Annotated in this window: 42 protein-coding genes, 1 tRNA gene and 3 rRNA genes (2 of these 46 running past the window's edge); 8 read left to right on the top strand and 38 right to left on the bottom strand. The window is 38.1% G+C overall.

Features of this window, described 5'->3' with window-relative positions; translation table 11 throughout:
* The 11 genes from BK577_RS24835 to BK577_RS24780 all read right to left on the bottom strand — a co-directional run.
* Nucleotides 1-697, bottom strand: the 5' portion of a protein-coding gene (locus tag BK577_RS24835; RefSeq protein WP_078435473.1) for an iron chelate uptake ABC transporter family permease subunit. The gene continues 257 nt to the left of window position 1, outside the view; the window shows 697 of its 954 coding nt (coding positions 1-697); the start codon lies at nucleotides 695-697; its stop codon lies beyond the left edge, outside the window.
* The gene (locus tag BK577_RS24830) at nucleotides 687-1640 is read right to left on the bottom strand and encodes an ABC transporter permease (protein ID WP_078435472.1); all 954 of its coding nucleotides are present in this window, start codon (nucleotides 1638-1640) and stop codon (nucleotides 687-689) included. The genes BK577_RS24835 and BK577_RS24830 overlap by 11 nt, the downstream gene beginning before the upstream one ends.
* Before the next feature lie 343 nt (nucleotides 1641-1983).
* On the bottom strand, nucleotides 1984-2373 hold the full coding sequence (locus tag BK577_RS24825) for a ribbon-helix-helix protein, CopG family (protein ID WP_078435471.1): 390 nt from the start codon (nucleotides 2371-2373) through the stop codon (nucleotides 1984-1986).
* Between the two features lie 410 nt (nucleotides 2374-2783).
* Nucleotides 2784-3776, bottom strand: coding sequence for an L-glyceraldehyde 3-phosphate reductase (gene mgrA / locus BK577_RS24820; RefSeq protein WP_078435470.1), 993 nt, complete (start codon nucleotides 3774-3776; stop codon nucleotides 2784-2786).
* Nucleotides 3777-3879: 103 nt separating this feature from the next.
* Nucleotides 3880-4704: a carbohydrate ABC transporter permease gene (locus BK577_RS24815; RefSeq protein ID WP_078435469.1), complete on the bottom strand. Its 825-nt coding sequence runs from the start codon at nucleotides 4702-4704 to the stop codon at nucleotides 3880-3882.
* The gene (locus BK577_RS24810; protein ID WP_226529794.1) at nucleotides 4697-5587 is read right to left on the bottom strand and encodes a carbohydrate ABC transporter permease; all 891 of its coding nucleotides are present in this window, start codon (nucleotides 5585-5587) and stop codon (nucleotides 4697-4699) included. The genes BK577_RS24815 and BK577_RS24810 overlap by 8 nt, the downstream gene beginning before the upstream one ends.
* Nucleotides 5588-5957: 370 nt before the next feature.
* On the bottom strand, nucleotides 5958-7253 hold the full coding sequence (locus tag BK577_RS24805) for an ABC transporter substrate-binding protein (protein ID WP_078435468.1): 1296 nt from the start codon (nucleotides 7251-7253) through the stop codon (nucleotides 5958-5960).
* Nucleotides 7254-7416: 163 nt separating this feature from the next.
* Complete coding sequence (locus BK577_RS24800) at nucleotides 7417-9195, bottom strand: cache domain-containing sensor histidine kinase (protein ID WP_245823608.1); 1779 nt, start codon at nucleotides 9193-9195, stop codon at nucleotides 7417-7419.
* 13 nt (nucleotides 9196-9208) lie between these two features.
* Nucleotides 9209-10753 carry a response regulator transcription factor gene (locus BK577_RS24795; RefSeq protein WP_078435467.1) on the bottom strand — a complete coding sequence of 515 codons (1545 nt, stop codon included), beginning with the start codon at nucleotides 10751-10753 and terminating at the stop codon, nucleotides 9209-9211.
* 359 nt (nucleotides 10754-11112) lie between these two features.
* Nucleotides 11113-11634, bottom strand: coding sequence for a DinB family protein (locus tag BK577_RS24785; protein ID WP_078435465.1), 522 nt, complete (start codon nucleotides 11632-11634; stop codon nucleotides 11113-11115).
* A 264-nt stretch (nucleotides 11635-11898) separates the two neighbouring features.
* A complete protein-coding gene (locus BK577_RS24780; protein WP_078435464.1) occupies nucleotides 11899-12345 on the bottom strand; it encodes an HIT family protein in 447 nt (148 codons plus the stop codon).
* Between the two features lie 406 nt (nucleotides 12346-12751).
* Between BK577_RS24780 and BK577_RS24775 the strand changes: the two genes are divergently transcribed.
* Nucleotides 12752-13210, top strand: a complete 459-nt coding sequence (locus BK577_RS24775) for an anthrone oxygenase family protein (protein WP_078435463.1) — start codon at nucleotides 12752-12754, stop codon at nucleotides 13208-13210.
* 221 nt (nucleotides 13211-13431) lie between these two features.
* On the opposite strand, the gene BK577_RS24770 is transcribed toward BK577_RS24775, so the two are convergent.
* The 4 genes from BK577_RS24770 to BK577_RS24755 all read right to left on the bottom strand — a co-directional run bounded on the left by BK577_RS24770 (nucleotide 13432) and on the right by BK577_RS24755 (nucleotide 16920).
* Nucleotides 13432-14232 (bottom strand): PP2C family serine/threonine-protein phosphatase, encoded by an 801-nt coding sequence (locus BK577_RS24770; protein ID WP_078435462.1) that lies wholly within the window; start codon nucleotides 14230-14232, stop codon nucleotides 13432-13434.
* 78 nt (nucleotides 14233-14310) lie between these two features.
* Complete coding sequence (locus BK577_RS24765) at nucleotides 14311-15078, bottom strand: SDR family oxidoreductase (protein WP_078435461.1); 768 nt, start codon at nucleotides 15076-15078, stop codon at nucleotides 14311-14313.
* 197 nt (nucleotides 15079-15275) lie between these two features.
* Nucleotides 15276-15824 carry a MobV family relaxase gene (gene mobV, locus BK577_RS24760; protein WP_169908490.1) on the bottom strand — a complete coding sequence of 183 codons (549 nt, stop codon included), beginning with the start codon at nucleotides 15822-15824 and terminating at the stop codon, nucleotides 15276-15278.
* Nucleotides 15825-15939: 115 nt separating this feature from the next.
* Complete coding sequence (locus BK577_RS24755) at nucleotides 15940-16920, bottom strand: aldo/keto reductase (protein ID WP_078435459.1); 981 nt, start codon at nucleotides 16918-16920, stop codon at nucleotides 15940-15942.
* Nucleotides 16921-17116: 196 nt separating this feature from the next.
* On the opposite strand from BK577_RS24755, the gene BK577_RS24750 reads away from it, so the two are divergent.
* Nucleotides 17117-18025 (top strand): AraC family transcriptional regulator, encoded by a 909-nt coding sequence (locus BK577_RS24750; RefSeq protein ID WP_078435458.1) that lies wholly within the window; start codon nucleotides 17117-17119, stop codon nucleotides 18023-18025.
* Between the two features lie 72 nt (nucleotides 18026-18097).
* On the opposite strand, the gene yhbH is transcribed toward BK577_RS24750, so the two are convergent.
* The 6 genes from yhbH to queG all read right to left on the bottom strand — a co-directional run bounded on the left by yhbH (nucleotide 18098) and on the right by queG (nucleotide 25645).
* Nucleotides 18098-19267, bottom strand: coding sequence for a sporulation protein YhbH (gene yhbH, locus BK577_RS24745; protein WP_078435644.1), 1170 nt, complete (start codon nucleotides 19265-19267; stop codon nucleotides 18098-18100).
* A 352-nt stretch (nucleotides 19268-19619) separates the two neighbouring features.
* The gene (locus BK577_RS24740; protein ID WP_078435457.1) at nucleotides 19620-19877 is read right to left on the bottom strand and encodes a hypothetical protein; all 258 of its coding nucleotides are present in this window, start codon (nucleotides 19875-19877) and stop codon (nucleotides 19620-19622) included.
* Between the two features lie 252 nt (nucleotides 19878-20129).
* Nucleotides 20130-22025 (bottom strand): PrkA family serine protein kinase, encoded by a 1896-nt coding sequence (locus tag BK577_RS24735; RefSeq protein WP_078435456.1) that lies wholly within the window; start codon nucleotides 22023-22025, stop codon nucleotides 20130-20132.
* A gap of 659 nt (nucleotides 22026-22684) precedes the next feature.
* Entirely contained in the window at nucleotides 22685-23167 is a 483-nt protein-coding gene (gene trmL / locus BK577_RS24725; protein ID WP_102228173.1) for a tRNA (uridine(34)/cytosine(34)/5-carboxymethylaminomethyluridine(34)-2'-O)-methyltransferase TrmL, read from the bottom strand.
* 69 nt (nucleotides 23168-23236) lie between these two features.
* Nucleotides 23237-24136, bottom strand: a complete 900-nt coding sequence (locus BK577_RS24720; protein WP_078435454.1) for an amidase domain-containing protein — start codon at nucleotides 24134-24136, stop codon at nucleotides 23237-23239.
* A gap of 363 nt (nucleotides 24137-24499) precedes the next feature.
* Nucleotides 24500-25645, bottom strand: coding sequence for a tRNA epoxyqueuosine(34) reductase QueG (gene queG / locus BK577_RS24715; RefSeq protein ID WP_078435453.1), 1146 nt, complete (start codon nucleotides 25643-25645; stop codon nucleotides 24500-24502).
* A 91-nt stretch (nucleotides 25646-25736) separates the two neighbouring features.
* Here queG and BK577_RS24710 point away from each other — a divergent pair, with 91 nt between their 5' ends.
* Nucleotides 25737-26399: a B3/B4 domain-containing protein gene (locus tag BK577_RS24710; RefSeq protein WP_078435643.1), complete on the top strand. Its 663-nt coding sequence runs from the start codon at nucleotides 25737-25739 to the stop codon at nucleotides 26397-26399.
* A gap of 109 nt (nucleotides 26400-26508) precedes the next feature.
* On the opposite strand, the gene BK577_RS24705 is transcribed toward BK577_RS24710, so the two are convergent.
* Nucleotides 26509-26582, bottom strand: a tRNA-Gly gene (locus BK577_RS24705).
* 311 nt (nucleotides 26583-26893) lie between these two features.
* On the opposite strand from BK577_RS24705, the gene BK577_RS24700 reads away from it, so the two are divergent.
* Nucleotides 26894-27202: a hypothetical protein gene (locus BK577_RS24700; RefSeq protein WP_078435452.1), complete on the top strand. Its 309-nt coding sequence runs from the start codon at nucleotides 26894-26896 to the stop codon at nucleotides 27200-27202.
* 78 nt (nucleotides 27203-27280) lie between these two features.
* On the opposite strand, the gene BK577_RS24695 is transcribed toward BK577_RS24700, so the two are convergent.
* Complete coding sequence (locus BK577_RS24695) at nucleotides 27281-27550, bottom strand: hypothetical protein (protein ID WP_078435451.1); 270 nt, start codon at nucleotides 27548-27550, stop codon at nucleotides 27281-27283.
* Between the two features lie 404 nt (nucleotides 27551-27954).
* On the opposite strand from BK577_RS24695, the gene BK577_RS24690 reads away from it, so the two are divergent.
* Nucleotides 27955-29556 (top strand): MDR family MFS transporter, encoded by a 1602-nt coding sequence (locus BK577_RS24690; RefSeq protein WP_078435450.1) that lies wholly within the window; start codon nucleotides 27955-27957, stop codon nucleotides 29554-29556.
* 1059 nt (nucleotides 29557-30615) lie between these two features.
* On the opposite strand, the gene BK577_RS24685 is transcribed toward BK577_RS24690, so the two are convergent.
* Together BK577_RS24685 and BK577_RS24680 are read right to left on the bottom strand one after the other, a co-directional pair.
* Nucleotides 30616-31281 carry a hypothetical protein gene (locus BK577_RS24685; protein WP_078435449.1) on the bottom strand — a complete coding sequence of 222 codons (666 nt, stop codon included), beginning with the start codon at nucleotides 31279-31281 and terminating at the stop codon, nucleotides 30616-30618.
* Between the two features lie 226 nt (nucleotides 31282-31507).
* A complete protein-coding gene (locus BK577_RS24680) occupies nucleotides 31508-32632 on the bottom strand; it encodes an ROK family transcriptional regulator (protein ID WP_078435448.1) in 1125 nt (374 codons plus the stop codon).
* A gap of 222 nt (nucleotides 32633-32854) precedes the next feature.
* Here BK577_RS24680 and BK577_RS24675 point away from each other — a divergent pair, with 222 nt between their 5' ends.
* The 3 genes from BK577_RS24675 (at nucleotide 32855) to BK577_RS24665 (ending at nucleotide 36664) form a co-directional block, all read left to right on the top strand.
* A complete protein-coding gene (locus BK577_RS24675) occupies nucleotides 32855-33631 on the top strand; it encodes an SDR family oxidoreductase (RefSeq protein WP_078435447.1) in 777 nt (258 codons plus the stop codon).
* A 48-nt stretch (nucleotides 33632-33679) separates the two neighbouring features.
* On the top strand, nucleotides 33680-35203 hold the full coding sequence (locus BK577_RS24670) for an FGGY-family carbohydrate kinase (protein WP_078435446.1): 1524 nt from the start codon (nucleotides 33680-33682) through the stop codon (nucleotides 35201-35203).
* Between the two features lie 114 nt (nucleotides 35204-35317).
* Nucleotides 35318-36664 (top strand): MFS transporter, encoded by a 1347-nt coding sequence (locus tag BK577_RS24665; RefSeq protein ID WP_026562653.1) that lies wholly within the window; start codon nucleotides 35318-35320, stop codon nucleotides 36662-36664.
* A 46-nt stretch (nucleotides 36665-36710) separates the two neighbouring features.
* On the opposite strand, the gene BK577_RS24660 is transcribed toward BK577_RS24665, so the two are convergent.
* From BK577_RS24660 to BK577_RS26295, 13 genes are all read right to left on the bottom strand, one after another.
* A complete protein-coding gene (locus BK577_RS24660; RefSeq protein ID WP_078435445.1) occupies nucleotides 36711-38378 on the bottom strand; it encodes an ABC transporter substrate-binding protein in 1668 nt (555 codons plus the stop codon).
* Between the two features lie 97 nt (nucleotides 38379-38475).
* On the bottom strand, nucleotides 38476-39393 hold the full coding sequence (locus BK577_RS24655) for a carbohydrate ABC transporter permease (protein WP_078435444.1): 918 nt from the start codon (nucleotides 39391-39393) through the stop codon (nucleotides 38476-38478).
* 14 nt (nucleotides 39394-39407) lie between these two features.
* On the bottom strand, nucleotides 39408-40379 hold the full coding sequence (locus BK577_RS24650; protein WP_078435443.1) for an ABC transporter permease: 972 nt from the start codon (nucleotides 40377-40379) through the stop codon (nucleotides 39408-39410).
* 481 nt (nucleotides 40380-40860) lie between these two features.
* Nucleotides 40861-42405, bottom strand: a complete 1545-nt coding sequence (locus tag BK577_RS24645) for a response regulator transcription factor (RefSeq protein WP_078435442.1) — start codon at nucleotides 42403-42405, stop codon at nucleotides 40861-40863.
* Nucleotides 42398-44188 carry a sensor histidine kinase gene (locus tag BK577_RS24640; RefSeq protein ID WP_078435441.1) on the bottom strand — a complete coding sequence of 597 codons (1791 nt, stop codon included), beginning with the start codon at nucleotides 44186-44188 and terminating at the stop codon, nucleotides 42398-42400. The genes BK577_RS24645 and BK577_RS24640 overlap by 8 nt, the downstream gene beginning before the upstream one ends.
* A gap of 382 nt (nucleotides 44189-44570) precedes the next feature.
* A complete protein-coding gene (locus BK577_RS24635) occupies nucleotides 44571-46598 on the bottom strand; it encodes a beta-galactosidase (protein WP_078435440.1) in 2028 nt (675 codons plus the stop codon).
* A complete protein-coding gene (locus BK577_RS24630) occupies nucleotides 46595-48931 on the bottom strand; it encodes a glycoside hydrolase family 95 protein (protein WP_078435439.1) in 2337 nt (778 codons plus the stop codon). Before BK577_RS24630 ends, BK577_RS24635 begins: the two co-directional genes overlap by 4 nt.
* 188 nt (nucleotides 48932-49119) lie before the next feature.
* On the bottom strand, nucleotides 49120-49299 hold the full coding sequence (locus tag BK577_RS24625) for a hypothetical protein (protein ID WP_078435438.1): 180 nt from the start codon (nucleotides 49297-49299) through the stop codon (nucleotides 49120-49122).
* A 246-nt stretch (nucleotides 49300-49545) separates the two neighbouring features.
* Entirely contained in the window at nucleotides 49546-52386 is a 2841-nt protein-coding gene (locus BK577_RS24620; protein ID WP_078435437.1) for a glycoside hydrolase family 3 protein, read from the bottom strand.
* A gap of 210 nt (nucleotides 52387-52596) precedes the next feature.
* Nucleotides 52597-52959: a group I truncated hemoglobin gene (locus tag BK577_RS24615; RefSeq protein ID WP_078435436.1), complete on the bottom strand. Its 363-nt coding sequence runs from the start codon at nucleotides 52957-52959 to the stop codon at nucleotides 52597-52599.
* Nucleotides 52960-54177: 1218 nt separating this feature from the next.
* A 5S ribosomal RNA gene (rrf, locus tag BK577_RS24605) occupies nucleotides 54178-54293 on the bottom strand.
* Between the two features lie 219 nt (nucleotides 54294-54512).
* Nucleotides 54513-57442: ribosomal RNA gene (locus BK577_RS24600) — 23S ribosomal RNA — on the bottom strand.
* A gap of 174 nt (nucleotides 57443-57616) precedes the next feature.
* A 16S ribosomal RNA gene (locus tag BK577_RS26295) occupies nucleotides 57617-57671 on the bottom strand (it continues 957 nt past the right edge of the window).
* Together the 16S, 23S and 5S rRNA genes form the textbook arrangement of a ribosomal RNA operon.

Below are 57671 nucleotides of genomic sequence, written 5' to 3'. Positions count from 1 at the left end.
TGGCTATTAATACGGACGATAATATTAAGATCTTCATGACCATACCGTCATAGTTAATCCCAAGATTCATTGCATTTTCACGCCCAAGTGACATGACATCCAGTTTCCCCATAATAAAATAACCATAAAGGAATGCAAAGAACAGGATACCAATTGAAATAAATAGTAACTCCGCTTTTACGTTCGTAAAGGTCGCAAACAAACGGCTTTGAAGACTTAAATATTCAACTGGATCAATCAATACTTGCAGGAATGTGACAAAACTTCCCAGAAGTGTGCCTATAATCATCCCTATTAATAGAAGGAAATAAATCGGATGCTTATCTGCTCTAAACAAAAATCGATATAAAACTAAGGCAAAAACAACCATCGCCAAAATCGCAGCACCAAAGTTTAAGTATTTATTTAACACCCAAACAGACATCGAACCTGCAAAAAAGTAGATTAATGTTTGTACAACTTGATACATAGAATCAAGTCCCATAACAGAAGGTGTTAGAATTCGATTATGTGTAATGGTCTGAAACACAACCGTTGAATACGCAATGGCAATTCCTGTAACAATCATTGCTGAAACTCGAAGCATACGCTTTGGAAAGGCATAATCAAAGCCGCCTTTTATATCATAAAAGCCATAAAGCAAAATACATGCAATTGCAATCACTGCTAGTATTATCAGTTTGGTACTATTTCGCATATGCTCTCCCCCTAAGTAACATTGTTAAGAAGATCGCACTGCCTATTACTGCCACAGTTACATTAACTGGAATTTCATAAGGATGAATAATAATACGTCCTAGAATGTCACATATTAATAAGAAGACAACCCCTAACACAGCTGTATGTGGAATCGTTTTACGTAAGTTATCCCCCAAGTAAAGAGAAACAATATTTGGCACAATCAGCCCTAAGAACGGAATGACACCCACTGTGAGGACTACTGTTGTCGAAATTATTGCAACAAGGATTAAGCCAGTATTAAGCACCAGCTTATAACTTAAACCCAGATTCTTCGCAAAATCTTCTCCCATTCCTGCGACTGTAAACTTATTTGCATAAAGATACGCTAGAATAACAGCTGGAATACTAACATATAAAAGCTCATATCGGCCGGCAATAACTAACGTGAAACTGCCCATAAGCCATGAAGAGATATTTTGCAAAAGATCAGCTTCATATCCTAAGAATGTTGTAATGGAAGACAAAATATTTCCATACATAATTCCAATCAATGGGACAAAAATGACATCTTTAAATTTAATACGATCCAATATTTGCATAAATACGAATGTTCCTGCCAAAGCGAATGCAAAACTAAAGATCACTTGCTGTGTATACGTTACATTCGTAAAAAATAACATTGAAATTAAAATACCTAGTTTTGCTGCATCCAATGTCCCGGCAGTTGTTGGTGAAACAAACTTATTTCGGCTTAAAGACTGCATAATTAAGCCGGCAATACTCATCCCTGCCCCTGCTAATATAATGGCAATTAATCGTGGTACCCGACTTATAAGGAAAATTTGTGTTTCATCTGATTCCCAATCTAGTAAATCAAGCGGTGTTATATCAATTGCTCCGATAAATAGCGAGATAAATGACAGGACGATAGCTACAATTCCTAACATCCATAATCTCATATAAAACCCTCATCACAAGTTTATTCTCAGCACAACAATTGAAAACAATTATTATTCCAAGTTGAATCTATGCCAAATATAAAATTAATAGTAACCTATTATACATTACTAAATAGATGATAATCATTATCATCAAATAATAAAAAAAAGAACCTTGCTTTTTCTATCTTTTTCTCCTGTTGAGATTGATTATCAACCACAATAATTAATGTATCACAAAAAATAATCAGAGAAAAGAGATATATTTCAAATTATGGAATTTGTCTAAATTTATTCACAATATTTTCACAAATAAAAAGAAGATTCAAACAATTACACTTGTTAAATCTCCTATTTGTTGAACCTATAGTGTTTTAATTAGATCCCGAATTGCTTCAGAAACATCCATTTGATTTTCATGGCAGTGGTTTGTGAGTTTACGATATGCTTCATCATCTAACCTTACGTGGACAGAATGTATGTATTTTTCAGAGTCTAGTTTTTTTGGTCTGCCTCTTGTTATTTTTCTCTTTCCTATGCCGTCTTTCCATACGTTTATAATGACATATCCATGCTTTTGTACCCAATGATCACAGTCGTACTCTTTCCACATCGCTTTGGCTCTTTCTTGGAATTCATGTTTGAATGTCTCTAATTCCACTCCCTGAAGTCCTTTCATGATGGCCTTTTCCATTGCTTTATGTTCGTTGAATTGCAAAAATTGTTCGTAAGATTTGAAGGTTAATTCTTTCATTGTTCCGCTCCCGTATTTTTTCTATTTATAAAAATGATACGTTTTTTGAAAACGGTTGTAAATTACTTTCTAAAAAGGACTTTGTCATGATAGTAATAAATATAGTGCATGTTGATTGTGACTCCAGGATGCTCGCTTTCCGTGGGGCGTGCGGTGAGCCTCCTCGCCGCACGCGGCTGTGGGGTCTCACCTGCCACGCAGCTCCCACAGGAGTCTCGCACCTTCCGCCACAATCAACCTATAAAGTTTTGGTAATAGTAACTGTTCTTTAAAATATTCGTTCTAAAAGGAGTCTTACGTTAAGAGTCAATTTTTATGATCATTCAGGAGAATGTACTTAAACAAACGTTTAATTAACTAAAAACTAAAAAGAAATCAGCCCCATTAAGCTGATTTCTCAAGTATTTCCTTTAACCCTTTAGTATTCTCTCAATCTGTGAAAGCTCTTCATTACTAAATTCTAAATGATTGAGGGCTGCGACGTTTTCTTCTATTTGACTTACTCTGCTTGCTCCAATTAAGGCGGATGTGACTCTGCCTTCGCGCAGGACCCAAGCTAAGGCCATTTGTGCCAGGTTTTGATCGCGGTTTTGAGCGATTTCATTTAATTGCTTTACTTTGCTAATGACATCCTCTGTTACTCGTTCTTCACTAAGGAATGTATTCGCTTTGGCCGCTCTTGAATCTGTTGGGATTCCCGAGATGTATTTATTTGTTAATAGCCCTTGTTCTAATGGACAGAATGCAATGGATCCTACCCCGTTTTCCTGCAACACGTCCTGCAATCCATTTTCTATCCAACGATTGAACATCGAATAGCTTGGTTGATGAATTAACAGGGGAGTACCTAGGTCATTTAGTATTTTCACAGCTTCAGCTGTTTGTTCAGCATCATAACTTGAGATCCCTACATATAAAGCTTTTCCTTGACGAACAATTTGGTCAAGAGCTCCCATTGTTTCTTCAAGCGGTGTATTTGGGTCTGGTCGATGTGAATAAAAAACATCAACATAATCAAGGCCCATTCTTTTCAAGCTTTGATCAAGACTTGCAATCAAGTATTTCTTAGATCCCCACTCACCATATGGTCCATCCCACATATGATAGCCGGCTTTTGTTGAAATGACGAGTTCATCGCGATATGGCGCAAAGTCAGTTTTTAAAATCTTTCCGAACATCTCCTCAGCGCTTCCTGGAGGAGGGCCGTAATTATTGGCTAAATCAAAATGGGTAATTCCTAAATCAAATGCTCTGCGCAGCATAGCTCTTCCATTTTCAAAAGAATCCACACCACCGAAGTTATGCCATAATCCTAGTGAAATAGCCGGCAGAAGTAGACCTGATCTTCCAACACGATTATATTTCATTTCTTTGTAACGCCCATCATTTGCTTTGTATGTCATGATTATGTATCCCCTTTCATATCACTCATTCTATTTTACTTCATAGCTTCATATTTTTCCAAAATAAAAGAGCCTGTGTAGACAAGCTCTTTCATTATGATTCTTATTTCACAGAACCCATCATTCCGGCAACGAAGTGCTTTTGCATAATGAAGAAGATAACAGCTGCTGGTAGTGTTGCGATTACGATGGCTGTCATGATTACTCCGAAGTCCGGGGAATATCCTGATCCAAGGTTGGAGATAAGCAATGGTATTGTTTGATTTTCCGGTGATTGTAATACAACGAGCGGCCATAAATAGTTATTCCAGCTGCCCATGAAAGTGATGATAGCAGCAGCTGCATAAGTTGTTTTCATTGTCGGTACATAAATTCTGAAAAACACTCCTATTTCACTTAGCCCGTCAATACGCCCTGCTTCAAGAATGTCCTTCGGAAACATCTTTGTGCTTTGGCGAAAGAAAAAGATTAAAAAGGCTGTTGTGACAGATGGCAAAACGGCTGCAGTTAGCGTATCGATTCCCATGAATGGTGCTGTTTGAGAAACAGTACCAAACATTCGAAATAACGGAACCATTAATGCTGCAAAAGGAATCATCATCGAAAGCAGCAAAATATTAAAAACAACATCTTTTGCTTTACTTTTAAAAATCTCAAAACCGTATCCAGCCAGTGATGCTATAAGCAGGGATAACAATGTCGTTGTAATCGAAATTTTTGCCGAATTTACTAATGCGGGTACAAGGTCAACTGTATTTAACAGATTTTGAAAGTTTTCTAGTAAATGACTGCCGGGCAGTAATCTTCCTTGTGTTACGTCAACCGATTTGTTTGTTGCACTTACAACCATCCAAACGAATGGAAATACAGAGACGATTGTTGCTAATGCTAAGAATACATAGCTTAAAATTCGCTTCAGTTTAGCCATTTCGATCACCTGCCACTTTGAATTGAATGATAGAGAAGATCACGATCATAATCACGATTGCATAAGAAACTGTTGCTGCATACCCAAAGTCTGGTGTGTATTTAAAGGATAAATCATAAATATACTGAGAAATCGTCATCGTTGCATTACCAGGTCCACCTTTTGTAATGTTCATGACTTCATCAAATAACTGTAATGTCCCAATCGTTGATGTAATTGATGTAAAAAGAATAATAGGTTTTAGCATTGGAATGGTAATTTTAAAGAATTGTTGAACAGATGAAGCACCGTCTATCTTTGCTGCTTCATAAATGGAATGATCAATATTTTGTAAGGCTGATAAGTAGAAAATCATATTATAGCCGGTCCAACGCCAAGTAATCGCAATAACGATCGCAATTTTCGCCCAGAATGGGTCTGTCAGCCATTGAATCGGTGCGTCTATTATTGAAACTTTCATGAGGAATAAATTAATCATGCCCTCTGTTCCAAATAAATATTTAAAAACAACAGAATAAGCTACCAGTGATGTCACACACGGTAAAAAGATGGCTGTACGGAAGAATCCTTTCATCTTCAGGGTTTTATCGTTTAATAATACCGAGATGAACAAGGCTAATAGAATCATTAACGGCACTTGAATAATAAGATAAAAAACCGTATTTTTTACTGCTGTAAGAAATGTAGGATCCTTAACCAGACGAATATAATTATCTAAACCTATAAAAGTCAAATTAGTGCCGGCACCTGATTGAAATGATAAAAGTAAGGCTTGAAGCATTGGGTAAAAATAAAACAACACAATCATCAGTGTAGCAACAGCTATAAAAGACCAACCGATTACAGCATTTTTCAAGCGAATATTTCGTTTTGGTTTTACCACTGGAACAGATTGAGTCTGAGTCGTTTTTGTTGGGATCAACTGTAGTCACTCCTTAACATTTGATTAGAAAAGCGCAAGCGCCTTAGGTAGCCTTGGGCAAATAAGACGATTTGGAATAAAAGGCGTTCTTTGCCTTCAATTCCAAATTGGCTAGACCCTAGAGGCAGTCTAAAATCGCGACGTCCTATCGCACCGACTGCACTTGCACGTCATGTGCGATCTGTGGCTAGGCGCTTGCGCTAGACACCAAAACTAAGTACAAAACTTAACACTTTCTTACTCTTTAAGAAAAAGCCTTAGGCTCTCGCCTGAAACTTCATGACTCTGTCCTAAGAAGAAGTAGGGGGAGTTCCTAAGGCTTATTTAGAGATTACTTGAGTTGTGCTTCAGCTTGCGCTTGTGCATCTTCTAGCACTTGATCAACTTCTTTTCCGTTAAGGTAGTTTTGCATTTCAACTACTAAAATATCCTCGATTGCGTATGTGTGTAAACCGTAGTTAATACGTGGGATTTCCTCTGTCCATGCTGAGAAATCTGTAACTGTTGCTTGCCCACCGAAAAATTCATCTGCTGCTTTGTATGCTTCACCCTCTGCTGCAGGGATATAGGTACCAATTGCACCAATTTCAGTGACCAATGTTTGGTAGAAATCAGCATTTGATCCAAATGTTTTTGCTAGGAAGTCAGCAGCTTTCTCTTTTCCCGGTACATCAAGAACATACCAAGAACTTCCACCTAAGTTTGATGCATTAACAGAACTGTCCATACCTGGAAGTTTTGGAATTGGAGCAACCGCCCATTTTCCTGATTGAGATGCTTCTGCTTTTACAGATGCTGTAATCCAGTTTCCTGTTGGTACTGAAGCTACTTCACCGCTATTAAATCCTTCCAGTAATTGATTCCAGTCAGAAATAGGTCTGGCAATATCTGCTTCTATTAATTTTTTATAAACTTCAAACGATTTCTTTAGTGCTTCATTTCCCGCTAATTGAGGAGTAACCCCATCTTCTTCAGTAAACCAAGAACCTGCTGATTGAACCATAATACGAACAATTCCCATATCATTAGGGTCTAAAGATAACATAAATTTCCCTGTTTTTTCTTTTACTGCTTTACCGATTTCAATGTATTTATCCCAATCAGCATTGTTTAGATCTTCTACTGTGTAACCAGCTTCTGATAAATAATCCGTTCTTACATATAAACCTGTTACACCGGAGTCAAACGGTAAACCGTAAACTTTACCATCCAAGCTTGTTGGACCAAGCTTATAGGAAGCAAAATCGTCTGTATTAAAAACGTCTGTTAACTCATGAAATGCATCAGGATATGCTTGCAAGAAACTTTGTGCCCGATAATCTTCAATTAACACGATATTTGGTAGTCCTTTTGTTGTTCCAGAGCTTAAGCTCGTATTTAGTTTTTGTACAACATCTTCTTGGGCATTTTCGATAATCTTAATTTTAAAATCAGGATTATCACCTTGATATGCCTCTGCTGCTAGATTCATTGCCTTTACGTTAAAATTCGGATCCCATGTCCAGATCGTTAATTCATTCGGATCTTTTGAATCACCGGATTCTGTTTGCGCCTGTTCATTTGATCCTGAACATGCTGTTAATAATAACAAGAGACTAACTAAAAATAATGCAAATACCTTCTTCATACACGTACCCCCATCTCTTTAGTTTATATAATGTAAGCGTTATCTAACTTACAACCTTATCGTATCATCTCAAGAGATTTTTCTTGTAGGAAGATATTTTTATAAACTTGTGATTTTTTCAGAGGTTGTATACGCTTTCACAACGAGCTAATTTGTAAATTCTTTAGATATTTGTAAAATTTTCATCAGTATCAATCGGAATTCGTATTTTCACACTTGTTCCTTTACCTAGTTTACTAGAAATTTCCACACCATATTTTCCCCCGTAAATAAGCTGTAAGCGCTCATGGACATTTCGGACACCAATACCTGTAAAGTGTTGTTGCTTTCTTTTTGTATCAGGAAGAGTATTCTCAGACGAAATTTCCATCCCATCACCATTGTCCATTATTTCAAATAATAATGTATGATCTTTCTTCCAGATCATGAGATTAATAAAGCCTTCTGTTTTTGAATTAAATCCATGAAAGAAAGAATTTTCTATAAAAGGCTGTAAAATAAGCTTTGGAATCTGATACTCTTCACAATCTGGTGATACGAAATAGTTCACTTTGATTCGATCGCCATAGCGCATTTGATTGATGTAGACATATGCTTTCAAATTATCTACTTCTTGTTTGATTGTAATGGTTTCACTCCCGTTTCCTAACGTGTTTTGCAGCAGAGTAATCAACGAACGAATCGTCTCTTCAGCCTCTGCCTTCCCTCCTTGCTGTACCAAAAATTTGATGGAAGTGAGGGTATTATATAAGAAATGGGGATTAATTTGTTGCTGTAAGGCAGCAAGTTCAGCATGGCGCTTTTCCTTCTGATATTGCACAAGTTTCTCCAAGTACTCCTGTAATTCATCCAACATCGAATTATAAGCCAACCCGATTTGTCTTGTTTCATATGTGCCTGTTACTGAAACATATGAAACAAAGTTGTGCCTGGAGGTATTTTCAATTTGCCTTACTAACGTTGATAAAGAATTCGTCACTCTCCTGGTGACAAGAAAAACAATAACTAGCGCGACCAATACAATCCCAACTGATAACAAAACAATTTGCTTCTTATTAAATAAACCGCCTATGGCTGTTTTCTTATCAATCACATTAACAAAATACAAATCCATCGAAGGAAGATATTTCGTAAAAATAATATGATCTTCTCCTTTTATTTCTCCAATTTCATAATGATTTGTTACATCTTCATTTGATTTTAAATAGGTTATAAGCTCGTCCGCTTTATTACCTATGTTAGAGGTTTGATTACTGGAAACGATATAACCGGATTTATTTAATACAAACACATCATTCCCCGCGCTCGTAAAACTGTTATAAAATGATTTAAATTCACTTTCTTGAATAACAAAATACAGGGCACCATATATGTTCCTTGAAATACGGTCTTGCAATGCTTTGGAAATCACAATAAAATGATCGTCCACGTTGTTTTCCTTCTGACCAAATTGATAAATCAATCGATTCGGATCTTTTAACGTATTTTCAGTCAGCTCCGTTGATCTTAAGGTTTCAAATGTAATAGGCCAATACGTACGGCCTGTTGCATAATTAAAGCCATTTTTCCCTGTAATCATAATTTCAACTTCATACGTTTCCATCGGGGAATTAATCCGATTGATCTGCTGGCTCATATCATAAATGGATCTCATTTCCTGCCTATTTGTTTGTTCATCCGTAAGAATACTTTTGATCGTACCGCTTTGTGAAATATTGTTTGATGCAATTACAATGGCATAATGAAACGCCTCTAAGTTCTCCTTCACCTGGTCCATCACTTTTGCATTTGTAATACTAAACTTATCGATAAAAAATTTCTCGGACATCTTAAATGTCGTCCATGTAATGATGATAGAAACAGATACAATCGTGATAACGGTTACAATAAACATGATAAAAAATAACCCATTATGTTTGAAATGATTATGAAGTACCTTCACCTCTTCACATCTCCTATTTCATATATTGTTTTCTTCTATATTGACTAGGAGATACTCCCTTTAACTTTTTAAACACTTTGCAAAAATAGCTATGATCTGAGTATCCAACTTTTCCGCCTATTTCTGCAATTGGTAACGTATCATTAATTAACAGCTTACTTGCTTCCTCAATTCGCACTTTATTTAAATATTCATTAAATCCTTCATTATTATTTGAAGAAAAATAGCTTGATAGATAGGTCGGATTAAAATGAAAATGGTTTGCTACACCTGTAAGTGTAAGCGGCTCTGCATAATGTTCCTGAATATATTCCAAAATCATTTTCATATTTGACTTAGACGAATGACTGCCTTTTGCATAGACAATTTTATTGACCTCTGCTAAAAATTGATGGAACAATTCCACAACCTCTCTAGCTGATGTTGCTTCATCTATTGAGTTAAAGTATTGGAATTTACCGTTTTCCAACTCCTCCACTTCATAATCCATATTATTGAGCAGAACTGTTATTGTAAAAATCATATTTTCATAGAAAGACTTGTATTCAAAAATATTCGTAGTAAAACTTGTTAATAGCTCTTTTACATATGTTTGCAAATAATCAAATGCAAGCTCAAACCGTTCATGCTTCAGTTCATTCGTAAACCAGTCCAAATTAAACGATGAGGTTTTGGTAGATTCCGCAGGTATCTCTTCTTCAGTCAATACAGTTACCTCCGGAAAATAAAAACGGTAGTTCAACATCTTTTTTATTCCTTCTTTATAGACATGAGCGATCTCAGAGAAGTCAATGAATCCTTTACTTACCGCAAAACAAGCTCCAATCTCAGAATCAGCTTCAGCTTTAACAAGCTCAAGCATCTTTGTAAAATGGTTTTTCTCCATATTCATTAGAAAAACAATGTCGTTCTGCTCACCATTAAAACAATAATGCACAACATCCTTTAACACATCATCAAAAAATGATGCAAGCTTCTCCTTTATTGACTGCTCAAATCCTTCTTCCCTATCACATACATTTACTGCCATTAAATAAAATGTGGAATTCGGAAAAATCCCTGATACCAACTCTTCATCAAGATCTTCTTGATAGCCTGACATTAACCGATCAATTAGGTAAGTGACTGAAATCGAATGATCTTTACTCTTTTGAGATTCAGGTGTAGCAGGTATTTTGCTTACCGCTGTTTTTAATACCTGTAGCAACCCCTCAGCATCTAGCTTTGGCTTTAACATATAGTCTACAGCTCCATGCTGGAATGTTGATCGAACATAATCAAACTCCCCAAAGCTGCTTAAAATAATGATTTGAATATGTGAATATTTCTCCTTCACAATCCTTGTTAACTCTTCTCCGTCCATGATCGGCATAACAATATCAGTTAAAATAATATGTGGATTTGTTTGCTCAATTAATTCAAGAGCCTCCTGGCCATTTGATGCTTCACCAATAACTTGAAAACCATCTTGCTCCCAATTTATATAATGCTTGATCCCTTGTCTAATTAACTTCTCATCATCCACAATCAGTGTTCGATACAACTCTCCCGATTTCATCGTTATCCCTCCCATAAGAGACAATCAACTAAGTGAATATAGTTCTCATTTTATTATACACTCTTATTGGGTGCGGCATATGACAAAATATGCAGCAATGTTTTAGGACCAATGAAAAGAAGCCCCGGTTCATTTTCCGGAGTTCCTCTTGGTTATGTAATGTTCAACGAAAGCAATGCCTACAGAAGTTCCCAACGCAACAGAAAACGCTGTTAGTACATTCAGAGATGGTTTAAAAATTGCATTTATTATTAAATTACAGATAAAGAATCCTAAAAAGTAAGCTAAAGACTTATACAAAATACGTTTCAAATACTTTCCCCCTGTGTATACCAATCACATGAATGTTCAAATTTTTGTTAAAGACTTTCTTTATACCACTTTCTAAGCTGATTGATATGTGCTTGATGATAACGATTATGGTCAGCCATATGCCAAAGGCCCCATCGAATGGTTGCTTTCTTTTCATTCTCATGACCAAAAGTGACAACCTTATCTAAGTCAGCATCTGTCAAATGTATACATGTATCTTTCAATGTTTTTAATACACCTTCATACTGATCCATAAGTGTGTTCAAAGCTATCCCCTTAACCATTGGAAGTCGATCATTTTCATCGATCATTGGACCATACTGTTCTTTTAACGAATCCGGGAGTGGTTTTTCTTTTATTCTATAAACCCAATTAAGGTCAACATACATGATATGTTTTATTAACTGAGCTGTACTATTATATTTGTTATTTGGACCCTTGTAATCTACTTCTTCTTGCGACATGCCAGCCGTAATAGATTGTAGCCGTTGACTATTTTCCTTTACAGTTGAATATAATATACCAACTATTTGTGACATATTTGCTTCTCCTGGTAAATCGTATAGCATATATCTTCCTCCTAGTTTTATAAAAACAATATCTTATTCATTTTCTTTTAGAAAGTGAGTTACTTATGATTTGAGACAAAATAGTGCGTGATTGTTAGTAAGCCTTATATATCTCCTCTTATTGCCCAAATGATAAATACAACTATCCAAAAAATAGAGAAAATAATAGTACCCACTATACTCTCTTTGTTTTCTTTTTGTTGGTTCTTAGTTTTTCTATAAATATGTTGAATTTTTCTTTGTTTGTTGTTAAGACTCATATTTTTATTCCTCTTTTTCATAGAAAGATTTTCGCTTAGAAAAAAAGGATTTTCTTTTATTCTCCGTACTTTTAAAGAGATATCTAATACCCTTACCAGCGAATACTTCATCTTTATATCTTGGAATAACATGTAGATGAGAATGAAAAATATGTTGTCCGCGTATTTCTCCACAATTCCATCCGATGTTATAGCCCTGTGGTTGATGTTTTTCATCCAGGTATTTTTTTACTTCTATAAGAAGCGTGTAAGTTGCATCCCATTCTTCTCGACTCAAATCGAATGCAGTTTCTCTATGTTTTTTTGGAACAATAAGTCCAGCCCCTTCAAGTTGGCTCCCTTTTATCTCAGATTGCTCCAACTGCAAGAACATACAATGATCATTACTTACTATTACTCTTTGTTTAGTCTCTAAATCCAGATGACAGAAAACACAATCATTTTTTTGCATGAAAAACAGCTCCTCTTAAAACAATACCAATATTTACTATTTCCAGTAGTGTCATTACATTTCTTCATAGGTAGTTAAATTACCTTTATTCTGTGATCGGAAAAACCTAACAAAGCTAAATTGGTTTTCTCTTTTCATAGGAAGCCTATTTGTATATTGAAAATCGTACAGAAAAATGGGGGATAGTCTATAATTAAGACAATAGAAGCTAATGAGGGGTACCTTATAGTAAGGCAAAAGAAGGTCCTAAACTAACAAAGTAAAAATAAGGATGAATTTCAACAATAAAGTGACGACGCTTTATTCTTTTTTTAGTAATGGATGAGTTTTAGTTCTAACAATGAAATCAAACAAATGTATAGTAAGATAAAATATGATTAATTGATTTTTCAGGAGATGTTACAATTTGGATTTCTTAGGTTTTATTACAATGTTAATAGCCGGCTTCACTGCTTGTGCTGAGTTTACTTCTTACGCTTTAGTACATCCAATTATCCGGCAATTACCACAAAAGCATCATATCCTTTTCGAACAAGGTTCACTGAAAACATATGGACTTATTATGCCAATATTAATGCCTCTAAGTGTAATTCTAACATTGTCTTTCGCATTATTTACTAATGAACTTGGAAGCATCGAACTGACAGCTCGTTTTACCACTGCTGGAATGTTCATCTTAGCAACATTCATAACTATTAGATACAATGTTCCTATTAACAAGGAAATCAAACAATGGGATGCAGACAATCCACCCTCTGATTGGAAGGAGATCAGAAAACGATGGATGTTCTTCCAATCTGTTCGTTCTTGGTTGCTTCTTATCGGTTTCGTATCATTATGTTTCTCGATGGCAATATCTTATTGAGTTAACTGGCATTAGTTTAAAAGACAATATAGAAAAACAGAACGCTTGGATATTAACTTTCAAGTGTTTTTGTTTGCTATTCGGACGGATATTTGTAGCGCTAAACATACTGTATTTGAATACTAAAGTATAATTGGTGAAACCTTCCAGAAAAGTACTCGATTACTGAAAATGCTATTCTTTTTAACTTGCCACAAGGTATTAATTTAATAATAGATTTCCTAAATATCACTAGGTAACATTGCCGATTGGTTGATCGCTACTTTCCATGAAATGATTGTTGTACTATCACGTACATTATTTTTCTGAATTCCTTCTAACAATCTTTTAACACCCTTTTGATTGGAAATTCCATCGAAGGTGTTAAATATTTCAGTAGGATTGTCAAAATTAGTATGTGGACACTCAATTAACCCATCGGTTGTTAAAAAAATATGATTTTCCCCTTTTCGTAATTCTTTCCTTCCAGAACTGTAACAAGGAACTGGTAAATCAAAAGTATTATGTTGACCTACCCACTCATAAAAACTTCTATGATTCTGTTGAAATTCACCTAGTACTTTAAGTTCGGGATGATACAAATAAAGAATGCAGTCTCCTATCGACAGCCACCAAAGAAATTTCCCTTTCCTAACAACAAATAAACAAGCAGTTTCACCTTGAACCTTCTTACAAGCTTCTCGAAAGCGATCACTCTTAAAAATATTTAGAATAAAAGTAGAGATGTTGTCGAAAGCTTCTTTTACCTGCAATTTTAATATTTGTTGCACAGAGTCTATTTCTTTTTCAAAGGTTGTAAGAACTAATTCTGCACTTTGTGCTGTATTGTGAGCATCAAGAATAACCGCAAACTCCCATTCTTCATCTTGATTAGTAAAGATTAAACATCCATCTTCATTCTTATATTGCCCAGCTGAAGAGTTTCCACCAAAATGACCTATTACAATATCATTATTTAACAATTTCATGTGAATTTCATCTACAAAATGTTTTTGGCTTCCTATCCATCTATAATTACTCATGCTAAATTACTTATCCCTCCTTCATAAAAAACTCAATTAATTGAAAAATTCAATTCACTTTATGAGATTTCTTTCACCTCACCTGGTAATCACCTTGTCCCTTAAATACTCTTCAAATGAAATCCTCCCAAGTTTTCGAAGAGGATTAGTATTTTTCCCTTCAGAAAAAGATTTGGACAGTTTGCCTGGTAAGGCTATGCTAAAAACTTTATTTGGCTCATGATTTAGTTTGATTTTTTGTTTAGCCATTTCTTTTAATGTTAAAATTTCTGGCCCTGCAAAATCTTCTATTCTTCCTTGTGGACCTTTTTCCACTAAGCCTATGAGATGTTTTGCAAATTCATTTACATCAACACTTTGAAATTTAAAGTTACCGGGGACAATATATCTATTAAAGAAAGGTTTTGATAGAAATATATTTTCGACAAAATGATGGAATTGTGTGGAGCGTACAATTGTGTGTGGGATAGGGCTATTTCTTAACAACTCTTCTGCTTCTAGTTTTTGCTTATAATAGGTAAATGGTATTTCATCGATCCCAACAATTGAAGGATAGATCATATTTTTTATGTGTTGCATTTTCCCTAGGAATTCTTTAAAACCTGAAACTTCAACGATTTTTGAATGTTTAACAGGACTTGTTGCTGCATGGATGATCACATCTACATCTTTTACTGCTTCTTCTAAACCTTCACCTGACAATAAATCACTATAAACCCATTCACCATTTCCAATTCTCTCAGGCTTTCTTCTAGAAGTTAGTTTAATTTGATAATCAGAGCTTTCTAGTTGATTTAGTAAGGCAGAACCTAGTTTTCCTGTTGAACCAGTAACAAGTATTCTCAAGTGCAACACTCCTATTCTAATAGGTTTGATTTATATTGTTAAAAATAGCTCATTACTTTAAGGACATTCCTTATAATATTTTAACATATATATCCAATTATATATATGTTAGGCGGCACACAAAAAGACCGTGTTGTCTGCCAACGCGGCTAATCCTTTTAAGTAAATATCTTCTTCAAAAAGGGAACTCGAAACGTCTACATAGAATATAAGTATTTTTCAATATCTTCCTGATTATTTAAAACCGATCGTTTCAAATCAAATCCTTCTTCAATCATATAATTAAGAATATCATCTTGAAGCATGGCCAAGTTTAACCTCGAAAATATATGATTTGCATTAAGTCTATAATCTTCCGTAATTGGCACAAGACCAACATGCATATGAGGAGGTTTTTCATCATTATGAACGTTGGCATAAATGATATTCTCAGCTCCATACTTTTCTTGTAGAAATTCCAAGGCTTTTATAAAAAATCTCTTTTTATTTTTGACTGAGATGTTTTCAAAGAACTTGCTTTCAGATGTAATGAGAAATTCACATAGTCTCACAGCATCTCTCCGGATTTTCTTTTTGGTCAAGACAGCTTGCTCTATTCTTGTTTCCACTGCTTTTATATAATCTATTTTTCTCATATTGACCAGGTCATAGTTTATACTTTCCATCCCTTGTTGATTGTGGAATTGAACTTCTTGAATATCAGAAGCTTTCAATTTTTGCATTCTTATAATAAAAAAGGAGCTCATTGGGACTAAACCTCTCTTTCCTACAAATGAATGATTACAATCCAAGTACCGCATTTTACTCTTAAATGATAATCTGCTCATGAAGAATGAACAGATTATCTTTATTGTTCAATACTTAATAATGTCCAACGATTGAGTGTGGGACATATGGTTCTTCCAAAAACGCAACTTCTTCCGCTGTTAACTTAACAGACAGTGCACTTACGGCATCTTCGAGATGCGATATTTTTGTAGCTCCGATAATTGGAGATGTTACTGTTTCTTTCTGTAGTAACCAGGCAAGTGCGATATAGCTGCGTGGAACGCCATATTTTTCTGCGATCGCTGCAACTCGTTCAACTACAAGTCGATCTGCATCAGCGGTCGCATCATATTTTGATTTTTGAATTTGATCTGTTTCAGAACGATGCGTTGTTACCGACCAATCACGTGTTAATCTCCCTGATGCCAGCGGGCTATATGGTGTTACACCAATTCCTTCTTCCTTACAAAGTGGCAGCATCTCCCGCTCCTCTTCACGGTAAATAAGGTTTAAATGATTTTGCATGGATACAAACTTAGTCCATCCATTTTTTTCTGCTACGTGTAATGCTTTTTGGAATTGCCAAGCAAACATGGCCGAGGCACCAATGTATCTTGCTTTTCCAGCCTTCACAACATCATGCAATGCTTCCATTGTTTCTTCAATCGGTGTATTGTAATCCCATCGGTGGATAATATAAAGGTCCACATAATCAGTTTCCAACCTCTTAAGACTTTTATCAATTTCACTCAGAATGGCTTTTCGGGAAAGTCCGGACCCGTTTGGACCTTCATGCATTTGCCCGTGTACTTTTGTTGCGATTACTACTTCATCACGATTCGCATATTCCTTAAGTGCACGCCCAAGGTATTCCTCACTTGTCCCAAGAGAGTACACATTTGCTGTATCAAAAAAGTTAATTCCCAACTCAAGTGCTTTTTTTATAACGGTGCGAGAGTTTTCTTCATTAAGAACCCATTGGTGAACCCATTTGCTGGCATCCCCAAAACCCATACACCCAAGACTTAACCGCGATACATCCAAGCCTGTTCTTCCAAGTTTTACATATTCCATGTTCATCACCCTCACTTTTTAAAATATTGCCTTCAGAAAATTAATTGAGATTCATGTCTTCCTTTATTATGCAACAATGTAAAAAGGAAGCGGTATCGTAATCCTATCAAGTTTTTGCCTAATCCTATCAGGACTGTTTACATGACCGGCAAGTGTAAGCTAGAATGTGACTATTACATCTATAGGAGAATTCGACATGCCTGAGGAAATCTACATACAGCAGAACGAACTTGCCAAACTCATTAAACGTTTTACAGTGCTGGATGGGGTTCATCCTACTGATATCCCGTCTTTATTTTTAATCCGTGAATCAAATGTTTCCGAACCGGTTGCAAGAGTGAATGAAACATCCTTTTGCATGATCGTCCAAGGTGAGAAGGAAGTTTTGTTAGCGGATGAACACTTTAGGTATGGTTCTGATCATTATATAGTTGCATCTGTTGACCTGCCTGTTACCGGACAAGTTGTAAAAGCTTCGTCTGACATTCCTTATTTGGCTGTTAAACTTGAGTTTACACCTAGCCAAATCTTAGATGTTTTGAGTGACGTTGACATTCGGATAGGAAAGGGGAAAAACGCCAAACGTGCTATGTTTGTCAGTAAAACAGAGCCTTTTCTATTAGATGCGGTCATTAGATTAGTACGATTGCTGGAAAATCCTAAACATATCCCGGCACTTGCTCCATTATTCACGAAGGAAATTCTTTATTGGATCGTACAAGGTCCTCTTGGAGAGGCGATTGAACAAATGGCAATAGAGGGAAGCAAAGGCAATCGAATTAGAGATGTTATTGAATATATCATCAATCACTATGAAAATTCTTTTAAAATCCATGAGCTTGCAGAAATTGCGAATATGAGTGTTGCCTCACTTCATCGGAACTTTAAAGAGGTTACGGCTATGAGCCCCATTCAGTTCCAAAAACAATTGAGACTCCAAGAAGCCAGACGCATGTTGTTAGCCGATTCGACAGATATCACTGACATTGCATTTCGAGTTGGATACGAAAGTCAATCACAATTCAGCCGGGAATATGCCCGTATGTTTGGTCTTCCACCACGAGATGATATAAAACGTGTGAAGGAGAATTCAATGGAAGGGTGAATATATAGGCTGATATTCACGAGAAAGCATTAAACTCATTAAAAAAAGCCCCAATTCACAGGGGCTTTTTGTTTAAGCATACATTTCGTTTTCTTCTTTCCTAAAGAAACTTTTCATCGCTTGGAAAACATCTGCTTTTTGTTTGAGGATATAATAGCGGAAATTCTCATCATTAATATTTTTATATGCGGACATTAGGGTTGAGTGACGGTTGTACTGATTGACTTCTCCATAACCAAAAATATTTGAAACCTTCATAAGCTCGCCAACAAGTTTGACACAACGAGCGTTATCTGATGTTAAATTATCACCGTCTGAGAAATGAAATGGATAAATATTATATCTTGCTGGACTATACTTCTCTTCAATGACTTCAAGTGCTTTTCGATAGGCTGAAGAACAGATGGTACCTCCGCTTTCTCCTTTTGAAAAGAAATCCTCTTCTGATACGACTTTTGCTTCGGTATGATGAGCGATAAATTCAATATCTACTTTTTCATATTTTGTTCGCAGGAATCTTGTCATCCAGAAGAAAAAGCTTCGTGCCATATATTTTTCCCATAACCCCATCGAGCCGCTCGTATCCATCATGGCGATAACAACGGCTTTGGACTCTGGTTTCACAACTTCATTCCATGTTTTAAATTTTAAGTCCTCAGGATAAATGGGATGGAATTTGGACTTTCCTGCCATAGCATTTCGTTTATACGCTGAAAGCATGGTACGTTTTTTATCAACATTGCCCATTAACCCGGTTCGTCTTATATCATTAAACTCAATATTTTCAATGACAATATTGTCTCGCTCTTTTTGTTTTAAATTTGGAAGCTCTAACTCCTTAAATAAGGCTGCCTCTAATTCTAATATGGAAACTTCTGCTTCATAGTAATCTTCTCCAGCTTGGTCTCCTGCCCCCTGACCTTTGCCGGGACCCTTCGCATCTGCTTGTGATCCATCTCTCGCAACAACATCACCGACCTGACTCTCCCCATCACCTTGGCCAACATGCTTATTTTTATCATAGTTATAACGGATTTTGTATTCGTCGAGTGAACGAATTGGAATTTTCACTACATCCTTCCCATTTGACATGACAATGCTTTCTTCTGTGATGAGATCTGGAAGGTTGTTACGAATAGCTTCTTGTACTTTTTCTTGATGGCGTGTTTGATCATCATGGCCTTTGCGATGGAGGGTCCAATCTTCTTGTGAAACAACAAAGTTTTGTTCTTGACTAGACATATAAACAATTCCCCCTCCGGTAATTTTTTTAAATTCATTGCCCGTGTTTTGCCATTTTTCATTCGTTTTAAAAATAAGTGTCACATTTTTCAAATTATCAGCATACATTAACGTGGATGAGTAAATAGATACGTACTAGCTCCGTCGATTTCTGTGGATTACTCTATCCTATGCGAAAGATTTGATTTATTGACAAATAATTTAGAAAATAAAACGGTAATCTTTAAAAATAAGACAAGGTCCCAAACCTATATTGGACAAGTTTAGAAAAACTTGGCTTGTCGCCAAGTCCTAATGGCGAAAGCCTTAGTGTTTCTTATACTTTCTGATAGGACAAAAAAAGAGAGTTACCTTAATTCTGCGAACTCTCTTTTCTATTATTCGTTTCATATTGAATTGGATCTGGAATTTTACCATTCTCTTTAACTTGTTTATTTGTTTTCATTTTTTCCATCATCTCTGACTGTTCTTCCAGATCTTTTTGGTTACGTATCATTGTATTTACAACTTTTTTCATTCGTCTATCACCTCTTGTGACATTTGTTTTTATATTCCCGCATTTCATTGCGGGTAAACTTGCACTAGGGGTGATAGCTCCTACAGATATCATCCATTCCACTCGTTTTTCCGTTCATTGCGGACAACATTTCAACCATGAACATTCTTTTTCCACCGATGGGCGATATTTCGATCATTCCGCTAACCTTATCAACCACTTTTGATCATATTTCGACCATTCCGCTAACTTATTCAACCACTTTTGATCATATTTCGACCACTCTGCCAACTTTTCCAGCCACTCTCTTTAAAAAAGAAAAGCTGACAAGTTTCTGCCAGCCGCATGGGGAGGTGTTGGACATATTTATCGGTTTAATAAGCTTCCGACATAGCGAAGTAAATCATTTGCAGAGTTTGAGTTGTAGCCGTGCTCATCAATAAGGCGTGCGACAACTTCGTTGACTTTCTTAAGCTGTTGCTCGTCTGGTGTTTTCGATGATGTTGTAATTTTCACTACATCTTTTAAGTCTGCAAATAGTTTCTTTTGAATCGCTTCACGTAAGCGCTCATGTGAATTGTAATCAAATCGTTTTCCTTTTCTAGCATAAGCCGAAATTCGGATTAAGATTTCTTCACGGAATGCTTTTTTCGCATTTTCAGAAATGCCAATTTGCTCCTCAATGGATCTCATTAATTTTTCATCTGGATTCATTTCTTCACCAGTTAATGGATCACGAAGTTTATTTTTATTACAATAGGCTTCCACATTATCCAGATAATTGTCCATAAGCGTTTTAGCAGACTCTTCATATGAATATACAAATGCTTTTTGAACTTCTTTTTTCGCCATATCATCATAAAGCTGACGTGCCACCGAAATGAAGTTTAAGTATCTTTCACGATCTTCATTTGAAATAGAGGCATGCTGATCAAGACCTTCTTTTAGTGCTCTTAATACATCCAGAGCATTAATAGATGGTACTTCTTTACGAATAATGGTAGAAGAAATACGATTGATGACATAACGCGGGTCAATACCGGACATACCCTCATCATTGTATTCTTTTCTAAGCTCATTCACATCAACAGAGTTAAAGCCTTCCACACTTTCTCCATCATACAATCTCATTTTCTTCACAAGATCGATATCTCCACGCTTTGGTTCTTTTAAGCGCGTTAAGATCGTGAACATGGCAGCCACCTTTAACGTATGTGGAGCAATATGAACATCTGATACATCACTTTCAGAGATCATTTTTTCATAAATACGCTCTTCTTCCGTGACCTTCAGATTGTATGGAACCGGCATAACGATAATCCGCGAATGAAGGGCTTCGTTCTTTTTATTTGAAATAAACGAGCGATACTCGGTTTCATTCGTATGTGCCACAATAAGTTCATCAGCTGAAATTAATGCAAATCGACCTGCTTTGAAATTCCCTTCCTGTGTAAGAGAAAGTAAATGCCATAAAAACTTCTCATCACATTTTAACATCTCTTGGAACTCCATCATCCCGCGGTTCGCTTTGTTTAATTCTCCATCAAAACGGTACGCGCGAGGATCTGACTCAGAACCATATTCTGCGATTGTCGAGAAGTCGATGCTTCCAGTTAAATCAGCAATATCCTGTGACTTTGGATCTGATGGGCTGAAGGTACCGATACCAGTACGTTTATCTTCAGATAGGAAGACTCTCTCAACACGAACATCTTCAATACGTCCGCCATATTCTTGCTCTAATCGCATCACATTTAGAGGTGATAAGTTACCTTCAATTCGAATTCCGTATTCATCATAAAAATCTTCACGTAAATGATGTGGAATTAAATGAAGCGGATCTTCATGCATTGGACAACCTTTAATCGCATACACTGCACCGCGGTCAGTTAAAGAATACGACTCCAACCCTCTTTTTAACATTGTTACCAATGTAGATTTACCACCACTTACCGGACCCATTAAGAGCAAAATCCGCTTTCTAACATCCAGTCGTTTGGCAGCAGGGTGAAAATATTCTTCCACCAATCTTTCAAGAGCATCTTCTAATCCATATAGCTGATGATCAAAAAACTTATAAGTACGTTTCCCTTCAACTTCTTCAATTCCAGCATCTTTTATCATATTGTAAACCCTGGAATGTGCTGATTGGGCAACCCACGGCTTCTCTTTGACAATCTCCAAATATTCTACGAAGGTTCCTTCCCACTTTAAGCGCTGTTCATCTTCCCTGTACTTTTCAATTTTTTTTAAGATATCCATAAGGACCTCCTTCATCATTGGTCGTACTTGTGACTAACTCGTGCAGTTTAATACACTTTATGCGAGGATGTCCTTTAACATTCTTCATTGGAGGGAAAAAGGTTGAATCTTTTTATGTGGAGGATACTTGATTTGTTTTTTATACACATTGGTGAGGGGGGAGTTCTCTTGGTCCCGATTGTCTTTCATTGGGTGAAAGACATTTCGATTCGTCTCGGTTCACATTTGTCTTTCATACTCCTGATAAAGGACATCCAATTGGCCGCCTTCACTACTTTTGTCTTTCATCCCCATAATGAAAGACATTTCGCATAGACTCGATCCCCCCTTCGCTTTCATCAAAAGAAACTTCAACTGTTAAACAAATTCCTTAACGAAAAAATTGGTTACGCATTCACATCAACTTCTGATTGGGTTATAATAATACTAGCTAGAAGAGGGAAACTATACATAATAGGTATCCTTAACTTTGAACAATTCAAGGAGGTAAACCGATGGGTTTCATTCTCATTTTAGGTGTTAGCTTAGCATTCCTTACGGCAATTTTTACAGCTGGCTACGAGTCAAAGCCGGGCGTAAAAAAATAATGAACACAAATAGGGAGATTCACTTGATTGATCTTTTATAAAGATCTGTATCACGTGAATCTCCCTTGTTTTTTAAGTAAGGCCAGGATAATTTTGTTGTCTTAATGCTTCATAAATTAAGATCGCTGCTGTATTTGACAGGTTTAATGAACGAACTTTGTCTGTCATTGGAAGACGCAGGCATTTGTCCATGTTTGCTTGAATTAAGTCTTTTGGCAAGCCTGTTGTTTCTCTTCCGAAAACAAAGAAATAATCTTTTTCTACATCACTGTAGTCAAAGGTTGTATGTGGTTGTTGGCCGAATTTTGTTAAGAAGAAAAACTCGCCTGATGCGTATTTTTCAAATAATTCATCAAGTGAATCATGATACACAACATTCACATATTCCCAGTAATCCAATCCAGCTCTTTTTAGCATTTTATCATCTGTTGAAAAACCCAGTGGACGAATTAAATGTAGAGTTGTATTTGTTGCAGCACAAGAACGTGCAATATTTCCAGTATTTGCTGGAATCTCTGGTTGATATAGTACGACATGTAAAGCCAATTTTTTCACCTCATCTAAGTCTGTAAAAAGGGATACGTGTTCCCTGTTAATTTTAATCCACTAGTCATTATACCATTGTTACTTCGAACTCGTATCATCGAGAATCCGAAAAAATGCATATTTGATATTTGGTGTATAGGCAGTTGAATCTTCGTAAGCCCAATAGCGCATTCGACTATTATAAGTTTGTGCATTTACTAACGGCATATTCTCTTCATCCTTAGCAACAACAAATGTTGTATGGTCATAACGTCCATCACCTTGAAAATCATAGCAAATAACATCACCAGGCATTAGCTGTTCAGGAGATGAAACAAATTCTGCTCTTAAGCCGGTTCTGGAATTAGACAAAAATGTTTTCATGGAATGGGCAACAGTCCAGCTATAGCTCCAATTATTTGATTGCATCCACCACCCATTGGACCGATTTGGATAGCCCCTCATCTTGGCTCCTCCAGCATGTAAGCATTGAGAAATAAAGTTCGTACAGTTCACATCAAAGTTTTTGTATTGAGGATTGCTGCTATTCCACCACCGCTCGGCATATTGTACAGCAGCCATACGGTCGTAACGAAAATCAGTTTCTTTGTTTCTCACTTCTTCAGACACCGGGATATCCGAAATAATATCTTTTTCTCCTTCAGATGTGACTAATTGATCATCTACAAGCTCATCTTGATAGAAGCTTGCTTTTCGATATTCGATTCTTTCTTCGAGGTAAAAGAGATCTTTTTGTTTATGTAACCATTTATTGTGACAGGCGTATATTGCTTCTTTTAAATGGTCTGTTCGTTTGTCCAGGTTTATGATTTGGATTTTTGAGTTACCTTTGATAATTTCTGTTTTTCTTTTTTGAGCAGATTGTAGCTTTCTTTCAATTGCTTGCAGTTCTTGGTCATTTCGTTCGTTTTTTATGTGTTTAGCATTTATGAGCATTTGAAGTCGTGCTTCGTTTATTTCAGTGAGTTGTTGTTTCACGTTTTGTCACCACCATATTTTGTCGTTATTACAGGATATGAGGTGACTGATTGGAAATAGTCGTGATTTAACGGTTTTCACAAACTTTGTTGCTTATAATAAAGTGTTCAGTCATAACCCGGGTTGATTTCCGTTGCAGGTACTCGCTTTCCGCGGGCAGTCTCTGGAGCCTCCTCAGTGCTTTGCACTTGCGGGGTCTCCATCAACACGCTCTCCCGCAGGAGTCTCGTACCTTCCACTCCAATCAATATCCTTTTATAAATTGTTACTTGGTAAAAGCATTATTTTTTACAAATAGCCTTTTAAATAAAAGCTTATAAAAACCAAAAAGGCGAAACATCTACATTAAGTAGAAATTCCACCTTATATCCCTGCTATTTCAGCTAAAAAGGACAAACCTTTTTCAATTTCTTGTTTAACCTCGTCATCCTGCTCTTTTTCGAGGGCTTTTCTTAATTCGGGTTCCATCGTGATGTCGCCGATTTTTCCGATTGCCCATGCTGCTGTTCCTCTTATGACAGGTCTTGGATCTTTGTGCATGACTTGGACTAAGTCTTCAAGAGCTGTTTTGTCTTTGTAATGAGCAAGTGCCAGGATTGCATTTCGCTGGAGGGGTTTTTTGCCTCTCCATGAACCGGAGATATGACCGAACTTTTCCTTGAATTCACGGTTACTAATCGTTAATAACGGCTTGAGTTTCGGCTTGGCGATTTCAGGATCGGGCTCCATTTCTTCGTGGAAATGAAAATCCTTCCCTTTATTGATTGGACAAATCGTTTGACATGTATCACAACCATATATTCGGTTACCGATTTTTGTTCGGTATTGTTCAGGGAGAAATCCTTTTGTTTGGGTGAGGAACGCAATGCATTTTGTTGAATCAAGCTGTCCCCCTTGTACAAGCGCACCTGTAGGACAAATGTCCAAACACTTTGTGCAGCTTCCACATTGATTTTCGATCGGTTGATCTGGTGGAAAAGGAATATTCGTAATCATTTCCCCTAAATATACATAAGATCCAAACTCAGGTGTAATAATCGAGCAGTTTTTCCCACTCCAGCCAATACCGGCTCGTTCCGCCACTGCACGATCAGATAGCTCACCTGTATCGACCATGGATTTCATCTGTGCTTCAGGCAATTTCTCCTTTATAAAGGCTTCTAATTTCGTCAAACGATCACGTAATACATCATGATAATCTTTTCCCCATGAAGCACGGCAAAAAATTCCCCGGCGGTCTTCCTTAGTACTTTTGGGAGCATTTTTCATTTTGGAAGGATAGGCCAACGCAATGGATATAATTGAGCTTGCTTTTGGCAGAAGCTTTATTGGATTCACACGTTTTTCGATATCAGATTCCTCAAAGCCTGATTGATAACCCAGTTCCTGTTGTGTTACTAGACGCTGTTTAAGTTCTTCAAACATATCTGCAGCTGTAAATCCGATTTTATCAATTCCGATCTGTTTACTGTATTCAATCACTTCTTTTTTCAATTGTTCTATTTCCAATGCCTTCCCCTCCTTTCTAAAGACTTATATACAGAAACATTCACTCACACTATGGTAAAATAACTAGACTATATTGTGGAGGTATAAAATGATGGAAATTACGGTTCAGGATCAATTAAAACAGCTCATTCCTGATTTTAAAATAGCTATTGTACACTATCAAGATATCCAGGTAGGTGACTCCCCACAAATGTTAAAAGGTAGATTACAGTTGTTTCAAGAATCTCTTTTCTTTGATTATGAAGATAAAAAAGTCACCGAGATCCCAGCGATTCTTGAATGGAGAAAAATTTTCAAATCAATCGGAACAGATCCAAATCGATATCGTCCATCAAATGAGGCACTATATCGTCGCGTTCAAAAACAGCAATTTCTTCAGCCTGTTAATTCTGCTGTAGATTTAAATAATTTTCTTTCGTTACAGTATCGCATCCCATTAGGAATTTATGATCTGGACAAGCTTTCAGGTCACATAACAATCAAAATCGGATCTGAAGACGATTCCTATATAGCGATTAACGAACGGGAAGTTCAATTAACGAAAAAATTATTATCATCTGATAACGAAGGAGCATTTGGCAGCCCTTATGTTGATTCAAAAAGATCTGCTGTTTCAACTGCTACAACTAATGCACTTCATATCGTTTATTTACAGCCATCCATGCCTCATAATGAAGCTGATCAGCTTTTACAAGCATTGTCTACAATGTTTACACAAATACATGGTGGCACTGCGTCATATCAAATTATTTAGTTTAGTCATAAAGGAACTCTTTATCAAGGGAGTTCCTTTTTATTATAATTAAAAAACGCAATGCATCGTTTATCTAAGAAACGAGACACTGCGTTGTAAGCAATATGTATGGAGCGGGTGAAGGGAATCGAACCCTCATCATCAGCTTGGAAGGCTGAGGTTTTACCACTAAACTACACCCGCAAAACATGTAATTAATTATAACAAATCATCTTTCAAAAATCAACAAGATTATTGAAGAATTTTGTCGAAATAAGTCGATAACAGTCGTAAAAAGTTACTTTATAAGTATAAGTCTTGTCTCATAAATAATCAAGCGTTTTTATTAATTTATTACCTTTTTTATTCTTTTTATTCATGTTTCTTTTCTACATTTTCCTTCATTAATAGACAATACCTAAACTGATGCCCATTCTTCCTAAACATATTCCCCAATTCCCCTATCTTCACATATAGTACAGAGTAAATCATTAACATTTGGGAAGGATGGTAGCATGAGATATAGAAATGGACGCTTTGGATTTGGTGGTGGCTACGGAAGCCCTGGATATAACTATCCGGGAGCAGGTTATGGTTATAATGCTGGTCAAGGCTATCCTGGTTCCGGATTTGGATACCCTGGATATGGATTTGGTGGTGGAGGCTACCCGGGGTATGGCTATGGCCCAGGATATGGTCCCGGTTTTGGGGGTTATGGATTTAACCCGCTTACAACAGGTCTTTTAGGCTTTGGCGCAGGTCTTCTCGGCGGAGCTGTTCTTAACAATAATGATGGTCCATTTCGTGGGTACTATTACTACTGATATAGGTTTTTAAACTTTTGACTGCGGGAGACGTTTGTATTCATTAATATTGGAGGCAAGCGTTTCTTGGCAGTTTTGTTAAAAAAATTGAAACATACCTAAAATGGCTGCCCCTATACTAATTCCCGTCCCAATAATCCATTTAATTAATTGCAGATGACTTTGATAGATTTTACTGTCAATTTCCTCTTGTGACGCAATCTTTTTTTCCATCAGGATCTTGTCCACTACGACACGTACATCATTCTCATTCAGATGATCTGAATGAAACTTTTCGAAATGTTCAAGCTGTTGTTCCAATTCATCGATTCTCTGTTCAAGTTCACGCAGCTTATCTGTTTCCTTCATTTTCATCCTCCCTTTACACCTTTTTTATTATGTATATTCTATATAGTAGAAAAAGGAGTAAGCTCATGTAGCTATTGAATGAATAAATGATGAAATTCATTGGAAAAGCGCAAGCGCCTTAATCAGCCTAGGGCAGCCTAAAATCGCGACATCAATCTCCACGTCTGCACTTGCACGTCCTGTGCGATCTGAGGCTAGGCGCTGGAGCTAGACACCTACACTAAGTACAAAATCTTATACTTTCCGAAAATAATAGTTGACTTCATGAACAATTTTTTCTAGTATCGGTATTCTAGGGTAATGAATTTTTAAAGATGCATACATATTTATGGGTAAAATACATCTCTAAGAGCATCCTTACTTAAGGTACAACATCTTTTTAAAGGGGAAAGAGGAGGAATGTTATGGAACATTTGGAGAACAGGCAGAAGGTTCTGATTATGATTGCCATCATGTCTGCAATGTTTTTTGCAGCTGTGAATATGACAATTGTCGGGACAGCTTTACCAAAAATCGTCTCTCAAATTGGGGGTATGGAGTACTTTGACTGGGTTTTCACCGTCTATATGTTAACTTCAACAATTACGGCGATGTTAGTCGGTAAGCTTTCCGATATTTACGGAAGAAAAATCTTTATTTTAATCGGTATTGGAATTTTTATGATCGGCGCATTTTTATGCGGAACTTCTGATGATATTATTCAACTTATTATGTATCGCGGTCTTCAAGGATTTGGGGGCGGGATGATCATGTCTTCTGCGTTTACAACAGTTGGTGATTTATTCAGCCCGCGTGAACGGGGAAGATGGCAGGGATTACTTGGTGCCGTGTTTGGATTATCAAGCTTATTTGGACCAACTCTCGGCGGTTATATTGTTGATAACTTTGATTGGCATTGGATTTTTTGGGTATTCCTCCCAATCGGTTTTTTCGCGTTTGCCTTAATCTTAAAACTATATCCTTCACAAAAAGCAAAAGAAAAAGAACCAATTGATTTTCTTGGATCTATTACATTAACAATTACGATTGTCTCATTATTATTAGGATTCACTTGGGCCGGAGATAAATTTGAATGGGCATCTTTTCAAATCATAGGCTTATTTTCATTAACACTTATCTCCTTACTTGCCTTTATCTTTATAGAACTAAAAGTAAAAAGTCCTGTGCTGCCGCTTTATCTTTTTAAAAACAGTGTTTTCACCGTTTCAAATATTGCGGGGATGCTGATGGGTATGGGCATGTTCGGAACGATCATGTATGTTCCTTTTTACGTTCAAGGAGTACAAGGCGAATCAGCAACAGTATCGGGTCTTGTTGAGATGGTCATGACCATCGCGATGGTTTCATCAAGTATCCTTGTCGGTAATTTAATTACAAAAACAGGAAAATATAAGATTTTTGCTTTACTTGGTTTAATCATCATGGCAATTGGCTTAATTATGAATTCCACATTACAGGTGGAATCTTCTCTAACTAGATTAATTCTTCAACTAATCGTTGTCGGAATTGGCCTTGGAGTCAACATGCCTGTCTTTAATATTACCGTTCAAAATGCAGTAAGCCATAAATATCTTGGTGTCGCAACTTCTGCTATGCAAACATTCAGGCAGATTGGCGGAACCGTTGGTGTTGCCTTTCTGGGCTCTGTTATGGGGAATAAGATGGCAAATGAGCTTTCTTCTACCACACAAGTAGAAAATGCTTCAACCCCACCGCCGGAAATGGCTGAAACAATGTCACAACTGCAAAATCCACAAGTATTAATGGATTCTGAAAAACTAGAAAGCATTCAATCAGAATTACCTGCTGAAATGGCACCATTCTTTGAACAATTTATTCAAGTGTTAAAAGAAGCTTTAAATACTTCACTAACAACTGTCTTTACTGTAAGTGCAGGTATTATCGGATTGGCCTTTATTGTGACACTTTTCTTAAAGGAAATTCCTCTCAGAACAACTAATAATGATGAGGAAGAGAATCAGGAAGTCGAGGTTGAGAGATCTTAAACTAGTGGAAGAGGATGTGCGGGTTGCACATCCTCTTTTTTGTAGAGACTGTACTTTGATTGGCATCACTTTTAGGGGGCTCAAAATGGAGTGTGGTTGATAAAACTATGATAGTGGTTGAATTTTAGTCAAAAGTGGTCGAATTAAGTTGAGAAGTAGTCGAATTCCTTTGATTAGCACCAATTTTAGGGGGCTCAAAATGGAGTGTGGTTGATAAAATTATGATAGTGGTTGAATTTTAGTCAAAAGTGGTCGAATTCCTTTGATTGGCACCACTTTTAGAGAGCTCAAAATGGAGTGTGGTTGATAAAACTATGATAGTGATTGAATTTTAGTCAAAAGTGGTCGAATTAAGTTGAGAAGTGGTCGAATTCCTTTGATTGGCACCACTATTAGAGGGCTCAAAATGGGGCATGGTTGATAAAACTATGATTGTGGTTGAATTTTAGTCAAAAGTGGTCGAATTAAGTTAAGAAGTGATCAAATTCCTTTGATTGGCACCACTTTTAGGGAGTTCAAAATGGAGTGTGGTTGATAAAACTATGATAGTGGTTGAATTTTAGTCAAAAGTGGTCGAATTAAGTTGAGAAGTGGTTGAATTCCTTTGATTGGCACCACTTTTAGGGGGCTAAAAATGGAGTATGGTTGATAAAACTATGATAGTGGTTGAATTTTAGTCAAAAGTGATCAAATTAAGTTGAGAAGTGGTTGAATTCCTTTGATTGGCATCACTTTTAGGGGGCTCAAAATGGAGTGTGGTTGATAAAACTTTGATTGTGGTTGAATTTTAGTCAAAAGTGGTCGAATTAAGTTGAGAAGTGATCAAATTCCTTTGATTGGCACCACTTTTAGGGAGTTCAAAATGGAGTGTGGTTGATAAAACTATGATTGTGGTTGAATTTTAGTCAAAAGTGGTCGAATTAAGTTAAAAGTTGGTTGAATTACTTAGAATAGCCTCACAATCAGGAGCAAAGCCTTTGATAGAAAAAGAAACTATCGTAAAAAAACTGCCAAAAAGAGCCTGACCTCCACAGCCAGACCCCTCACTCGTCTAAAGTTTTATTCCTCATTTACCTTTACTTCCACATCTGCACCTGCAGCTGCGGCTTTTTCAAGCTCTGCCTGTAGTTCGGCTTCACTTTTTATCTCTTCTTCTTCCTCAGTTTGATTGAACACCTGGTCCCAATCTTCTTTAGGATCGAACATTCCTTCTTCGAGTGTATAATCATTTAAAATAATATGAAGTTCGAGAAGCGTTTTGTAAACACGGTATATATTCTTCTGACTCTCGAAAGGACTAGAAGCTTGGTTAATTTGTATTAAAACCTGTAACAGGTCTTGGCTTATTGAATCACTGGCTTGTTCAGGTAAAAGTTCATCAATTTCCACTGCACGCTGATGCAGCTCTTCCTTTACACTTTCTGAAACCCAACTGTCTGAATAATTATCTTGTGGTCCATTTTTTCTTGCATTTTTAAAGTAAGACCCATTGACGATTGCTTGGAAATATTCGAACTGACTGGCTACAAGCTCTTTTGCTTCTTCTTCGTTCAATGCCTCAGCAGCAGCTTTTGCTTCTTCATCTACTTCAGCCATTGTTTCCACTTCTGCCTCTGTCGAACCTTCAGTAGTTAACTCTCCATTATCTTTAGAAGGATTTAACAAATACAAACTAACACCAATTATTATGATAGCAATAGATCCTAGTATGATTTTATTTCTCAATTTTTGACATCCTTTCTAATGACCCTTCGTATATCGTAATACATTTGGAAGAAAAATCAACTATTTTGCAGAAAAGTTGCGTTAGTTGTAAGATTTAACATGGTTTTGTAATAAGTGTCGTGCTGGTTGATTGGAGCTCCATGTTGCTCGATTTCAATGGGGTGGGGCGGTGAGCCTCCAATCAACCTAATCAAAAAGACCTCAACTAATTTAGTTGAAGTCTCAATTAAATCGTACTCAAAAACCCCTTAATAAACGGAATCGCTGCACCTATTGGAACTCCATTTTCCGGTGAACGGCTGATATGGATGAACGGGTCTTTACTTGGAAAAGCTGTTTTTTCATTGATTTTTTCATGCAGAAGGTCTACATCACTTTGCTGTAAATAAGGAGAAATATGCCCGCCTAGAATAAATTCTCTGTTAATGACAAGATGAATGTTGTTGATTGAGTAGGCTAGGTGGTCTAAAAAGGCGTTCCATCTTTTCACAAAGGATGGTGTACCCGAACGAAGTTGTTGAAAGAAACCATCTAAAGATTCATCTTCTTCTAAAAGTGCGTTAACAGAGCAGTAGGTCTCCATACAACCTTTTTTCCCGCAATAACACTCCTGACCGTTGGGATCAATTGTCATATGTTCAACTGTACCACTATGTCCTTCTTTCCCCATCTCAATTTGCCCATTCATAATAATCGCTCCACCGAGATGCATCCCGATCGATAAATAGATGGCGTCTCCAATATCATCTCTCATCCACAGCTCTGTTGTGGCAGCTCCCTTAGCATCATGGACAAACATGCAAGGATAATCAAGATATTGTGAAATCGCATGTATATTTACACCGGTAGAATTTAAGATTTTTCCATACGTAATACTTTGTCCATCTATTGAAGTTAGGGCTTGAACAGCAAAACCAATACCAAGAACCTGTTCTTTTTCTACATTAAGATCAGCAATAAAGGATTGGACAGCATAGCTTAATGCATTGTAATAACTTTCTTCATTCGAGTACGAAAGCGGCATTTCTGTTTTCTGACATGTACCGCCAAGCAAATTGATCGCTAATATTCTCACTTTCTTCTTTTGAATTTCCACACCAATACTAATCCGGGCTTGAGGACATATAGCATAAGCAGTTGCTCGTCTTCCGACTGACGATTCAAACTGTCCACTTTTTTCAATTAGATTTTCTTTCTCTAACCGAACGAGATTTTGGGTGACTGTTGGTAAACTCAAATGAAGCTGATTTGCAACCTCCTGTTTTGAAAGCTTTCCATTTTGATAGATAAGATGATAGATCGATGAATAATTGCTTTTTTTCACATCTTTAAGTGTGATGCTCTGATCCATAAGAATACCCCATTATATAAAACATTTTTATAAAAACACTTCATTTATGATGCTTAAAATATATCACAAAAACTCCTTCAAAAACAACTTTGGCAAGATACTTCTTGCCATTTTTTTATTTTATTCATGTTGACTATGACAGAAAAAGGATTTATTATATAAATTAATTTTATAAAGTGTTTTTACAAAATAGATTTATGTAAATTGAGAGGAGCAATTAGAATGGGGATTATCGAAAGAATGCGACTAGATGGTAAGAAAATTTTTGTGACTGGTGGAGCAAGAGGAATTGGGAAAAGCGTAGCAACTGCCTTTGCTGAAGCTGGCGCAGATTTAGCCATTGTTGACTTAGATATTGAAGAAGCAACGAAAACAGCTGAGGAGCTGGAAAAAAACAATAAAATTAAAGCGATTGCAATTCAAGCAGATGTGACAAAGCCTGAAGATGTTGACAATATGATGGAGAAAATTCTTGATACGTTTGGCCGTTTAGATGTTGCCTTCTGTAACGCAGGAATTTGTATGAATATTCCAGCGGTAGAAATGACATTTGATCAGTGGAAAAAAGTCATTGATATTAATTTAACAGGTGTATTTTTAACAGCACAAGCTGCAGGAAAAGTGATGCTAAAGCAAGGAAGCGGATCAATTATTAATACTGCGTCAATGTCAGCTCATATCGTGAATGTGCCACAGCCGCAATGCTCTTATAATGCGTCAAAAGCAGGTGTTATCCAGCTAACAAAATCACTGGCAGTTGAATGGGCAACAAGAGGTGTACGCGTGAATTGTATCAGTCCCGGTTATATCGGAACAGAATTGACATTGAATTCCCCTAGCTTACAACCATTAATTCAACAGTGGAATGAGATGGCACCGCTTAAACGCATGGGTAAACCTGAGGAACTTCAATCAATCTGTGTGTACCTTGCAGGAGACACAAGCAGCTTTACAACAGGTTCAGACTTTGTCATAGACGGAGCATTTACTGCTATCTAACAGTCTGCTAGAATGTGATTTTTTGTTATAAAAGGAGACCAACTACCTATGAATTACTTACTTGGAACAGATATCGGAACATCAGGTACCAAAACGATTTTAATGGACACAGACGGGAACCTTATTGCTCAGGATTTACAAGAATATGATGTCTTGACTCCAAAGCCTTTATGGGCTGAGCAATGGCCTGATGTATGGCTGCAGGCTGCTATAGCTTCCATTAAAAATACTGTACAAAAGTCAGGGATTCCAGCCGGAAACATCCGTGGACTTGCAATTAGCGGCCTTTATGGAGGGTCCGGAATCCCTCTTGATGAAAGGATGGAACCTGTCCGTCCTTGTATGATCTGGATGGACCGCCGGGCAGAAGCAGAAACAAAGTGGGTCTTAGATACGATCGGAGAAGAAAAACTGCTGGAAATCACCCATAATGGAGCAGATCCTTACTATGGATATACAAAAATACTATGGATGAAAAACAATGAACCGGAAAATTGGAAGAAAACAAAGCTCTTTCTCCCACCTAATGACTATGTCATCTATAAGCTAACCGGTGAGATCGCCATTGATTACTCTTCTGCAGGAAATATCGGCGGTATTTTCGATATGAACAACAGAACATGGTCCAAAGAAATGATGGATAAAATGGGGATTCCCCTCACCATGATGCCCGAGAAAATCGTAGAATCGACTGATATTGTTGGCGGCTTAATGAAGGAGGCTGCCGTTGAGCTTGGCTTATCAGAAGGAATGCCGGTTATTGCAAGCGGAATCGATTGTGGTGCTGCAAACATCGGACTTGGAGTCTTTGAATCTGGTATTTATGCTGCAGCGATCGGAACCTCGATGTGTGCCGCATTAATTTCTGACAAACCTGTAAAGGGTAAAGATTTGATTGTTTGGCCTTACCTTTATGATGCGAAAAAGTTATCTTACTACTTTGCAGGCGGTGCAACAGCAGGAGCAATCGTGAAATGGTTCCGTCAAACCATGTGTCAATTTGAAATCGAGCAGGAAAAAGCCGGTGGAAAAAATGCTTATGATGTCTTGAATGAGCAAGCGGCCAACATTCCGGCTGGCAGCGAGGGATTGATTGTCCTTCCATACTTTATGGGGGAAAGAAGTCCAATTTGGGATTCAGATGCTAAAGGAACAATTGTCGGACTTTCACTAGCCCATTCAAAGGCCCATATTTACCGGGCATTTTTAGAAGCAGTTGCCTTCTCATTACGTGATGCAATGGAAGCAACCGGCGAAAATCTGGGCGAATATATCCTGCTTGCTGGCGGTGTTACCAAGTCTAAACTATGGAGACAAATCTTTGCGGATGTTACCGGCTATCCAGTTGTCTGTCCGCTCCATGATGTTGAAGCAAATATGGGAGATGTCATGCTGGCAGGAATCGGAACAGGTCTTCTCTCTTATGAAGACGTGAAAAAATGGCAGGTATTAGATGAAAAGATTATGCCTAATAAAGAAAATCATGAAAAATACAATGACTATTACAAAGTCTACAAATCTATTTATCAAAATTTAAAGCAAGATATGAAAACGTTGACAAAACTATCATAACTTTATTTGCAAAATGTAAAACCCTTCTTGTCGATTGCAGCGCAGAGAGTATCTCTTGCTGCAATTAACAGCCTACTTTAAAAAAGCAATTTCCGAAAAGGAGATGTGATTTTCATGAAACAATGGACAAAAAGAATTGGATATGGTGTTGGAGATTTAGGCTGTAACCTTGTATTCAGCACAATGGCTTCTTACTTAATGTTTTTTTATACAGATGTGTTTGGTATCACAGCAGCAGCCGCAGGAACACTTATGTTAGTAACAAAAATTATTGATGCCTTAACAGATACAGGGATGGGAATTCTCGTAGACCGAACAAACACTAAATGGGGCCAAGGCAGACCTTACTTTATCATTGGTGCACTGCCGTTTGCGATCTTTACGGTGATGACATTTATTGTTCCTGACTTCAGCATGAACGGAAAACTAATTTGGGCTTATGTGACATATACGTTGCTATGCACGGCTTATACAGTCGTAAATATACCATTGAATACCATTGTTCCAAGACTTACCTCAGATCTTCATGAACGTAACTGGTTAGTTTCAACAAGAATGATTTGCGCATTAATTGGAACCGCTTTAGTAATGTCAATTACCATGCCGTTAGTAGAGTTCTTCGGGCAGGGAGATACACAAAAAGGATTTCTGATTACAATGACTCTCTACGGTATATTAGCGATGATATTGTTTGTATATACCTTTATGAGCACAAAAGAAGTTATTCCACCGTCAATTCAACCTGGCAAGTCGTCTATTAAAGAAGACTTAAAAGGACTGACAGGTCAAACATTTATTTTCTTAATTTTAAACTTCCTGTACTTTGCGCTATTTGTTATTAGAAATACAACGGTTATTTATTATTTCACCTATAATCTAGGACGTACTGATTGGCTGACTTTCGTAGGGCTGTTCGGTATTTTATCCGGGTTACCTATGTTATTTTTGTTACCTTGGCTTCAAAAGCTTATGCCCAAGAAAAACGTTCTGTTATTAAGTACAGCGATCTTTATTGTTGGAGACTTAATGATTTATTTTGGAAAATCATCAGCTGTACTACTTGTTGCAGGTCTTGCCGTTACAGGTCTTGGCATCTATGGAATCTTCGGTACAACATTTGCGATCCAACCGGATGTTATTGATTATTCAGAGTACAAGAAAAAAAGAAGTATTTCCGGTATGATTGCCGCTTTCCAAGGCTTTTTCGTAAAAGGAAGCATGGGACTTGCGAGCGCTTTTATCGGTTTGCTATTAAGTATGGGCGGATACGTACCAAATGCAACACAAACACCAACTGCTCTGCAATTTATTGAAATCAGCTTTATTTGGACACCATTGGTGCTTTGTGCGCTTATTATTGTTACTACATTATTCTATAAACTCGACGGTCAGCGAAAAGAAATGAGTAAAGAACTCGAACGCCGACGAGAATTAACAGAACAGAATGTGGTTAACCTTTAAAATAGAAGATTAAAAAGGACGGTTCAGCGCGAACCGTCCTTTCATTTTAGTTATTCCATAGCTTAACTCGATCCTTAATTAAGTCAGTACGCATTTTTTCAGCATCTTTTGCTCCTGCTTTATCAATTTCAGCTAAGAAATTATCATAAAGTTTATCAAAATCTGCCGGGTCTGCTAAAATGACTTCAGGAATTCGTTTCTTCACAATATCTAACACTTTTTGTTCAATTAATGCTAATTCTGAATCACCTGGAACTGTTATGTTAAATGCTGCTCCCCAAGGTTTAACAGGGAACTCTTCTGCTTGTGGATACAGATCTTTCCACATTTCAACTCCATAGTTTGTTAACACTTCTTTTTCAACATCTGTATAAGAATCTTTCACTTGCTCCGGTGAAGCGATTGTATAGGTTTGTCCTGTTGAATCTTCAACTCCATCACCATATGACGGTGCAAAACCTTTTAACACACCTACACCTGTTTCTTTTACATAATTTGCATTGTTATTTCTTTCATCCATCTCTTCTTCAGAGATGACACGCTTGCCGTCAACCATTTCGTAGTGTTCGCCTTCGATACCCCAGTTTTGTAGAGTTTGCCCTTCTTCTGATGCTAGGAAATCAAGGAATTTAATCGCTGCTACAGGGTCTTCTGCATCAACTGAGATCCCAATACCCCAACCAGCTAAGTAACCAGCACTTTGGAAATTGGCATGTTTGATATCTTCAGATAGTGTTGCAGGGTATAAACCATACATTTTATCTGCCTTACCTTGTTCACGTAAAGAACGTTGTGCCTCAGCAAATTGCCAATCATCATCAATAATACCAAGTACACGACCTGATGATAGCTTAGCTAAATATTGATCATATTTTTGTACAAAACTTTCAGGATCAAGTAATCCTTCATCATTCATATGGTTTAACCAACGGAAGTATTCTTTTTCCTCTGGACGTTTGTAATGGAATGTCGCTTCATATGTTTCAGGATCAACATAGAATTCTCCATCATCAGATGCTCCTGTTGACCAGAAAGCCGGATTTGTTGTCGAAATCATTATACGCCAGTCATCTGCTAGAAGAGATAAACCAAGAGTTGGTTGCCCATCAATTGTCGGGTTCTTTTCTTTGTAGTCTCTGATAGCGTTTTCAAAATCCTTTAATGTCTTGATTTCCGGATAACCTAATTCTTTTACGACTGCATGCTGTAATCCTACACCATGACTTGGGTTAAAGTATTGTTGATCAATTGCCGCTGTTGGAAGAATATAAATGCTTTCATCATCATTGCTCCATTTTAAACGGCTTAAATAGTCTCCATAAATTTTCTTTAAATTTGGTGCATGTTCTTCAATTAAGTCGGTAAGATCAATAAGTGCACCTGCTTCAACAAGTGTTCCCGCTCCACCTTTAGGAACAATCAAGTCAGGATATTCACCACTAGCCACCATTAACGCGATTTTTTGTGTTCCACCGTTTACATCAAACTCCGGATTAATAGTAACACCCGTTTTTTCTGTCACAAGTTTACTAACCGGACTTTGCATATCATCCCATTGTGAATGTATATCAGCACTAAATAACGTAAGCTCTGTCACACCGTCTTTTTTACCATCACCCTCATCTGAAGACGATTTACTACTACATCCTGAAAGAACAAGCACGAAACTAAGTAACAAAAACAGCATCATTTTCATCGAACGCTTCTTCATCATGTACCCCCTAATGTTTTTATAGTTTAAGGAAAAAGATCACTTTATACAAGACAAATCTTCAAGATTCACCTCCTTAAAGTGAAGAATTGATTTACAATCAACTCTTCACTGCACCAATAGTCATACCTTGAACAAAATACTTTTGCACAAAAGGATAAACAATTAAGATTGGAACAATCGTAACCATTGAAATCGCCATTTTAATCGATTCAGGTGATACAACACTCTTCAATTGCTCTGTTGATAAACCTTTCATCGCATCTGGATCTGTACTACCCATTGACGTGTTTTGCAATATTTTCATCAATTCATACTGTAATGTCGTTAATCCCTCATTCATACTGTTATAAAGATACGTATCAAACCAGGAATTCCAGTGCCCAACCGCGACAAACAATGCAACTGTCGCTAACACAGGCTTACATAACGGTAAAATAATTTTCCAGAAAATCGTGAAATCATTCGCTCCATCAATTTTCGCTGATTCTTGTAGAGAGTATGGAAGTCCATCGATAAACGACCGAACAATAATAATATTAAAGGCATTCACTATACCCGGGATAATGTACACATAGTAGCTGTTAATTAAACCCAAATCTCTGATTAACATGTATCCGGGAATCAGTCCTCCGGAAAAATACATGGTCAAAACGAGAATCGTAGAAAAGAGCTTTCTGCCTTGAAAGTCAGCACGACTTAATGTATAAGCAACCATTGCCGATGAAAGCACACCCAGAATCGTTCCAATGATGGTTCTGGAAGTTGAGTTAATAAAGCCCGTTACTAAATTGTCATACTTAAAGATTTCTTTATAGTTATCAAGGGTAAACTCCCTTGGCCATATATGAATGCCTCCCTTTACGGTATCAACCGATTCATTCAATGAAACGGCTAATACATTTAAAAACGGATAAAGGGTGACAATCGTAATTAACGTTAAATACACATATATGACTGTATCAAATGTTCTTTCATTAAGCTTCGTTCGACTGAATGTTGTCATTTTATTAGCCATGATTTTCCCCTCCCTTACATGACACTTTGATTTGCATAGCGTTTAAAAATGCCATTTGCAATAAATAGTAGAATAATGCTTACAACAGAGTTAAAAATACCAATCGCCGTACCGTAAGAGAAACGTCCCAATCCGATACCATAATTCAGTGCATAAAGATCTAATACTTCAGCAAAGTCAACAACGAGCGGATTACCGAGTAACAATTGCTTTTCAAATCCAATTGTTGTTAAATGACCAATATTTAAAATAAGCAGAACTAAAATCGTAGGACGGATACCCGGCAATGTAACATGCCAAATTCTTCTTAGTCTTCCGGCACCATCTACTTTTGCCGCTTCATATAGCTGTGGATCGATTCCGGCAATAGCAGCTAAAAAGATAATGGCATTCCAGCCCATTTCCTTCCAAATATCAGCTGCAACAACAATTCCCCAGAAATACTCACCCTTTGCCATAAACTGAACCGGCTTGTCAATCATTCCCCAGCTTATGAGCAATTCATTAATTACACCGCCATCTATGGAGAGCATTTTCGTAACAATTCCTGCGACAACAACCCAGGAAACAAAGTGCGGTAAATAAGTAATCGTTTGCACGGTTCTCTTTAAAAAATTAATCCGAACCTCATTAATCAATACGGCAAATATGATCGGCATCACAAATCCAATTGTTAACCCGAGCAAACTCATACCTAACGTATTCCGCAGAGCTAAATAAAACCGTTCATCACTAAATAATTGTATAAAATGTTCAAACCCGACCCACTCCTGCTCAGTAAAAGATCGTGCAGGCTTGTAATCTTGAAAGGCCATCGTCCATCCCCATAAAGGGAAATAATTAAAAATCAGAACTAAAATTATAAACGGGACAGACATCATATATAAGTACTTTTGCTGTACAAATGTTTGCCAAAAGCTTCTCTTATTCCTCTTTAAGGACACCTCTTTTACATTGGCTTCTGTATTTTTAACAACCGCCTTCATAACGTTCCCCCCTTATCTATAGCTAAATGATAACGCATACAAAAATAAGAAAGTACCTAACAAATTAGACGTAAAATCATGTAAAAATTTTATAATGGGTGTGTAGTATGGTTGAAGGACATAACTCGGTTTTGTCCATACCCAAAATGTCTTTCATCCTTCTGATGAAAGACAAATACCTCTGCTTTCTCCAACCAAATGTTCTTCATCCTCCTTCTGAAAGACAAATACCTCTGCTTTCCCCACCCATATGTTCTTCATCCTCCTTATGAAAGACATATCCCTCTGCTTTCCCCACCCAAATGTCCCTCATCTACCTAATGAAAGACATATCCCTCTGCTTTCCCCACCCATATGTCCTTCAGCCACCTTATGAAAGACAACCCCCTCTTCTTCCCCCACTTAAATGTCCTTCATCCACCAACCAAAACAAAAAAGCCCCTCACACTACCGATGAAGGACATTTCACATACATATATCATTACTTTACTTTCTTCCGATACGTAGATGGAGAAGAGCCTACGTATTTTTTAAATTTGTTATGGAAGTAATCCACATTTGTGAATCCGACTTGTTCTGCGACTTGGTATACTTTTAACCCTTGGTTTAGTAGTTTTTTGGCGTTTTCGATTCTCACTTTATCGAGGTAGGTGTTGAAGTATTCCCCTGTGTGATTTTTAAATAATTTTCCTAAATAAGCGCTGTTATAGTTAAAGATTTCTGCAAGCATTTCTAGTTTTAAATGTTTATGGTAGTTTCTTAGGATGAAGTCTTCCAGCCGTTTCATTTGGTCATGCTGATCTCCATATTCTAAGCTGCTCATAATTTTCATCAAAAGCTTTTGAATATAGTTCATCAGTTGAGACAGATTGGTTTGCTTATAGATATCCACCATACTTTCCGAAACTTCAGACAGAACAGATTGGATTTCGGATTTTTCGGCAGAGCATTTATTTAATACGGATGATAGAATTCGAAAGTAATATCTTTTTATTTGATCTTCGGTCGATCGTTCATTGACAAGCAATTGGGCAATTTCTATTAATCTTTCTTCTATTCCCATCTGACTCGCAATATCAATGGCAAAGTAGAGTTTCTCAGCATAGGAGTCCAGGATCGCTTCAAAAACGTCCGCTCTTTCCATTCTTACCTCTTGTGGAGGGATAATTGGCTTCGAATCCTTACTCAGGAATCCCCTTTCCTCAAAAAAGAAATGGTGTTCCAGTAACTGATTCGCCTGCCGAAATGCTTCTGATAAGTCTTCAATACTAGTCACAACTTCACTAACACTTATAACGGGATCATAGATATGCACGATCTTTTTAATTGTTTCAAGTAGATATTGATAGGATTCCTGTGTTTTGGGTATATCCTTTAAAATCATTCCAATTCCTGAATCATTGCTAAATAATGCTCCTCTGTCAGGTTCAAACGACTGAGCAAGGAGCTGCTTCACTTCATCTATATCCATGTTATTAGCAGATAAATATTTAAATAGAATGATTTGATATTCCTTTGAATTAAGCTGCCAAACTATTAATTCATCCTCTACTGTTTTCTGATCAACATTTTCATCATGCAAAAGTGAGAGGATAAAATTATTTTTGAGGACTGTTTGGTTACTCATTTTCAACTCATCTAGTGTATGCTGTTGATCTAATTTCTTTTTTAGTTTCTCCAAATATTCGACTAATTCGTCCTCGTCAACAGGCTTTAATAAATAGCCAACGACTCTGGCACTTATTGCTTTTCTCGCATATTCAAAATCGGCATGGCCGCTTAGGATGATAAAATTGATATCTTTATCGTGTTCACGGATTGTTTCGATGAGTGTAATCCCGCTCATTTCCGGCATGCGGATATCCGCGATAATCAGATCAAAATGATGGTTACGGTACTTTTCGAGTGCTTCTTTTCCATTTGATGCAGAATCTATTATTTCGAAACCATAGCTTGTCCAAGGAATTAGTGTACGTAATCCTTCTCTAATCATCGGTTCGTCGTCAACAATTAATACTTTATACATGAAGATTCCCCCTTATATCGATCACAAAGCAAATCTCTGTTCCTGTTGAAGGATGACTCTCGATCTGAAGGCCGCTTTGCTCTCCAAAGGTCAAGCTTAACCTTTGATGGACATTAAGAAGGCCGATTCGATTCTCACGATTATCATCAACATTTTTTAATGTTTCCTTGATGGACTTTAGCTTTTCTTCACTCATACCTACTCCATTGTCCAAGACACAAACCATTAAAAAATGTTCATTCACTTTCGCTTCAACAATGACTTTTCCATCTTTCTCTTTATTCTCTAATCCATGGATGACAGCATTTTCAACTAATGGTTGAATGATGAGGGGATTAATCAAGAGTTGCTCCGATTTTGGATCAATCTTTAATTGATAATCCAGCCTGTCGCCATATCGAAATTTTTGAATATCCAAGTAGCATTTTATTAAGTCGATTTCATGTTTTAGCGGCACCATTTCTCCCGTGACTGAAATGCTTTTTCTCATTAATTTACCAAGTACTTTTACAACACTGGCAATCTCTTTTTCTCCTTTTATATGCGCCTTCATGCGAATCGACTCCAGCGCATTAAATAAGAAATGCGGATTGATTTGGCTTGCCATCATTTTCAGCTTAATTTCCTGCTGACGTTTTTCTAATATATTTTTTTCGATATGAACCTTTTCAACCTCATCAATCAATTCTTTAATATTTGTCACCATTTTATTAATTTGATTCGACAAAAGGCCAATTTCATCTGAGCCTTGTACATGAATGACTGCATCCAGGTTTCCTTCTCCAACCCTTTTAATTTGCCTATTTAACGTAATAATCCGGTTAGATAAAATTTTTGTAAAAAAGGTAATCAATAATAATGCAACAATTAAACTAATTCCCATAACCAAAAGTCCATGTTTCACAAACCGATCTGCATCAGCCATAATCACTTTGTTTGGAATCACAGATACAAATTTTAATTCATTTTGGCTATCATCTGTCAGGAGGGTATCAATTAAGACTTCTGCGTCTTCTCCATCCAATTTTCCATTATAAGAACCTGTTGCTCCATCTAGAGGAATTTCAGACTCCACTGTACTTAGAAGCTTTTTGCCAATATATTCTTTACGGTTCGAAACAACGATATTATTGTTTTCATCAACAACCATCATCGGCGATTGTTCCTGACTTAAAATTTCATAAAGATAGTCATTTCTAATATTAATTACCAAAACGGCATTTGTTTTGTAATTTGAATACTTAATATTGCGGACCAAGCTTAAATATTCTTGATCATTCTTTGTTTCATCCGGTATATAAAACCAGCCAATTAATCCATTTGCCCGTTCCGCCGAATGGTACCAAAACGGCTTAACCTCAACATTTGACTGTGGTATGAACTCCCAGTTGTTCAGCATGGTTGTATTTTCTGTATAAAGCCTGATATTTGATATTTCTTTAAATGTTTCCTTGTATTCTGCAAACTTTGTGTAAGAATCATAGGCGATGAACACTTCTTGAGTTGTTTGATAGGTTGTATTCACAATCCGTTCTAATTGATGGTCCAATGTTACATTATCTGAAACGTAAATGGCCTTTTCCAATGCTTCAGCTGTCCGCTTTTTCACACGTTCCACATTGGCTGCAGATTGTTCTTTTGCATCATCAAGCGCCGTTGATCGGAGTTCATGCGTTAAAAATATCCCTACCATTAAAAGAGGAATCATCACAGCAACCATAAAGGAAACGACAATTTTTGATTGAATTTTCATATTGTTAAACAAACGAATAAGAGATTTCATGATTACACCAGCTGTTTCGTTAAAATTTTATATAAATTCAATTGTAAGCGCAAACATTTTATTGTGCAATATTATCTTTCTACCATACCATAAGAAAAGCGCAAGCGCCTTGATCATCGCCGTACAAACTGGAGGAGCATCGACTAAAGATTTAGGAAACACGGTAAGCGAAGCGAACCGATGTTGACTTATCGTAGGGAGATGATCCGAAGTTTGATAGGCGATAGGCGCTGGCAGTCAAAAATCGCGACGTCCTGTCGCATTGACTGCACTTGCACATCCTGTGCTTCGGAGCTAGACACCAAAACTAAGTATAAAATTTATACTTCTTCCTTTTGTAAAGATGGATGAAAGACCCTTATAAGGCCTTTCATCCTCATATTTATTTTTGTTCGATAATGGCTACTCCGTATGCCGGAATGTCTACTCTTTCCTGGACTTGTTCTTTTGTTAGTAAATTGATACCCTTCACATTCGGGATGTTTACTAGAACAGCCTCTTTCGTATGATTTAAAACAAATAGAAAACATTTACCATCTTTGTAACGTTTAGTGATTTCAACTCCTGCCGGTGTTGTAAATTCAGCCTGGAATCCTTTCTCTTCTGCAAGATGACTCACTAAATCTTGTAAAAACTCATCATCAGCGCTTGAAGCAACATACCATGCCTGACCTTTTCCAAATGTATTTCTTGTTAATACCGGCATGCCTTTGTAAAAATCCTCTCCATATGTTGCCAGAACTTCTGCCCCTTCAGAATGAATGAGGTCAAAGAGCAGGTTACAGCTGTATTCTCCTTTTAAGTTACCAAGCTGCTTATCTATGACGATTTTATTTCTATGCTCTGGAGACAGCGCATCAATTTCTTCTGACCAAATCCCTAAAACATTACGAAGTTCTCCTGGATAGCCGCCAAGTGTCACAAGATCATGTTCATCGACAATTCCGCTGAAGAATGTTGTAAGGAAGGTACCTCCATTAGAAACATAGTTTTCTATTTTGTCAGCATAGCCTTGCTTCACCATATAAAGAACAGGTGCAACAACGAGATCATATTGCGATAAATCTGTATCCACACTAACCATATCCACCTGGATGTTTTGGTTAAAGAAAGCTTGGTAGTATTTATGAACTTCATCCACATATTTTAATGAAGCAGATGGACCACTTGAGAATTCAGTTGCCCACCAGTTATCCCAATCAAACACAATCGCGACTCGCGATTTTACCCGTGAATCTAGTAATGTGTCAGATAGATCGACTAATTCTTCCCCAAGCTCAGCCACTTCTCGGAATACCCTTGTATTTTCATGTCCGATATGTTCGATCACCGCTCCATGAAACTTCTCACATGCCCCCTGTGAACGTCTCATTTGGAAAAATAATACGGTATCTGAACCATGTGCAACCGCTTGATAACTCCATAAGCGCATCACACCAGGTCGTTTCAAGGCATTGTATGCTTGCCAGTTTTGCTGACTAGGTGTTTGCTCCATTAACATGAAAGGCTCACCATCTTTTAATCCTCTCATTAAATCATGACTCATCGCTGTGAAGCTGACAGGTGTATCAATTCCCGGGTAGTTATCCCATGCAATAACATCCATATATTTCGCCCATTTTTGATAATCTAACGGCTTGTATGCACCCATAATATTTGTTGTGACAATTGAATCAGGCATGGCACTCTTGATCATGTCATACTCGATTTTATGACATTCCAACATACTATCAGAATTAAATCGGGCATAGTCCAGTGAAATCCCTTGGAACATGGTTTGTCTTTCCCCGAAATGCTCACTTAGAAGATTAGGAACAACAATTTCATCCCAATCATAAAACGTATGTCCCCAGAAACTTGTATTCCAGGCTTTATTTAGTTTGTCCAGTGTTTCATATTTCTTTTTCAGCCACACACGGAATTCTTTTTCACAGTTATCACAATAGCATGCACCGCCCCATTCATTTGAGATATTCCATAATAATACTGACGGATGGTTCTGATAGCGATCAACTAATTTCTCGACAAATAAAGAGGCATATTTCCGGTAGTTCGGACTGTTTGGACATGAGTTATGTCGCCCGCCGAACTTTCTTCTTTTCCCATCAAATTCAGTTCGCAGGATATCCGGGTATTTTTTTGCCATCCACGCAGGATGTGCGGCTGTCCCTGTTCCAATCCCTACTTTGATGTCATGTTGATGAAGTGTGTCAATGACCTCATCAAGCCATGTAAAATCGTATATGACTTCATCCTTTTGACTTGTCGCCCAAGCAAAAATATTCACACGCACAAAATCAATGTTTGCCTTTTTAAACATCCTCATATCTTCCAACATTGTTTCAAGATCATACTGCTCAGGATTATAATCTCCACCATAAATCATTTTCGGTATTTTTTTACTTATCATGATGTTCCCTCACTTTTAATAAATATTCTTTCATTCTCATTCATTTCGACTGCTTCTGCATTCGATACCCTTGTACCATCTTCTTTTTCAATAATGAAAGAGTGGTTTTTATATGAAACTTGCAGGCTACCTTTACCTGTTGCTTGAATTTCAGCCAGCCTTAGTTGTCCGTTTTCCCACTCAATATTGACGGTGAATCCGCCTCTGGCTTTAATCCCTTTTACATAGCCAGTTGACCAATTTTGCGGGAGTGCCGGCAGTAACTCAATTTTCCCTAAATGACTTTGCAGAAGCATTTCTACAATACCCGCAGTTCCCCCAAAGTTTCCGTCGATTTGAAATGGCGGATGATCATCAAAAAGGTTTGGGTGTGTTGAACGGGCTAACAATGTTTGAACATAGTGATAAGCTTGTTTGTGATCGTGAAGTCTGGCAAATAAATTAATCAGCCATGCACAGCTCCACCCGGTATGCCCGCCACCATTTTGAAGCCTGTATTCCAACGTTTTCCTTGCCGCCTCTACTAATTCAGGTGTTTCGATTTCATTGATTTGATTGCCGGGATATAGCCCGTACAAATGTGATACATGACGATGTCCGGGCTCATGCTCAGGAAAGTCTTTATACCATTCTTGCAATCTGCCTTCTTCATTCACTTGAAAAGGAAAGAGTCGGTTGACCGCATTCTCCAGCTCATGTCTAAACCCTTCGTCAATGTTTAATATGTGACTTGCTTCAATACAGTTTGTGAATAATTCTCTAATCAACGTCATGTCCATTGTGGAAGCAACGGACACACTGCAAGATTCCCCATCTTCAGTTAAAAACTTATTTTCCGGAGATGTTGATGGATTGGTAACGAAATACCCATCAGGCCCCTCGATCAACCAATCAAAACAAAATTCTGCTGCACCTTTCATTAATGGATAAGCCTTCTTTTTTAAAAATTGCTCATCCAATGTATATTGATAACGCTCCCATAAATGACTTGTTAACCATGCTCCTGCCATTGGCCAAAATGCCCATGATGCTTGCCCGGAAGATGGCGTGCTCATCCGCCATAAATCTATATTATGATGAACAGCCCACCCTTTTGCTCCATACAATTCTGAAGCTGTTTTTTTCCCGGATAAACTTAAATCATCAATCATAGAAAACAGCGGCTCATGGCATTCACTTAGGTTACAGCTTTCAGCTAACCAGTAATTCATCTCTGTATTAATATTTGTTGTATAGTCACTATTCCATGGCGGCTGAATAAACGGGTTCCATATTCCCTGCAGATTAGCAGGCTGTGTGCCAGGGCGTGAGCTTGTGATCAGCAAATATCTTCCATACTGAAAATACAGCGCTTCAAGCTCTGGATCATTTTTTTCTTGCTTATATAATTCAAGCCGTTCGTCCGTTGCCAGGTTACTATATTTAGAGTTTCCAAGCTGGATGTCGACTCGGTTAAAAAGAGTGTTATGGTCGTGTATATGTGAATCTTTTAAGCTTTCAAAAGTTTTTTCAGATGCATTGTGGATCCATTTTCTGCATTCTGATTTCATGTTTTCCAAATTATTGTCAGGTTCTTGGTCGAACGTTGTAAAATTTGTTTTGGCAGTCAGGAACAATGTGACAGAATGGGTGTTGGAAATCTCTACTTTTCCATTCTGGATTTGAATCGTTCCTTCCTCTGCAGTTGCGTGGAGATGAATTTGAAATTGCAATCCACTGTCATCATCATACTCAATCTTTTCAGGTACTTTGACCGAGATCGGACTTCGGCCGTGAACAATCAGTTTGTTATGATCAACCTCTTCAACTCTGTGACGCAATAAGGAGTGAAGATGTGTTGTAATATGAATAGGCTGTTGATTCGATTGAATTCGAACTGCCAAGACCTGATTAGGCTCACTAATGAAGGTTTCTCTTGTGAAGGTTGTATCACCTATTACATATTCAGTTTTCACAACTCCTGTTGTTAGGTCCAATTCTCTTATGTAGCTTGAAGGTTCTTCGTCTAGATGATGCTCAATGTAAAGATCCCCCAGTGGTTGATATGCCTCAGCATCCTCGCCAACCATGTTGGATTCAATCAACTTTTCCGCTTCCGCATACTTACTTTCAAAAATAAGATTTCGTGCGGTTTGCAGATGTTGATGTGCTTTCTCATTGATTTTGTCACCTGGAGCACCTGACCAAAGGGTGTCTTCATTGAGTTGAATTCGTTCTTGCTGAATACCTCCGAATACCATTCCTCCTAAACGGCCGTTACCAATTGGAAGTGCTTCTTCCCATTTTTGTGCAGGTTGTTTATACCATAATCTCATCGGGTTAGTATTTTTCATGGTTTCACTCCTGTCTATTAAACATTAACAAGCGCATGGAGATCTATGCGCTTGTTGAGTCTTGTCTTTTCGCGGGGATGTCTTATTATAGCTGATGAAGAAAGACTTTTTACTGTGTGTTTTCTGTCGAATGTCTTTCATATACCGAGTGAAAGACATTGACTCTGTTTCTTTCTTCAAATTGTCCTTCATACGCCGGGTGAAAGACATTCACTTTGTTTCTTTCCTTCAAATTGTCCTTCATACGCCGCTTGAAGGACATTCACTTTGTTTCTTTCTTCAAATTGTCCTTCATACGCCGCTTGAAGGACATTCATTTTGTTTCTTTCTTCAAATTGTCCTTCATACTTCAAGTGAAAGACATTCACTCTGTTTCTTTCCTTCGAATTGTCCCTCATACACCGAGTGAAAGACATAACTCTGTGTTCTTTCCTGCCAAATGTCTTTCATGCATCGGATGAGAGACATAACTCTATGATTCTTTCATCCCAAATGTCTCCCATACACCTAATGAAAGACATTTCTCTCTTCATTCCAAATTAAATTGTCCTTCAACATACACAACAGTAACTCGTACTTTCCACCTCAATCAACACCCTTTAAGGAAGAAAAACCTAGGCAATAAACCGAAAGTAACTAATTGAAAGTGAATCTTTGAAAACAAAATAAATGTCAGCGTGTTCTAGTCTTTGTTCTGTGACGATTGCACATGTTTTTGTTGACCATGATTCTGTTGATGTTTGAGCTTGTAATGTGCCAAGTATGTCACCTTCAGGGCTGCCGAGTCGGATTTCAATTTCTGATACAGTTGATTTTGCTAGAATTCGTGCTTCTAGTGACTGAACACCTTGACTTAGGTCCACATCTGAGAACATGATCCAGGAGCCTGCGTTTTTGGCATGAACTGAGTGTTTCCCATTTTCTCCTTCATCAATTAATACCTCATGGTAATCATCGTAATTTTCCGCTTGTGTTACATTGTATAAGTTGCGCGGAGGTATGACTTCACCATGTATGAACAGGTCCTCTGTGACCTTAATTTCTGATGAAGATTGTCCTACCATGAGAGCATATGCTCCAGTTTCAACTGTATACTTGTCTCTTGTTACATCCCAAACAGCTAATTCGTGTGCAGGGACTTTGAATGAAATTTCTTTTGTTTCGCCTGCTCTAATATACTCTCTTGTAAAACCAATTAATTGTTTCAACGGTCTTTTGAAACGGGATTGTTTGGCATGAACGTAAAGCTGTACAACTTCATCGCCAGGTACATCACTCGTATTTTTCACCTTAACCGTTACAGATACTTCACCATTTTCATTGATTTCTTTTGAACTTAAGCTAAGCTCTCCATACTCAAATTCACTATATGATTTTCCATGACCAAATGGATACAAAGCTTCTCCATCAAAATATTGATAAGTTCTCTTTCCTTTAATAATGTCATAGTCGAGTAAATCAGGTAGTTGATCCACAGAACGGTACCATGTCATGTTTAAGCGACCTGCCGGATTGTAGTCTCCGAATAGGACATCACTAATCGCATTGCCAAGCTCTTGGCCCGCATGTGATGTATAAAGAACTGCCGGAATATTCTCGTCAACCCAATTGATTGCGAAAGGATAGCCACCTACCACAACGACAATCGTGTTTGGGTTTACGTTATACACTTCTTTAATTAATTTTTCTTGTGATTCAGCTAACGTGATATCAGGACGATCAATTTCTTCTTTACCGTTAATCACCGGATTATTTCCAACGAACACGATTGCAACTTCTGAATTTTTTGCTGCTTCTACAGCTTTTTCCAATCCATTTTCAAGGATTTCTTTTGTAATAGAGGTGCTATCAGCTGCATCCTTTGAATCCGCTACCACTAATTTCTTTTCTTCATTAACTTGAATCGCTAGATGGTTCCATGTTGTTACTTTTACATCATCTTTTTCATCTGGAAGGAGATGAAACGCTTCTTTTACAAACCATCCGTACACTTCATCTGCAGAAACTGAAACATGTTCATCATCTGCCGTTGTCATATACTTACTATTCTCTAAGCTTCGTAATGTATAGTTATTCCAGCCCCAATCAGACAATTCAAAAGTTGCAGCATCTTCTTTCGCCTCTTTATCTGCTACTAAAGGATTGTCTTCTGCTGTGCCAAATCCGATGTATTGATCATTAGACTTGAACATAACCTTGTCATTACCACTATTAAACGTCACTTGCTTATCCTGCAATTTCTTTTTAATGCCTTCAAAAGGAGTTACCTGATATGGAAAATTGCCTGAATACCAATCACGATACACAATATCTCCTAACGGTCCAATAACCGCTACTTTGCTTAGCTTTTCTTTACTCAACGGCAATGTGTTGTTTTCATTTTTAAGTAATACAACCGTCTCTTTTGCCGCTCTCGCTGATAACTCACTATGCTTTGGATCACAAATAATAGACTCAGGGATGCTTGCATATGGGTTATTCTCTTCAGGATCAAATTCACCAAGAAGAAAACGAACTCTAAACGTATTACGCAATGCATGCTCTAAGTCATTTTCAGAAAGAAGATCTCTCTCAATTGCCTCACGGATTGCTTGTGTTGTTGTGTTAAAATCATCTGTCATACTATCAATGCCGTTTTTAACCGCATGTGCGACAGAGTCAGCATGGTTATCATAATATCCATGATCATTTACGACCCCGAGTAAATCAGCTGCATCACTTACAATAAAGCCATTCATTCCCCATTTTTCTTTCACAATTTCTTTTACATATGGGTGAAGTAGGGCAGGTGTTCCATTGATGGAATTATAGGCTGTCATCATGGAGTATGCTCCACCCTCTTTAAATGGCAGTTCAAACGGTTTTAAATAATACTCATGCATATTCCTAGGATCAATACTCGCTGAACAACTTCCCCGATCTATTTCATTGTTATTCGCAAGGAAATGCTTAAGAGTTGCCACAGCTTTAAAGAAAAATGGATGATCTCCCTGAATTCCCTTTACAATCGCTGCTGATAATTTCCCCGTTAGATATGGATCCTCCCCGTAGGCCTCCTCGGTTCTTCCCCAACGAGGATCTCGCTCCATGTCAACTGTTGGAGCCCATAAAGTTAATCCATTAACCTCAGGATCTTTCTTATAAAAAGCACGAGCCTCTGTTCCAATAACATCTCCTATTTCCTGCATCAGTTCGGAATTCCAAGAACAAGAAAGCCCGATCGGCTGTGGAAAAGAAGTCGCCTCACCCAACCATGCCATCCCATGTGCTGCTTCTGTTCCTTGTTTATGTGCTCTAACACCAAGTCTAGGAATAGCAGGCTGATACTGACACATCTGCTCTACCTTTTCTTCAAATGTAAAACGTGAAACAAGGTCATTTACTCGTGTCTCAAGTGGCAGCTCTGTATTTAAAAAATGCAATTCTTCTACTTTTAGGCTATCTACTGATTTCATATATAAGCCCTCCCCTTTTTATCTATTTCCTCTAAGAAAGCGGATACATATCTAATATTTCTAAGATACCATTGAATTCGCACGTACAAATACCCCAAATATTAGAGATAATATCCATTGAGATTTAGTGGTTTGGACAAAATAAGGAGGAAATCAGTATTTATAAAAATAAGCATTAAAAAAAGCACGGTAGACCCGTGCCCAGACTGTTTATTTATAAATAATGTCATCTCTTAAAGATGCTACTTTTTCTATTGCAACCTCAATATCTGATTCCTCTACTCCAAAATGAGAAAGTGCATGTTGTAGGTGTTTGGCAATTGTATCGAAATGGTCCGGTTGAATATTTAGTCCCTGATGTGCTTTTTCCATAGATATACCTGAGTATTGATTGGGACCACCTAAAGCAAAACTTATAAATTTTGTTTGATGTTTACGTTGCTTTTCCATGTCGGTATTCTTAAAAAAATGGTTAACTGTGTCATCTTTTAACACCAGTTCTGAGTAAAAGTAATCAACTACCTTAGCAACAGTCTCTTCTCCGCCGACCTTTTCATAAATAGTTTGGTTCATAATCTCATTCTCCAATTTTTCTTTAAATTTACAACATCTAAAGTATTTGTAAATGTTGTAAATTTTATTACCTCAATATGCTTTTCCTAAGCCTTATGCCGGTGTTTTTTCGCTTCAGTTTGTATTTTTTTACACACAAAAAGGTCAGTATTTCTATAAATCTTAAAATTGCTAATTATGTAAAGGTTTTCAGAAAAATCATTCTAGTTTTTGGTTCATACTTAAAGCTCTCACCCCTTATTCTTGTAAGTTTTGTTTACTTTTTTGCAGCTTTTTGATTTTTTCTTATAAAATACGAATTTATTTTGTCTTTTTTCAGTTTTTTTTTGCAAATTACATTGGTAATTTTGCAAATGTACTGCTGCCAGGATTTATTTTCTCTATTAGAGTTTCCTTGATTTCCTCTACCTTCAACTGTCTTACCATCGTTTCTATTTTCCACACAAAAAAAGACCAGTATCTCTACTGATCTTTTTTCCTCTTCTTACTTGGCAACGTCCTACTCTCACAGGGGGAAACCCCCAACTGCCATCGGTGCTAAGAGCTTAATTCCGTGTTCGGATTTCGGCTTGCGATAAGCGGCGAATCTCCGCGTCAACTTGTTCGTTCAGATCCTCATGTGCCCCTCTAAGCACACATTAACATGGAGTTAAGTTAATTTATCTCCGATTATGAGGATTTATCAACGATTATTTCATTTTATCTTCGATTTTAGCAATTTATCTTCGATTATTTTAATTTATCAACTATTCTACAAAATTCATCAAAAATTTACATTGCAGAAAAACTTCATATCATGCTTTTCAACAAAAAAAGACCAGTATCCCTACTGATCTTTTCTTCCTCTTCTTACTTGGCAACGTCCTACTCTCACAGGGGGAAACCCCCAACTACCATCGGCGCTGAAGAGCTTAACTTCCATGTTCGGATTTCGGCTTGCGATAAGCGGCGAATCTCCGCGTCAGCTTGTGCGTTCAGATCCTCATGTGCCCCTCTAAGCACACATTAACATGGAGTTAAGTTAATTTATCAACGATTATGAGGATTTATCAGCGATTATTTCATTTTATCTTCGATTTCAGCAATTTATTTTCGATTATTTTAATTTATCAACTATTCTACAAAATTCATCAAAAATTTACATTGCAGAAAAACTTCATATCATGCTTTTCAACAAAAAAAGACCAGTATCTCTACTGATCTTTTCTTCCTCTTCTTACTTGGCGACGTCCTACTCTCACAGGGGGAAACCCCCAACTACCATCGGCGCTGAAGAGCTTAACTTCCGTGTTCGGCATGGGAACGGGTGTGACCTCTTCGCCATCATCACCAAATAATATAGTTTACGGCTTCCGATAAACTTCACATTTCTGCGTCATCTCATTCGTCAACATCCTCACGTACTGAAGTACGCTCCGGTGTCTCCTCAATCGATTCCTTGAACTGTTCGTTTCTCGAAACCCTCTTACTATGAAATTAGATTGAAAGAATACATATTCCTTCAAAACTAGATAACGATTCACAATTCAATTCACTAAGCTTACGCTTTTTATTAGGTTAAGTCCTCGATCGATTAGTATCAGTCAGCTCCACACGTCACCGCGCTTCCACCTCTGACCTATCAACCTGATCATCTTTCAGGGATCTTACTAGCTTACGCTATGGGAAATCTCATCTTGAGGGGGGCTTCATGCTTAGATGCTTTCAGCACTTATCCCTTCCGCACATAGCTACCCAGCTATGCCTTTGGCAAGACAACTGGTACACCAGCGGTGCGTCCATCCCGGTCCTCTCGTACTAAGGACAGCTCCTCTCAAATTTCCTACGCCCACGACGGATAGGGACCGAACTGTCTCACGACGTTCTGAACCCAGCTCGCGTACCGCTTTAATGGGCGAACAGCCCAACCCTTGGGACCGACTACAGCCCCAGGATGCGATGAGCCGACATCGAGGTGCCAAACCTCCCCGTCGATGTGGACTCTTGGGGGAGATAAGCCTGTTATCCCCGGGGTAGCTTTTATCCGTTGAGCGATGGCCCTTCCATGCGGAACCACCGGATCACTAAGCCCGACTTTCGTCCCTGCTCGACTTGTAGGTCTCGCAGTCAAGCTCCCTTGTGCCTTTACACTCTACGAATGATTTCCAACCATTCTGAGGGAACCTTTGGGCGCCTCCGTTACATTTTAGGAGGCGACCGCCCCAGTCAAACTGCCCACCTGACACTGTCTCCCAGCCCGATTTGGGCTGTGGGTTAGAATTTCAATACAGCCAGGGTAGTATCCCACCGACGCCTCCACCGAAGCTAGCGCTCCGGCTTCTCAGGCTCCTACCTATCCTGTACAAGCTGTACCAAAATTCAATATCAGGCTACAGTAAAGCTCCACGGGGTCTTTCCGTCCTGTCGCGGGTAACCTGCATCTTCACAGGTACTATAATTTCACCGAGTCTCTCGTTGAGACAGTGCCCAGATCGTTACGCCTTTCGTGCGGGTCGGAACTTACCCGACAAGGAATTTCGCTACCTTAGGACCGTTATAGTTACGGCCGCCGTTTACTGGGGCTTCGGTTCAAAGCTTCGCTTGCGCTAACCTCTCCCCTTAACCTTCCAGCACCGGGCAGGCGTCAGCCCCTATACTTCGCCTTGCGGCTTCGCAGAGACCTGTGTTTTTGCTAAACAGTCGCCTGGGCCTATTCACTGCGGCTTTTCCGGGCTATTCACCCTAAAAAGCACCCCTTCTCCCGAAGTTACGGGGTCATTTTGCCGAGTTCCTTAACGAGAGTTCTCTCGCTCACCTTAGGATTCTCTCCTCGCCTACCTGTGTCGGTTTGCGGTACGGGCACCTCTCACCTCGCTAGAGGCTTTTCTTGGCAGTGTGGAATCAGGAACTTCGGTACTATAGTTCCCTCGCCATCACAGCTCAGCTTATGTGACAATGGGATTTGCCTCATTGTCAGCCTAACTGCTTGGACGCGCATATCCAACAGCGCGCTTACCCTATCCTTCTGCGTCCCCCCATTGCTCAAATGGTGAGGAGGTGGTACAGGAATTTCAACCTGTTGGCCATCGCCTACGCCTTTCGGCCTCGGCTTAGGTCCCGACTAACCCTGAGCGGACGAGCCTTCCTCAGGAAACCTTAGGCATTCGGTGGAGGGGATTCTCACCCCTCTTTCGCTACTCATACCGGCATTCTCACTTCTAAGCGCTCCACGAGTCCTTCCGGTCTCGCTTCTCAGCCCTTAGAACGCTCTCCTACCATTGTTCTAAAAGAACAATCCACAGCTTCGGTGATACGTTTAGCCCCGGTACATTTTCGGCGCAGAGTCACTCGACCAGTGAGCTATTACGCACTCTTTAAATGGTGGCTGCTTCTAAGCCAACATCCTGGTTGTCTAAGCAACTCCACATCCTTTTCCACTTAACGTATACTTTGGGACCTTAGCTGGTGGTCTGGGCTGTTTCCCTCTTGACTACGGATCTTATCACTCGCAGTCTGACTCCTGAACATAAGTCTTTGGCATTCGGAGTTTGACTGAATTCGGTAACCCGATGGGGGCCCCTAGTCCAATCAGTGCTCTACCTCCAAGACTCTCATTTCAAGGCTAGCCCTAAAGCTATTTCGGAGAGAACCAGCTATCTCCAAGTTCGATTGGAATTTCTCCGCTACCCACACCTCATCCCCGCACTTTTCAACGTGCGTGGGTTCGGGCCTCCATTCAGTGTTACCTGAACTTCACCCTGGACATGGGTAGATCACCTGGTTTCGGGTCTACGACCACGTACTCATTCGCCCTATTCAGACTCGCTTTCGCTGCGGCTCCGTCTTATCAACTTAACCTTGCACGGGATCGTAACTCGCCGGTTCATTCTACAAAAGGCACGCCATTACCCATTAACGGGCTTTGACTACTTGTAGGCACACGGTTTCAGGATCTCTTTCACTCCCCTTCCGGGGTGCTTTTCACCTTTCCCTCACGGTACTGGTTCACTATCGGTCACTAGGGAGTATTTAGCCTTGGGAGATGGTCCTCCCTGCTTCCGACGGGATTTCACGTGTCCCGCCGTACTCAGGATCCACTCTGGAGGGAACGAAGTTTCAACTACAGGGTTGTTACCTTCTTTGACGGGCCTTTCCAGACCTCTTCATTTACTCCGTTCCTTTGTAACTCCGTATAGAGTGTCCTACAACCCCAAGAGGCAAGCCTCTTGGTTTGGGCTAATTCCGTTTCGCTCGCCGCTACTCAGGAAATCGCGTTTGCTTTCTCTTCCTCCGGGTACTTAGATGTTTCAGTTCCCCGGGTCTGCCTTTATTACCCTATGTATTCAGGTAAAAATACTACTCCATTACGAGCAGTGGGTTTCCCCATTCGGAAATCTCCGGATCAAAGCTTACTTACAGCTCCCCGAAGCATATCGGTGTTAGTACCGTCCTTCATCGGCTCCTAGTGCCAAGGCATCCACCGTGCGCCCTTACTAACTTAACCTTCGACATCGAAGATGTCATTTACTTCATTAATAAGAGAATCACTAAACTAAGCGTTTAAACTCAGTGAATTACTTGAATTGTTTTCGTTATCTAGTTTTCAAGGAACATATATTGAGAAATACAATGATCTCTCAAAACTAAACAAAATACCAAGCGTACCTCATATCCTTAGAAAGGAGGTGATCCAGCCGCACCTTCCGATACGGCTACCTTGTTACGACTTCACC

Source organism: Metabacillus halosaccharovorans (assembly GCF_002019635.1).
Lineage (GTDB): Bacteria > Bacillota > Bacilli > Bacillales > Bacillaceae > Metabacillus > Metabacillus halosaccharovorans.
Note: the sequence above shows the minus strand (reverse complement) of the source record. Positions and strands in the feature narration are given on the sequence as shown.

Bases quoted from the DNA above. Each gene is read 5' to 3' on its own strand.
- BK577_RS24830 (WP_078435472.1), bottom strand. From the start codon at position 1,640: ATGAGATTATGGATGTTAGGAATTGTAGCTATCGTCCTGTCATTTATC.
- BK577_RS24825 (WP_078435471.1), bottom strand. From the start codon at position 2,373: ATGAAAGAATTAACCTTCAAATCTTACGAACAATTTTTGCAATTCAAC.
- mgrA (WP_078435470.1), bottom strand. From the start codon at position 3,776: ATGACATACAAAGCAAATGATGGGCGTTACAAAGAAATGAAATATAAT.
- BK577_RS24815 (WP_078435469.1), bottom strand. From the start codon at position 4,704: ATGGCTAAACTGAAGCGAATTTTAAGCTATGTATTCTTAGCATTAGCA.
- BK577_RS24805 (WP_078435468.1), bottom strand. From the start codon at position 7,253: ATGAAGAAGGTATTTGCATTATTTTTAGTTAGTCTCTTGTTATTATTA.
- BK577_RS24795 (WP_078435467.1), bottom strand. From the start codon at position 10,753: ATGAAATCGGGAGAGTTGTATCGAACACTGATTGTGGATGATGAGAAG.
- BK577_RS24785 (WP_078435465.1), bottom strand. From the start codon at position 11,634: ATGCTATACGATTTACCAGGAGAAGCAAATATGTCACAAATAGTTGGT.
- BK577_RS24780 (WP_078435464.1), bottom strand. From the start codon at position 12,345: ATGCAAAAAAATGATTGTGTTTTCTGTCATCTGGATTTAGAGACTAAA.
- BK577_RS24770 (WP_078435462.1), bottom strand. From the start codon at position 14,232: ATGAGTAATTATAGATGGATAGGAAGCCAAAAACATTTTGTAGATGAA.
- mobV (WP_169908490.1), bottom strand. From the start codon at position 15,824: ATGAGCTCCTTTTTTATTATAAGAATGCAAAAATTGAAAGCTTCTGAT.
- BK577_RS24755 (WP_078435459.1), bottom strand. From the start codon at position 16,920: ATGGAATATGTAAAACTTGGAAGAACAGGCTTGGATGTATCGCGGTTA.
- BK577_RS24750 (WP_078435458.1), top strand. From the start codon at position 17,117: ATGCCTGAGGAAATCTACATACAGCAGAACGAACTTGCCAAACTCATT.
- yhbH (WP_078435644.1), bottom strand. From the start codon at position 19,267: ATGTCTAGTCAAGAACAAAACTTTGTTGTTTCACAAGAAGATTGGACC.
- BK577_RS24740 (WP_078435457.1), bottom strand. From the start codon at position 19,877: ATGATATCTGTAGGAGCTATCACCCCTAGTGCAAGTTTACCCGCAATG.
- BK577_RS24735 (WP_078435456.1), bottom strand. From the start codon at position 22,025: ATGGATATCTTAAAAAAAATTGAAAAGTACAGGGAAGATGAACAGCGC.
- BK577_RS24710 (WP_078435643.1), top strand. From the start codon at position 25,737: ATGGAAATTACGGTTCAGGATCAATTAAAACAGCTCATTCCTGATTTT.
- BK577_RS24700 (WP_078435452.1), top strand. From the start codon at position 26,894: ATGAGATATAGAAATGGACGCTTTGGATTTGGTGGTGGCTACGGAAGC.
- BK577_RS24695 (WP_078435451.1), bottom strand. From the start codon at position 27,550: ATGAAGGAAACAGATAAGCTGCGTGAACTTGAACAGAGAATCGATGAA.
- BK577_RS24690 (WP_078435450.1), top strand. From the start codon at position 27,955: ATGGAACATTTGGAGAACAGGCAGAAGGTTCTGATTATGATTGCCATC.
- BK577_RS24680 (WP_078435448.1), bottom strand. From the start codon at position 32,632: ATGGATCAGAGCATCACACTTAAAGATGTGAAAAAAAGCAATTATTCA.
- BK577_RS24675 (WP_078435447.1), top strand. From the start codon at position 32,855: ATGGGGATTATCGAAAGAATGCGACTAGATGGTAAGAAAATTTTTGTG.
- BK577_RS24670 (WP_078435446.1), top strand. From the start codon at position 33,680: ATGAATTACTTACTTGGAACAGATATCGGAACATCAGGTACCAAAACG.
- BK577_RS24665 (WP_026562653.1), top strand. From the start codon at position 35,318: ATGAAACAATGGACAAAAAGAATTGGATATGGTGTTGGAGATTTAGGC.
- BK577_RS24660 (WP_078435445.1), bottom strand. From the start codon at position 38,378: ATGATGAAGAAGCGTTCGATGAAAATGATGCTGTTTTTGTTACTTAGT.
- BK577_RS24655 (WP_078435444.1), bottom strand. From the start codon at position 39,393: ATGGCTAATAAAATGACAACATTCAGTCGAACGAAGCTTAATGAAAGA.
- BK577_RS24650 (WP_078435443.1), bottom strand. From the start codon at position 40,379: ATGAAGGCGGTTGTTAAAAATACAGAAGCCAATGTAAAAGAGGTGTCC.
- BK577_RS24645 (WP_078435442.1), bottom strand. From the start codon at position 42,405: ATGTATAAAGTATTAATTGTTGACGACGAACCGATGATTAGAGAAGGA.
- BK577_RS24640 (WP_078435441.1), bottom strand. From the start codon at position 44,188: ATGAAATCTCTTATTCGTTTGTTTAACAATATGAAAATTCAATCAAAA.
- BK577_RS24635 (WP_078435440.1), bottom strand. From the start codon at position 46,598: ATGATAAGTAAAAAAATACCGAAAATGATTTATGGTGGAGATTATAAT.
- BK577_RS24630 (WP_078435439.1), bottom strand. From the start codon at position 48,931: ATGAAAAATACTAACCCGATGAGATTATGGTATAAACAACCTGCACAA.
- BK577_RS24620 (WP_078435437.1), bottom strand. From the start codon at position 52,386: ATGAAATCAGTAGATAGCCTAAAAGTAGAAGAATTGCATTTTTTAAAT.
- BK577_RS24615 (WP_078435436.1), bottom strand. From the start codon at position 52,959: ATGAACCAAACTATTTATGAAAAGGTCGGCGGAGAAGAGACTGTTGCT.